General features: G+C 71.2%; 42 protein-coding genes and 1 riboswitch (1 of these 43 only partly in view). Of the genes, 11 read left to right on the top strand and 31 right to left on the bottom strand.

Going from position 1 to position 47,382, the window contains the following annotated elements; translation table 11 throughout:
* From kdpB to EES42_RS27580, 6 genes are all read right to left on the bottom strand, one after another.
* On the bottom strand, positions 1-1,365 hold a 1,365-nt coding region (gene kdpB, locus EES42_RS27605; RefSeq protein ID WP_241196673.1), incomplete at its 3' end, for a potassium-transporting ATPase subunit KdpB.
* Positions 1,366-1,391: 26 nt separating this feature from the next.
* The gene (kdpA, locus tag EES42_RS27600) at positions 1,392-3,056 is read right to left on the bottom strand and encodes a potassium-transporting ATPase subunit KdpA (RefSeq protein ID WP_124721002.1); all 1,665 of its coding nucleotides are present in this window, start codon (positions 3,054-3,056) and stop codon (positions 1,392-1,394) included.
* A gap of 7 nt (positions 3,057-3,063) precedes the next feature.
* Complete coding sequence (kdpF, locus tag EES42_RS27595; RefSeq protein ID WP_037701211.1) at positions 3,064-3,153, bottom strand: K(+)-transporting ATPase subunit F; 90 nt, start codon at positions 3,151-3,153, stop codon at positions 3,064-3,066.
* 347 nt (positions 3,154-3,500) lie between these two features.
* Positions 3,501-4,274, bottom strand: coding sequence for a DUF3710 domain-containing protein (locus EES42_RS27590; protein WP_124721001.1), 774 nt, complete (start codon positions 4,272-4,274; stop codon positions 3,501-3,503).
* A 1-nt stretch (position 4,275) separates the two neighbouring features.
* A complete protein-coding gene (gene dut, locus EES42_RS27585) occupies positions 4,276-4,809 on the bottom strand; it encodes a dUTP diphosphatase (RefSeq protein WP_124721000.1) in 534 nt (177 codons plus the stop codon).
* Complete coding sequence (locus EES42_RS27580; protein WP_124720999.1) at positions 4,809-5,393, bottom strand: PaaI family thioesterase; 585 nt, start codon at positions 5,391-5,393, stop codon at positions 4,809-4,811. Before EES42_RS27580 ends, dut begins: the two co-directional genes overlap by 1 nt.
* A gap of 58 nt (positions 5,394-5,451) precedes the next feature.
* Here EES42_RS27580 and EES42_RS27575 point away from each other — a divergent pair, with 58 nt between their 5' ends.
* Complete coding sequence (locus EES42_RS27575; protein WP_124720998.1) at positions 5,452-5,907, top strand: DUF3093 domain-containing protein; 456 nt, start codon at positions 5,452-5,454, stop codon at positions 5,905-5,907.
* A gap of 83 nt (positions 5,908-5,990) precedes the next feature.
* Here EES42_RS27575 and EES42_RS27570 read toward each other — a convergent pair whose 3' ends face one another.
* From EES42_RS27570 to EES42_RS27555, 4 genes are all read right to left on the bottom strand, one after another.
* Positions 5,991-6,947: a hypothetical protein gene (locus EES42_RS27570; protein WP_124720997.1), complete on the bottom strand. Its 957-nt coding sequence runs from the start codon at positions 6,945-6,947 to the stop codon at positions 5,991-5,993.
* 12 nt (positions 6,948-6,959) lie between these two features.
* The gene (locus tag EES42_RS27565; RefSeq protein ID WP_003965732.1) at positions 6,960-7,256 is read right to left on the bottom strand and encodes a DUF4193 domain-containing protein; all 297 of its coding nucleotides are present in this window, start codon (positions 7,254-7,256) and stop codon (positions 6,960-6,962) included.
* 404 nt (positions 7,257-7,660) lie between these two features.
* Positions 7,661-8,890, bottom strand: coding sequence for a sensor histidine kinase (locus EES42_RS27560; RefSeq protein WP_124720996.1), 1,230 nt, complete (start codon positions 8,888-8,890; stop codon positions 7,661-7,663).
* 5 nt (positions 8,891-8,895) lie between these two features.
* Positions 8,896-9,549: a response regulator transcription factor gene (locus EES42_RS27555; protein ID WP_072485872.1), complete on the bottom strand. Its 654-nt coding sequence runs from the start codon at positions 9,547-9,549 to the stop codon at positions 8,896-8,898.
* A 382-nt stretch (positions 9,550-9,931) separates the two neighbouring features.
* On the opposite strand from EES42_RS27555, the gene EES42_RS44925 reads away from it, so the two are divergent.
* Positions 9,932-10,105, top strand: a complete 174-nt coding sequence (locus EES42_RS44925; protein WP_164495334.1) for a hypothetical protein — start codon at positions 9,932-9,934, stop codon at positions 10,103-10,105.
* A gap of 78 nt (positions 10,106-10,183) precedes the next feature.
* Here the strand turns inward: EES42_RS44925 and EES42_RS27550 are convergent, their stop codons facing one another.
* Both EES42_RS27550 and EES42_RS27545 read right to left on the bottom strand, forming a co-directional pair.
* Positions 10,184-11,002: an inositol monophosphatase family protein gene (locus EES42_RS27550; protein WP_124720995.1), complete on the bottom strand. Its 819-nt coding sequence runs from the start codon at positions 11,000-11,002 to the stop codon at positions 10,184-10,186.
* 35 nt (positions 11,003-11,037) lie between these two features.
* On the bottom strand, positions 11,038-12,165 hold the full coding sequence (locus EES42_RS27545) for a ferrochelatase (RefSeq protein ID WP_124720994.1): 1,128 nt from the start codon (positions 12,163-12,165) through the stop codon (positions 11,038-11,040).
* 153 nt (positions 12,166-12,318) lie between these two features.
* Between EES42_RS27545 and EES42_RS27540 the strand changes: the two genes are divergently transcribed.
* The gene (locus tag EES42_RS27540) at positions 12,319-13,560 is read left to right on the top strand and encodes an MFS transporter (RefSeq protein WP_124720993.1); all 1,242 of its coding nucleotides are present in this window, start codon (positions 12,319-12,321) and stop codon (positions 13,558-13,560) included.
* Positions 13,523-14,839 (top strand): D-arabinono-1,4-lactone oxidase, encoded by a 1,317-nt coding sequence (locus EES42_RS27535; protein ID WP_124720992.1) that lies wholly within the window; start codon positions 13,523-13,525, stop codon positions 14,837-14,839. Before EES42_RS27540 ends, EES42_RS27535 begins: the two co-directional genes overlap by 38 nt.
* 67 nt (positions 14,840-14,906) lie before the next feature.
* Here the strand turns inward: EES42_RS27535 and EES42_RS27530 are convergent, their stop codons facing one another.
* The gene (locus EES42_RS27530; RefSeq protein ID WP_124720991.1) at positions 14,907-15,959 is read right to left on the bottom strand and encodes a hypothetical protein; all 1,053 of its coding nucleotides are present in this window, start codon (positions 15,957-15,959) and stop codon (positions 14,907-14,909) included.
* A gap of 497 nt (positions 15,960-16,456) precedes the next feature.
* Between EES42_RS27530 and sepH the strand changes: the two genes are divergently transcribed.
* Entirely contained in the window at positions 16,457-17,524 is a 1,068-nt protein-coding gene (gene sepH, locus EES42_RS27525) for a septation protein SepH (RefSeq protein WP_124720990.1), read from the top strand.
* 124 nt (positions 17,525-17,648) lie between these two features.
* On the opposite strand, the gene EES42_RS27520 is transcribed toward sepH, so the two are convergent.
* Positions 17,649-18,476: a sulfurtransferase gene (locus EES42_RS27520; RefSeq protein ID WP_124720989.1), complete on the bottom strand. Its 828-nt coding sequence runs from the start codon at positions 18,474-18,476 to the stop codon at positions 17,649-17,651.
* Positions 18,477-18,709: 233 nt separating this feature from the next.
* Between EES42_RS27520 and EES42_RS27515 the strand changes: the two genes are divergently transcribed.
* Positions 18,710-19,486 (top strand): VOC family protein, encoded by a 777-nt coding sequence (locus EES42_RS27515; RefSeq protein ID WP_124720988.1) that lies wholly within the window; start codon positions 18,710-18,712, stop codon positions 19,484-19,486.
* Positions 19,487-19,510: 24 nt separating this feature from the next.
* Here the strand turns inward: EES42_RS27515 and EES42_RS27510 are convergent, their stop codons facing one another.
* The 5 genes from EES42_RS27510 to EES42_RS27490 all read right to left on the bottom strand — a co-directional run bounded on the left by EES42_RS27510 (position 19,511) and on the right by EES42_RS27490 (position 25,908).
* Positions 19,511-20,383, bottom strand: coding sequence for a PaaX family transcriptional regulator (locus tag EES42_RS27510; RefSeq protein ID WP_124720987.1), 873 nt, complete (start codon positions 20,381-20,383; stop codon positions 19,511-19,513).
* Between the two features lie 43 nt (positions 20,384-20,426).
* Entirely contained in the window at positions 20,427-21,077 is a 651-nt protein-coding gene (locus tag EES42_RS27505; RefSeq protein WP_124720986.1) for a thymidine kinase, read from the bottom strand.
* A 51-nt stretch (positions 21,078-21,128) separates the two neighbouring features.
* A complete protein-coding gene (locus EES42_RS27500; protein WP_124720985.1) occupies positions 21,129-22,316 on the bottom strand; it encodes an alkaline phosphatase family protein in 1,188 nt (395 codons plus the stop codon).
* Positions 22,316-22,912, bottom strand: coding sequence for a DUF5998 family protein (locus tag EES42_RS27495; protein ID WP_093539487.1), 597 nt, complete (start codon positions 22,910-22,912; stop codon positions 22,316-22,318). Before EES42_RS27495 ends, EES42_RS27500 begins: the two co-directional genes overlap by 1 nt.
* 95 nt (positions 22,913-23,007) lie before the next feature.
* A complete protein-coding gene (locus EES42_RS27490; protein WP_124720984.1) occupies positions 23,008-25,908 on the bottom strand; it encodes a bifunctional acetate--CoA ligase family protein/GNAT family N-acetyltransferase in 2,901 nt (966 codons plus the stop codon).
* Positions 25,909-26,080: 172 nt separating this feature from the next.
* On the opposite strand from EES42_RS27490, the gene EES42_RS27485 reads away from it, so the two are divergent.
* Entirely contained in the window at positions 26,081-26,362 is a 282-nt protein-coding gene (locus EES42_RS27485; protein ID WP_093539488.1) for an HPr family phosphocarrier protein, read from the top strand.
* 210 nt (positions 26,363-26,572) lie between these two features.
* Here EES42_RS27485 and EES42_RS27480 read toward each other — a convergent pair whose 3' ends face one another.
* The 4 genes from EES42_RS27480 to EES42_RS27465 all read right to left on the bottom strand — a co-directional run bounded on the left by EES42_RS27480 (position 26,573) and on the right by EES42_RS27465 (position 31,516).
* On the bottom strand, positions 26,573-27,268 hold the full coding sequence (locus EES42_RS27480) for a GntR family transcriptional regulator (protein ID WP_124720983.1): 696 nt from the start codon (positions 27,266-27,268) through the stop codon (positions 26,573-26,575).
* Positions 27,269-27,494: 226 nt separating this feature from the next.
* Positions 27,495-28,316 (bottom strand): M23 family metallopeptidase, encoded by an 822-nt coding sequence (locus EES42_RS27475; RefSeq protein WP_124720982.1) that lies wholly within the window; start codon positions 28,314-28,316, stop codon positions 27,495-27,497.
* A 13-nt stretch (positions 28,317-28,329) separates the two neighbouring features.
* Positions 28,330-28,495, bottom strand: a riboswitch (cyclic di-AMP (ydaO/yuaA leader).
* Positions 28,496-28,733: 238 nt separating this feature from the next.
* The gene (locus EES42_RS27470; RefSeq protein WP_124720981.1) at positions 28,734-30,116 is read right to left on the bottom strand and encodes a M16 family metallopeptidase; all 1,383 of its coding nucleotides are present in this window, start codon (positions 30,114-30,116) and stop codon (positions 28,734-28,736) included.
* A 26-nt stretch (positions 30,117-30,142) separates the two neighbouring features.
* Positions 30,143-31,516, bottom strand: coding sequence for a M16 family metallopeptidase (locus tag EES42_RS27465; protein ID WP_206433607.1), 1,374 nt, complete (start codon positions 31,514-31,516; stop codon positions 30,143-30,145).
* 270 nt (positions 31,517-31,786) lie between these two features.
* On the opposite strand from EES42_RS27465, the gene EES42_RS27460 reads away from it, so the two are divergent.
* Entirely contained in the window at positions 31,787-34,237 is a 2,451-nt protein-coding gene (locus EES42_RS27460; protein ID WP_124720980.1) for a DNA gyrase/topoisomerase IV subunit A, read from the top strand.
* Between the two features lie 30 nt (positions 34,238-34,267).
* On the opposite strand, the gene EES42_RS27455 is transcribed toward EES42_RS27460, so the two are convergent.
* Positions 34,268-35,380, bottom strand: a complete 1,113-nt coding sequence (locus EES42_RS27455; protein WP_124720979.1) for a CobW family GTP-binding protein — start codon at positions 35,378-35,380, stop codon at positions 34,268-34,270.
* A gap of 21 nt (positions 35,381-35,401) precedes the next feature.
* The gene (locus EES42_RS27450; RefSeq protein ID WP_124720978.1) at positions 35,402-36,556 is read right to left on the bottom strand and encodes a citrate synthase/methylcitrate synthase; all 1,155 of its coding nucleotides are present in this window, start codon (positions 36,554-36,556) and stop codon (positions 35,402-35,404) included.
* A 109-nt stretch (positions 36,557-36,665) separates the two neighbouring features.
* Between EES42_RS27450 and EES42_RS27445 the strand changes: the two genes are divergently transcribed.
* The 3 genes from EES42_RS27445 to EES42_RS27435 all read left to right on the top strand — a co-directional run bounded on the left by EES42_RS27445 (position 36,666) and on the right by EES42_RS27435 (position 40,426).
* The gene (locus EES42_RS27445) at positions 36,666-37,985 is read left to right on the top strand and encodes a citrate synthase (protein WP_124720977.1); all 1,320 of its coding nucleotides are present in this window, start codon (positions 36,666-36,668) and stop codon (positions 37,983-37,985) included.
* Between the two features lie 96 nt (positions 37,986-38,081).
* Positions 38,082-39,746: a sensor histidine kinase gene (locus EES42_RS27440; RefSeq protein WP_124720976.1), complete on the top strand. Its 1,665-nt coding sequence runs from the start codon at positions 38,082-38,084 to the stop codon at positions 39,744-39,746.
* Complete coding sequence (locus EES42_RS27435; RefSeq protein WP_124720975.1) at positions 39,743-40,426, top strand: DUF7342 family protein; 684 nt, start codon at positions 39,743-39,745, stop codon at positions 40,424-40,426. The genes EES42_RS27440 and EES42_RS27435 overlap by 4 nt, the downstream gene beginning before the upstream one ends.
* Positions 40,427-40,547: 121 nt before the next feature.
* Here the strand turns inward: EES42_RS27435 and EES42_RS27430 are convergent, their stop codons facing one another.
* The 6 genes from EES42_RS27430 to EES42_RS27405 form a co-directional block, all read right to left on the bottom strand.
* Positions 40,548-42,140 (bottom strand): solute symporter family protein, encoded by a 1,593-nt coding sequence (locus tag EES42_RS27430; protein WP_124720974.1) that lies wholly within the window; start codon positions 42,138-42,140, stop codon positions 40,548-40,550.
* Positions 42,137-42,580 (bottom strand): DUF485 domain-containing protein, encoded by a 444-nt coding sequence (locus EES42_RS27425; RefSeq protein ID WP_124721530.1) that lies wholly within the window; start codon positions 42,578-42,580, stop codon positions 42,137-42,139. Before EES42_RS27425 ends, EES42_RS27430 begins: the two co-directional genes overlap by 4 nt.
* 143 nt (positions 42,581-42,723) lie before the next feature.
* On the bottom strand, positions 42,724-43,389 hold the full coding sequence (locus EES42_RS27420) for a response regulator transcription factor (RefSeq protein WP_124720973.1): 666 nt from the start codon (positions 43,387-43,389) through the stop codon (positions 42,724-42,726).
* Positions 43,386-44,552 carry a sensor histidine kinase gene (locus EES42_RS27415; protein WP_124720972.1) on the bottom strand — a complete coding sequence of 389 codons (1,167 nt, stop codon included), beginning with the start codon at positions 44,550-44,552 and terminating at the stop codon, positions 43,386-43,388. The genes EES42_RS27420 and EES42_RS27415 overlap by 4 nt, the downstream gene beginning before the upstream one ends.
* Positions 44,549-45,172 carry a DUF1453 domain-containing protein gene (locus tag EES42_RS46420; RefSeq protein ID WP_241196618.1) on the bottom strand — a complete coding sequence of 208 codons (624 nt, stop codon included), beginning with the start codon at positions 45,170-45,172 and terminating at the stop codon, positions 44,549-44,551. Before EES42_RS46420 ends, EES42_RS27415 begins: the two co-directional genes overlap by 4 nt.
* 127 nt (positions 45,173-45,299) lie before the next feature.
* Positions 45,300-47,382, bottom strand: partial view of a DNA gyrase/topoisomerase IV subunit B gene (locus tag EES42_RS27405; RefSeq protein ID WP_124720971.1) — the 3' portion only. The gene runs 38 nt beyond the window's last position; the window shows 2,083 of its 2,121 coding nt (coding positions 39-2,121); the start codon falls outside the window, past its right edge; the stop codon is at positions 45,300-45,302.

Here is a 47,382-nt window from a genome sequence, read left to right as displayed (position 1 = left end):
GAGGACCCGCGCCCCCCGCTCGTCCTCCAGGGCCACGAGCAGCGGTGTGCCGCCCGCCTCGGAGATCGTGGCGGTGAGCGCCTTCGCGTCCGGTGCGACGGTGCCGCCGCGCTCCTCGACCCAGGCGACCACCGAACCGGTGGCGCCCTTTCGGACCCTGTGCCCGTCCACATCGACGCCGGACATGCGCGTCTGGGCGGTGAAGGCGACCCACTCGGCCTGCCGCAGCTCGCCCTGGTGGCGTTCGCGCAGCCCGTACTTCTCCTTGGCGAGCACGACGATCGAGCGGCCCTCCGGCGTCTCGTCGGCCAGCGAGGAGAGCTGGGCGGCGTCGGCCAGTTCGGCCTCGGTGGTGCCCTTGACGGGTACGAACTCGGCGGCCTGCCGGTTGCCGAGCGTGATGGTGCCGGTCTTGTCGAGCAGCAGGGTCGACACGTCACCGGCGGCCTCGACGGCACGCCCGGACATGGCGAGGACATTGCGCTGGACGAGCCGGTCCATGCCGGCGATGCCGATCGCGGAGAGCAGCGCACCGATCGTCGTCGGGATCAGGCAGACCAGCAGCGCGGTCAGCACGATCATCGACTGCCGCTGCCCGGCGTAGATCGCGAAGGGCTGGAGGGTGACGACGGCGAGCAGGAAGACGATGGTGAGGGACGCGAGGAGGATGTTCAGCGCGATCTCGTTGGGCGTCTTCTGCCGGGCGGCGCCCTCGACCAGGGCGATCATCCGGTCGATGAACGTCTCGCCGGGCTTGGTGGTGATCTTGACGACGATCCGGTCGGAGAGCACCTTCGTGCCGCCGGTGACGGCCGACCGGTCGCCGCCGGACTCCCGGATGACGGGCGCGGACTCGCCGGTGATCGCGGATTCGTCGACGCTCGCGACGCCCTCGACGACGTCTCCGTCGCCGGGGATGATGTCACCGGCCTCGCAGACCACCAGGTCGCCGACGCGGAGTTCGGTGCCGGGCACCCGCTCCTCGTTCCTGCCGATCAGCCGCCGGGCGACGGTGTCGGTCTTGGCCTTGCGCAGTGTGTCGGCCTGCGCCTTGCCGCGGCCCTCGGCGACCGCCTCCGCCAGGTTGGCGAAGATCGTGGTCAGCCAGAGCCAGACCGCGATCGCCCAGCCGAACCACTCCCCCGGATTCAGGCACGCCAGCACGGTGGTGAACACCGAACCGATCAGCACCACGAACATCACCGGGGACTTGACCATCACCCGGGGGTCGAGCTTGCGTACGGCGTCGGGGAAGGACCGGATCAGCTGCGCGGGGTCGAACAGGCCCCCGCCGACCCGCCCTTCGCTCTGGTGTCCCGTGGGCGCGTCCTGGTGCGGTGCCCGGGTGGGGGTGACAGTGGACATCGAGTCCTCTTGCTTCGTACGAGTGGTCATGACGCCAGCCCTTCGGCCAGCGGCCCCAGCGCCAGGGCCGGGAAGTAGGTCAGCCCGGTGATGATCAGGATCGTGCCGACCAGGAGGGTGCTGAAGAGCGGCTTGTGCGTGCCCAGGGTTCCCACGGTCGCCGGTACGGGTTTCTGCTCGGCGAGCGAGCCGGCCAGCGCCAGGATGAACACCATCGGCAGGAACCGGCCGAGCAGCATCGCGAGACCGATCGTGGTGTTGAACCACTGGGTGTCCGCGTTGAGCCCGGCGAACGCCGAACCGTTGTTGTTCGCGCCCGAGGTGTAGGCGTAGAGGATCTCGGAGAATCCGTGTGCGCCGGAGTTCAGCATGGAATGGGGCGGGGTGGGCAGCGCCATCGCCACGGCGGTGAAGCAGAGCACCAGGGCCGGGGTGATGAGGATGTAGCAGGCCGCGAGCTTGATCTCACGGGTGCCGATCTTCTTGCCGAGGTACTCCGGCGTGCGGCCGACCATCAGCCCGGCGATGAACACCGCGATGATCGCCATGACGAGCATCCCGTAGAGCCCGGAGCCGACGCCTCCGGGCGCGATCTCGCCGAGCTGCATGCCCAGCATGGTGATCCCGCCGCCGAAGCCCGTGTACGAGGAGTGGAAGGAGTTCACCGCACCGGTGGAGGTGAGGGTCGTGGCCACCGCGAAGATCGACGAGCCGGCGATCCCGAACCGGGTCTCCTTGCCCTCCATCGCCCCGCCCGCGATGTCGAACGCGGGCCCGTGGTGGGCGAACTCGGTCCACATCATCAGGGTGGTGAAGCCGAGCCAGATGACGCCCATCGCCGCGAGGATCGCGTAACCCTGCTTGAGCGAGCCGACCATCCGGCCGAAGGTCCGCGTCAGCGCGAAGGGGATGACCAGGATCAGGAAGATCTCAAGGAGGTTGGAGAGCCCGTTGGGGTTCTCGAAGGGGTGGGACGAGTTGGCGTTGAAGTAGCCGCCGCCGTTCGTGCCCAGCTCCTTGATGGCCTCCTGGGAGGCCACTGCGCCGCCGTTCCACTGCTGCGAGCCGCCCATGAACTGCCCGACCTCGTGGATGCCGGCGAAGTTCTGGATCGCGCCGCAGGCCACCAGCAGCAGCGCGCCGACCACGGCGATCGGCAGCAGGATCCGTACGACCCCCCGGACCAGGTCGGACCAGAAGTTGCCCAGTTCACCGGTGCGGGAGCGGGCGAAGCCTCGTACGAGGGCCACCGCCACGGCCATGCCGACGGCGGCCGAGACGAAGTTCTGCACCGCGAGGCCGCCGGTCTGCACGACGTGGCCCATGGCCTGTTCGCCGTAGTACGACTGCCAGTTGGTGTTGGCGACGAACGACGCCGCCGTGTTGAACGCCTGGTCCGGATCGATCGAGGCGAAGCCGAGCGAACCGGGCAGCGAACCCTGCAGCCGTTGCAGCAGATAGAGGAAGAGGACGCTCACCGCGGAGAAGGCGAGCACCCCACGCAGATACGCGGGCCAGCGCATCTGCCGGTCGGGGTCGGCACCCACGGCCTTGTACATCCACTTCTCGACGCGAAGGTGCTTCGTCGAGGAGTAGACACCGGCCATGTGGTCGCCGAGCGGTCGGTACGCCAGCCCCAGCGCCACGACGAGCGCGAGGACCTGGAGCACACCGGCGAGGACGGGGCTCATATCGCGCTCAGAACCTCTCCGGGTACAGAAGGGCGAGGACGAGGTAGCCCAGCAGGGCGACGGCCACTATCAGACCGACGATGTTCTCGGCAGTCACAGCTTCGCCACCCCCTTGGCGACGAGAGCCACCAGCGCGAAGACCGCGATCGTGGTGACGACGAAGGCCACATCGGCCATCGTGTGCTCCTAGATGAGGTACGGATTCTCGGACCTCTTGAGCAAACCCCCCGCCTCGACCCTTCTGGCCTGCGTTGATGGCTTCCTTACGGGGAACGGCGAGCCCTTGACGGCGCACTGACGTGCCCCATACGCGCCCCATACGCGCACCCTCCGCACGCTGTCCGGAAATCGCCCCGGACGCGGAAACGGCCGGTGGGCCGCACCCCCTCGCAAGGGGATACGGCCCACCGGCCGAAGCTGTGCCGGGCGGCTGCCCGGATCCGCTCAGCGCACCTCGGTGATCTCGGGTCCGCGCTGGAGCTGGCCCATGCCACCGGAGAACTTCGAGCCCTCCTGGCTCTCCTGCTGGACCCCTTCGGGGACCATCTGGGCATCGTTGGGCAGCTTGAGAACGATCGGGTCGCGCGGCGCCATGGGGCCCTCGCCCCGGACCACCACGGTGTCCCGGAAGATCGTCTCCAGCAGCCCGGCGGCCTCCGGCTGCACGGCGCCCTGGCCGGAGATCACTCCGCGCAGGAACCAGCGGGGCCCGTCGACGCCGACGAAGCGCACCAGCTGCACGCCGTTCGTCCCGTCCGGGAGCTGTACGGGGACCTGGGCACGCAGCTCCCAGCCCAGCGGGCCCTCGACCTCGTCGATGATCCCGCCCTGCTGGGTGATGCCGGAGGCGATCTCGTCGCGGACCTCGCCCCAGATGCCCTCCTTCTTGGGGGCTGCGAAGGCCTGGAGCTGGACGGCGCTGTCGCGCAGCACCACGGTCGCGGCGACGATCGCGTCACCGGCCACCTCGACGCGCAGCTCCATGCCCTCGACGCCGGGCACGAAGATGCCGCCCAGGTCGACCCGGCCCTCACCGGGCTGGGAGACCTCGGAGACGTCCCACGGCCCGTCCGGCCGCGGTGCCGGCGGGAGGTTCACCCGACGCGAGCCGCTGTCGGCGCCGTCGGTGTCATCGAGCTCGTCGACGACCTGCTCGGCCTCGCGCGCTTCGTCCGCCACGTCCTCGGCGGAACCACTCTTCTTGCGACGTCCGAACACGTCACTGTCCTTCCCGGTCGGGTACGACCGAAGCGTAGCTGTTACCGCCCTGGGTGTTCCCGCCCCTGACGCCATCGACATCACCGGAGGCATGCCCTCCGGTGGATCCGAAGCCTCCCTCGCCGCGGGCCGAGCCCGGCAGCTGAGCCACCTCGTGGAAGCGCACCTTCTCGACCTGCTGGACGACCAGTTGGGCAATCCGGTCGAACCGCTCGAACCGCACCGGCTCTCGCGGGTCGAGGTTGATGACGATCACCTTGATCTCTCCACGGTACCCGGCATCAACCGTCCCCGGGGCATTCACCAGGGCGACCCCACAGCGTGCGGCGAGGCCGGAGCGCGGGTGCACGAACGCGGCGTACCCGTCGGGCAGCGCGATCGAAACCCCGGTGGGCAGCACCGCCCGCTCGCCGGGGGCGAGTTCGACGGCCTCGGTGGTCACCAGGTCCGCCCCGGCGTCGCCCGGGTGCCCATAGGCCGGAATCGGCACGTCCGGGTCGACCCGGCGGATGAGTACGTCCACGGGCCGGCGCATCAGGGGTTCACCTCGAAGGCACGGGCACGCCTGACCTGGTCCGGATCGGCCATCGCCGCCTCGATCTCGGCCGGACGGCCGTTCTCGATGAAGTGGTCGACCTTGACCTCGATGAAGAGGGCTTCGGCCCGGACCGCCACGGGCCCGTCCGGGCCGCCGATCCGGCCGGTCGCCCGGGAGTAGATCTTCCGGCCGTGCACCGCGGTGATCTCGGCGTCGAGGTGCAGCACGGTGTCCACCGGCACCGGGCGCACGAAGTCGGTCTCCAGCCGTCCGGTCACGGCGATCACCCGCAGGAGCCAGTTCAGCGAGCCGAGCGTCTCGTCCAGCGCCGTGGTCAGGATGCCGCCGTGCGCGAGCCCCGGGGCGCCCTGATGGGCGGCCTGCACGGTGAACTCGGCGGTGACGCTGAGACCGTCGCCGGCCCGCGCCTGGAGGTGCAGCCCGTGGCGCTGTCCTTCGCCGCAGCCGAAACAGTGTTCGTAGTGCGCGCCGAGGAGTTCTCCGGGGGCCGGGGCTTCGGGGTGCCGGACCGGTTCCACCGCGTCGGCCGGGGGCTTCAGAGCCTCAGATGTTCCACTCACAGGCGCAGACCTTACCCGCGCGGCTACCCGCGGGTCGCGCCGTGCCAAGCTTGGGTTCATGCAGCCTTCCACCCCGCCTTTCGACGAACGACTGACCGCACCCCGTTCGTGGTGGCTCATCGCCTTCCTGGTCGGCATCGCCTGCGCGCTGATGCTGCTGCCGCTCGGCACCCTGCCGCTGCTGGCCGGTCTGGTGGGCGGCACGGCCCTGTCGGCGGTCGCGGTGAGCTCCTACGGCTCGGCCAGGATCCGGGTCGTAGCGGGCGCCCTGGTCGCCGGTGACGCGCGGATCCCCGTGACGGCGCTCGGCGAGGCCGAGGTGCTGGACGGGGAGGAGGCGCGCGCGTGGCGCTCGTACAAGGCGGACACCCGGGCGTTCATGCTGCTGCGCAGCTACATTCCGACAGCGGTCCGGGTGGAGGTCACCGACCCGCAGGACCCGACCCCGTACGTCTATCTCTCGACCCGCGAGCCGCAGGCCCTGGTGGCGGCCCTCACGGCCGTACGCGCCTGATCTGAGCCGGGGACGGCCGCAGCCCCTTCGCGGGCCGTCAGGGCGGTTCACAGGCCCTGGAGTCATAGGCCCTGGAGCTCCGGCTAGGGTTCCAGCTCGCCCGGTACGGCCCTGTTCGGGCCCACCTGCCGCTCCAGCGGCGGCAGCTCGGGGAGCCGGTCCCAGGGGATCTGGCGTTTGCGCAGGTCCTTCCTGACCCGTTCGGCGACCTTTCTGGTGTCGCGCCGGTTCATCATCGCGCCGACGGCGGCGCCGATCATGAACGGGATCAGGTTCGGCACATCGCGCACCATGCGCTTCATGATCTGCTGGCGCAGCTCGCGCTTCATCTGGCCGCCCAGCGCGGCGTTGAGCGTCGTGGGGTGGGCGACGTCGATTCCCCGCTCCTCCGTCCAGGACGTGAGGTAGGCGGTGGAACGCTGGCCGAGCCCGCCCGGCGGGCGCAGTCCGTAGACCTCGTGCAGCTCGGCGACGAGCTTCATCTCGATCGCGGCCACACCGGTGATCTCCGCCGCCAGCTCGGCGAGCATGGCGGGCGGTACGGGCAGCATCGCCGCCGCGCCGATTCCGGCGCCGACGGTGGCGGTGCCCTTGCTCGCGCCTGCGATGAGCTTGTCGGCGAGCTCCTCCGGGCCGAGCCCGGGGAACTGCTTGCGCAGGGTGGCGAGATCGCGCACAGGGACGCGGGGAGCGTTCTCGATGATCAGGTCGGCGATATGACCGATCGCCGCCCTGGCGCTCTCCCCGCCCTTGCGTACGCCCCGTTTCACTGAACTCAGACGGCCTGCCCCGGTCACGGGCTCCGTCCTGTCGACCTGTCCGGCCCCATAGGCCGCGTCGACTTCCTCGATCGCCGCGATCACTTCTTCGAGCGAGGCCGGCCGGCCCCGCTCGTCGTCCCGCTCGCCCGGGGAGGGTGGCAGGGCGGACCGCTCGGCAGGCGCTGTCACGCCTTCTGCCGGGCCTGTGCCGCCCTGATACGCCTCCGACGACCTCTTGCGCCGCAAGCGCCGCTTCCGGAACGGTGTGTCGCCTGCCACGGTCGGTGCGACCTAGTCGCAGTCGCGGCAGATCGGCTGGCCGTTCTTCTCGCGTGCCAGCTGGCTCCTGTGGTGCACGAGGAAACAGCTCATGCACGTGAACTCGTCGGCCTGCTTGGGCAGGACCCTGACGGCCAGCTCTTCGTTGGACAGGTCTGCGCCGGGCAGCTCCAGTCCTTCGGCCGCGTCGAATTCGTCGACGTCGACGGCGGACGCCGTCTTGTCGCTCCGGCGAGCCTTGAGTTCTTCGAGGCTGTCCTGGTCGACGTCGTCATCGGTCTTGCGTGGGGTGTCGTAATCCGTTGCCATGTCGCTCTCCCCCTCTGGGTGTCTGCGGTGTCTCAGCGCACGTAACGCGTGAGAGGCCGGACTTGTGCCCGACCCGAGGCGGAGATTTTGCCTCACATCAAGGTCTGTTACTCAATCGACACCCAAAAGGGCCGCTCGGGAGTGGCCGGCTTGGGTGGCGATGGGGACCGTACACGGTCCCGGTGTCGCCCTTCACGGGCGCCACCCCGTGTACTTCCCGTGATATCGGGCCCCGAAAACCCCGACTTTTGCGGGTTTTCCGGTGGAGTCCCTGATCACGGAGCGTTGACAGCAGGAAATTCGCTCCTGTGATCGATCACACACGGACGATCCGGGCGCAGGTCCCGAAAATTCCGCTCAAAGCGAACAAATTAATTCGTGCCCGGCTCGCTCGGTCCGGCCTCTCAGACGGGCAATGAGACGCGCATCACAAGACCACCGCCTTCACGGGGCTCCGCGATGATACGGCCGCCGTGAGCGCGCGCCACGGAGCGCGCGATCGACAGGCCGAGCCCGACCCCCTTGTCGCTGCCCGTTCGCTCCGTACGCAGCCGCCTGAAGGGCTCGAAGAGGTTGTCGATCTCGTACGCCGGCACCACGGGGCCGGTGTTCGAGACGACCAGCAGGGCCTGGCCGCCCTGGAGCTCGGTGGTGACCTCCACCCAGCCCCCCTCGGGGACGTTGTAGCGCACGGCGTTCTGTACGAGGTTCAGCGCGATCCGCTCCAGCAGGACCCCGTTGCCCTGGACGACGGCGGGGGCCCGCTCGCCGCGGATCTCCACGCCGCGCTCCTCGGCCTCGCCACGCGTCTGGTCGATCGCACGCGAGGCCACCTCCTCCAGGTCGACCGGCTTGCGCTCGACGATCTGGTTGTCGCTGCGGGCCAGCAGCAGCAGGCCCTCGACCAGCTGCTCACTGCGCTCGTTGGTGGCCAGCAGGGTCTTGCCGAGCTGTTTCAGCTCCGGCGGGGCCTGGGGGTCGGACAGGTGGACCTCCAGGAGCGTGCGGTTGATCGCGAGCGGGGTGCGCAGCTCGTGCGACGCGTTGCCGACGAACCGCTGCTGGGCGGTGAAGGCCCGCTCCAGGCGGTCGAGCATCTCGTCGAAGGTGTCGGCGAGCTCCTTCAGCTCGTCGTCGGGGCCGTCCAGCTCGATCCGGCGGGACAGGTCGGTTCCGGCCACTCTGCGGGCGGTGCGGGTGATCCGGCCCAGCGGCGAGAGCACGCGTCCGGCCATCGCGTAACCGAAGGCGAAGGCGATGACGCTCAGCCCCACCAGGGCCAGCAGCGAGCGGTTGAGGAGCGTGTCGAGCGCCTGCTGCCGCTGGTGGTTGACGCAGGAGTTCATCGCCGCGTTGAAGGACTCCGGCGACGCCTTCTCGGGCAGGTTGCAGACATCGCTGGTGACCTGCCCGTTGACGATCTTGAACGGCAGCTCGCTGCCCACGTGCAGGGCCTGCGCCGCCAGCATGTAGATGATCGACAGCAGCAGGATGCCGGCGATCAGGAACATGCCGCCGTAGAGCAGCGTGAGCCGTATCCGGATGGTCGGGCGCAGCCAGTAGGGGGGCTCCTGCTGTTTGGGCTCCCAGGTGGGCTTCGGAGGCGCCGTCGGCGGCGCGGGGGCGGTGGGCACGGCCGTCAGATCCGGTAACCGGAACCGGGCACGGTGACGATGACCGGCGGCTCGCCGAGTTTCCGGCGCAGCGTCATGACGGTCACCCGGACGACATTGGTGAACGGGTCGGTGTTCTCGTCCCAGGCCTTCTCCAGCAGCTGCTCGGCCGAGACGACCGCGCCCTCGCTGCGCATCAGGACCTCCAGCACGGCGAACTCCTTCGGCGCGAGCTGGACCTCCGTCTCGCCCCGGAAGACCTCGCGCCGGTTGGGGTCGAGCTTGATCCCGGCCCGCTCCAGGACGGGCGGCAGGGCCACCGTGGTGCGCCGGCCGAGCGCCCGCACCCGTGCGGTCAGCTCGCTGAAGGCGAAGGGCTTGGGCAGATAGTCGTCGGCGCCCAGCTCCAGGCCCTCGACGCGGTCGCTGACGTCGCCGGACGCGGTGAGCATCAGCACCCTGGTGGGCATGCCCAGCTCGACGATCCGCCGGCAGACGTCGTCGCCGTGGACCAGGGGGAGGTCCCGGTCGAGCACCACGACGTCGTAGTCGTTGACCTCGATGCGCTCCAGGGCCGCCGCGCCGTCGTACACGACATCGACGGCCATGGCCTCCCGGCGCAATCCGGTGGCCACCGCATCGGCGAGCAGCTGCTCGTCCTCCACGACGAGTACGCGCACGGCGCTGTCCTTCCTTAGAAACCTACAGAAAACTACGTGGAAACTTCAGAACGTCCCAAAGTGCCCACGGTCCGTGATCCGGACACCCGTCGGCACAGGTCTGTGCGGCTCCATCCTGCCCGCAACGCGCATAAACCGGCGGTAAGACGACGCGCCGCGACCTGGGGCCCGGTGGAATTCACCGGATTTTCGGGCCAGTTGAGGTTTCCCCGGGTCCAGGCCCGGGGAGGACGCATTCACACCCGAGATCACGCCTTGAATGTGGCGTGCCACAGGCCACTCCGTCCCCGGAGAGCGCGTGATCACCCGCCCTACCGCCTCCGCGCGGAGGGAAACCCCGGGCACACCCCCGTGCCACCGACCCACGATGAGGGGGCGCATTATGGACGCTTTCACCGCAGGTCTGCTGCAGCGGATCAAGACCACCGAGTACGACCTCACGAGAGCTCGGGAGACCGGCGACGACTTCCTCGCGGATGTCGAGCAGAGCGAGCTGGACGACCTTCACCGCCTCGCCGCCGAGCACGGCGTCGAGATCGGCGCCACCAGCGTCTGAGCACATCGGCGCGAAGGGCCCCCGATGCCGTCACCGGCGTCGGGGGCCCTTCGCGTGTGCCGGGCCGGCCGGCAGGCTTCAGTCGTGCCAGGCGCCGAACTCCTCCAGGAGCGCCTGGAGCGGCTCGAAGACGCCCGGCGTCGCGGCGACCGTCAGATCACCGTCGGCCGGCAGTCCGGGCCGCCCGCCGGTGTGCGCGCCGGCCTCGCGGGCGATGAGGTCGCCGGCCGCCAGGTCCCAGGGGTGGAGCCCGCGCTCGTAGTAGCCGTCGAGGCGGCCCGCGGCCACATCGCAGAGGTCCACCGCGGCGGAGCCGCTGCGGCGGATGTCGCGGAGCCGCGGGATCAGCTTCTGGGCCACGTCCGCCTGGTGCGCACGGACGTCACTGACGTAGTTGAAACCGGTCGAGACGAGCGCCTGGTCGAGCGGCGGCGCGGGCCGGCAGCGCAGCGCGGTGCCGTCGCCGTACGCGCCGCCCTCCGCGTACGCGCCGCCGCCGAGCACCGCCCGGTAGGTCTCGCGGCGCATCGGGGCCGCCACGACGCCCACGACCCGCACGCCGTCCTGTTCGGCGGCGATGGACACGGCCCAGGTGGGCAGCCCGTACAGGTAGTTCACGGTGCCGTCGAGCGGGTCGACGACCCAGCGGATTCCGCTGCTGCCCTCGGCGCTGGACCCCTCCTCGCCGAGGAAACCGTCCTGCGGGCGGCGCTCGCTCAGGAAGCCGGTGATCAGCTTCTCGGCGGCGATGTCCATCTCGGTGACGACGTCGATCGGGCTGGACTTGGTCGCGGCCACCCCCAGATCGGCCGGGCGGCCGTCACGGAGCAGCGCGCCGGCGCGTGAGGCGGCCTCCAGGGCGAGGGCGAGCAGTTCGGACAGGTTCGGGTCGGTCACGGCTCTCCAGGGGTTCGTGGGCGTCGCAGGGGCTGTTACGCGTAGGGGCTGTCGGCGCCCGCCGCGGCGGGCTTGAGGGCCCGGGCCGGGCAGCAGCTGACCGGGCAGAGGTCGTGGGCAGGCCCGAGCGCGCCCAGCGCGCACCGCCGGCCGCCCTGTCCCCGCTCGGTGGCGGCGCGCTCCAGCACCAGCTCGCGCACGGCCGCGGCGAACCGCGGGTCGGCCCCCACCGTGGCCGACCGGCGTACCGGCAGGCCCAGCTCGGCGGCCTTCGCGGTGGCCTCCGTGTCGAGGTCGTACAGGACCTCCATGTGGTCCGAGACGAAGCCGATGGGGGCCATCACCACGGCGGGCACACCGTCGGCGTGCAGCGCCTCCAGATGGTCGCAGATGTCGGGCTCCAGCCAGGGGATGTGCGGGGCGCCGCTGCGCGACTGGTAGACGAGCCGCCAGGGGTACTCGACGCCGGTCTCCTCGCGCACCGCGTCGACGATCAGCCGGGCGACGTCGAGGTGCTCGGCGACATAGGCGCCGCCGTCGCCGTGAGCGTCCACGGGGCCGGAGGTGTCGGCGGCGGAGGTGGGGATGGAGTGCGTGGTGAAGGCGAGGTGCGCCCCGGCCCGTACGTCCTCGGGGAGGTCGGCCAGGGAGGCGAGGACGCCGTCCACCATGGGGGTCACGAATCCGGGGTGGTTGAAGTAGTGCCGGAGCTTGTCCACCCGGGGCACCGGCAGCCCCTCCGCCTCCAGGACGGCCAGCGACTCGGCGAGGTTCTCGCGGTACTGCCGGCAGCCGGAGTAGGAGGCGTAGGCGCTGGTGGCGAGGACGGCGATGCGGCGGTGCCCGGCCTCGGTCATCTCGCGCAGGGTGTCGGTGAGGTACGGCGCCCAGTTGCGGTTGCCCCAGTACACCGGCAGGTCCAGCCCGTGCTCGGCGAAGTCCTTGCGCAGGGCGTCCAGCAGGGCCCTGTTCTGGGCGTTGATCGGGCTGACGCCGCCGAACAGGAAGTAGTGCTTGCCGACCTCCTTCAGCCGCTCCTCGGGGATGCCCCGGCCGCGGGTCACGTTCGCCAGGAACGGGACCACGTCGTCCGGGCCTTCGGGGCCGCCGAAGGAGAGCAGCAGCAGAGCGTCGTAGGGAGCGGGATCGCGCAGATCGGACATGACAACGATCCTGCCACCCGCCTCGGACGGTCCTCCCACCGACATCGGCTCCCGGGCCCACCCGGCTGCCCGGCCGATCTCCGCGACCGTAAGCTGTATCGGTTACGTTCATGTATTACAGGCGTGTGCGATCACGCTGTTCCGGAGCCCTCCTTGCCCAGTCCCTACCGCGCGATATTCGCCGTCCCCGGCACCAAGGGGTTCTCGGCGGCCGGATTCCTCGGCCGGATGCCGCTGTCCATGATGGGCATCGGCGTGGTGACCATGATTTCCCAGCTCACCGGCCGTTACGGGCTGGCCGGCGCGCTCTCCGCGACGCTGGCGATGTCGGCGGCGGTGATCGGGCCGCTGATCTCCCGGCTCGTCGACCGGCACGGACAGCGCCGGGTCCTGCGTCCCGCGACCCTGGTCGCGCTGACGGCGGTGGCCGGGCTGCTGATCTGCGCGCAGCAGCGGCTGGCCGACTGGACGCTCTTCGTCTTCGCGGCGGGCGCCGGCTGCGTGCCCAGCGTGGGCTCGATGATCCGGGCCCGCTGGGCGGAGATCTACCGCGGTTCGCCGCGGCAGCTGCACACCGCGTACGCGTGGGAGTCGATCGTCGACGAGGTGTGCTTCATCTTCGGGCCGATCATCTCGATCGGTCTGTCCACCGCCTGGTTCCCGGAGGCCGGGCCGCTCCTGGCGGCCGGGTTCCTGCTGGTCGGTGTGGTCTGGCTGACCGCGCAGCGGTCCACCGAGCCCGTTCCGCATCCGCGCCGGGAGCACACCGGCGGCTCCGCGCTGCGCTCCCGGGGACTCCAGGTGCTCGTGGTGACGTTCGTGGCCACCGGTGCGATCTTCGGGTCGATCGACGTGGTGACGGTGGCCTTCGCCGAGGAGCGGGGCCACAAGGCCGCGGCGAGCCTCGTGCTGGCCGTGTACGCGCTGGGATCCTGCCTGGCCGGAGCGGTCTTCGGCCTGCTCCATCTGAAGCGGAAGGCGTCCACCAGGTGGCTGGTGGGCGTGTGCGCGATGGCCGTGAGTATGATCCCCCTCCAACTGGCCGGGAGCCTGCCGTTCCTGGCCGTGGCGCTCTTTGTCGCGGGCCTCGCCATCGCACCGACGATGGTCACCACCATGGCCCTCGTCGAACAGCACGTACCGCGCACCGAACTGACCGAAGGCATGACCTGGACCAGCACCGGGCTCGCCGTCGGAGTGGCGCTCGGCTCCTCGGCCGCCGGCTGGGTGGTCGACGCGTCGGGAGCGGAGGCGGGGTACGCGGTGCCCGTCGCGGCGGGAGCGCTCGCGGCCGCGGTGGCGTTCCTGGGGTATCGCCGGCTCAGCGGGCCGGTTCCTACGGAAGGGCGCGCGGAAGATGACCGACGCACGGACGACGACGAACGCGTGGCGTAACTGGGCGGGGAATGTCAGCGCCCGTCCGGTACGGGCCGTGTCCCCGGCCTCCGTACCGGAGCTCGCCGAGGTGCTGCGCCGGGCGTCCGAGGACGGTCTGCGGGTGAAGCCGGTCGGCACCGGGCACTCCTTCACCGCGACGGCGGCCACCGACGGCGTGCTGATCCGCCCGGACCTGCTCACCGGCATCCGGAACATCGACCGCGAGGCGATGACGGTGACCGTCGAGGCCGGCACCCCGCTGAAGCGGCTGAACACCGCCCTGGCCCGCGAGGGCCTCTCGCTCACCAATATGGGCGACATCATGGAGCAGACGGTCGCGGGCGCCACCTCGACCGGCACCCACGGCACCGGCCGTGACTCGGCGTCCATATCCGCGCAGATCCGCGCCCTCGAACTGGTTACCGCCGACGGCACGGTGCTGACCTGTTCGGAGAAGGAGAACGCCGACATCTTCGCCGTCGCCCGGATCGGGCTCGGCGCACTGGGTGTCATCACGGCGATCACCTTCGCCGTGGAGCCGGTCTTCCTGCTGACGGCCCGTGAGGAGCCGATGGCCTTCGACCGGGTCCTGGGCGACTTCGACGAGCTGGTCGCGGAGAACGAGCACTTCGAGTTCTACTGGTTCCCGCACACCGGGAACTGCAACACCAAGCGCAACAACCGCAGCGTGGGCCCCGCCGCCCCGCCCGGAAAGGTCAGCGGCTGGGTCGAGGACGAGCTCCTCTCCAACGGGATCTTCCAGGTGGCCTGTTCGCTCGGCCGGGCGGTGCCCGCCACCATTCCCTCGATCGCCAAGCTCTCCAGCCGCGCCCTGTCGGCCCGCACGTACACCGACATCCCGTACAAGGTCTTCACCAGCCCGCGCCGGGTCCGCTTCGTGGAGATGGAGTACGCGCTGCCGCGCGAGGCCGCCGTGGAGGCGCTGCGCGAGGTGAAGGCGATGGTCGAGCGTTCGCCGCTGCGGATCAGCTTCCCGGTGGAGGTCCGTACCGCCCCCGCGGACGACATCGCGCTCTCCACGGCCTCGGGCCGCGAGAGCGCGTACATCGCCGTCCATCTCTACCGGGGCACGCCCTACCAGGCGTACTTCACGGCGGTCGAGCGGATCATGACCGCCCATGGCGGCCGCCCGCACTGGGGCAAGGTCAACACCCGTGACGCCGAGTACCTCGCCGGGGTGTACCCGCGGTTCGGCGAGTTCACCGCCGTACGCGACCGGCTCGACCCGGACCGGCTCTTCGGCAACGACTACCTGCGCCGGGTCCTGGGCGAGTAGGTCCGCCGGGCACACGACGGCCCCGCGAGTCCCGGTCGCACATGTCCGGGACTCGCGGGGCCGTTCGTCACTGTCCGGTGTCGGTGCCGGCGGGGGCGCCGTCGCCCTGCGCCGGGGCCTCGCCCGCGGGGTCCGTGCCGGAGGTGGCGCCGCCGGCGGGTGCCGACGGGGAGGGAGTGGCCGCCGGGGACGGGCTCGTACGGTCACCGGTGCCGCCGGACCGCGTGGGGCCGGGCGTCGGGTCGGCCGAGGTGGCGCCGCCGCCCTCGCCGGCGTCCGGGCTCCGGCTCGCGCCGCCCTGCGAGTCCGTGCCGGGCGTCGTGCCGTTCTCCTGACCCGGCGTCCGCTCCTGGTCGGGGCCGGTGGTGGTGGACGGCGCCGGATCGTTCGACCCGGAGCCCCGCTCCCCGCCACGCACCACGGAGCCGACGGTCGTGCCGCTGCCCCCGCTCAGGTCGTTGCCGGAGATCAGCTCGTACGTGGTGATTCCGGCCATGGTGAGGACGAAGACCACCGCCGCGCCGAGCGCGGAGCGCTTCCAGCCGCGGATCCGGGTGCCGTGCGTGGTGGCTTCGGAGAACTCCTCGTCCGGGTCCGGGCGCGCGGTGGTGAGCAGCTGGGTCGCGTCGAGGGGCCGCAGCATGCGCGTACGGTCCGGATCGTCGTCGGCCGGGGCCTGCGGCGGGACCTTGGCGTCCGCCCCGCGCAGCACGGTCGTGGCGTCCATGGCGGGCAGCACGGTGGTGGCGTCCGCGGTGTCCGTGGTTCCGCGGGAAGTACCGGACGGGGTACTGGCCGGCGGCAGCCGCGTCCCCCTGGCCGTACGCGCGCCGCTCGTCTCACGCGTATGCACCGTCACCTCGCGGCCCGGGTGCTTCACCTGGACCGTGACCTCGCGGATCTGCTCCCCCGTGCGCCGGAAGAAGTGCTGGAAGACCGAACCGCCGCAGGTGGCGACGACGCTCATCACTCCGGCGCCGAGGATCGTTCCGTACACACCCAGCTGGGAGGCCGCCACGGCTGCCGCGACCGCTGCCACGGCGCTGCCCGCGACCTGCGGCAGGCTCAGATCTATACGCCTTTCTTTGGGTTCAGTGTCACTTTCCGGCTTCTGCACCATTTCCAGCCCTTGATTGACATCTCTCCCACCATGCAACAGGAAGGGACATTTGAGCGAAGTGAATAGTTCCGGTTCCGGGGATTCTGTGAAGCAGGACACGAGCGCGGGGCGCACCACCCCCGGCCCGGTGACCCAACTCCCGCACCTCACGAGAACTTCGGCGGCGCGGCGGTCCACCCTCGTGGCCCGAATGGAGTACTGTGGCGAGCCCTGGGGCCGGACTCCCGTACGGGTGTCCGGGATCTTCGGGAGGGGGCCGAAGGAGGCACTCGATCCGGCGGCGCCACGGCATCGCACGGAGACTGGCTACATGAGGTGACGAGAGGTCACTTTCTGTTGCAGAATAGGTCACCGTGTCATACCGGCGATCAAGGGCTCACGCCCGACACGCCGGGCAACACGGCAATGTTGTGGCAGGCTGCACCCGGGCAGGCCACACTCGACTAGCGGAAGCAGCGACGCACGTGACGTCGGCAGGCACCACCCGGGAGGTCCCCATGCCCGAACTGCGTGTCGTGGCCGTCTCCAACGACGGCACACGACTGGTGCTCAAGGCTGCGGACAGCACGGAGTACACGCTTCCCATCGACGAGCGGCTGCGCGCCGCCGTGCGCAACGACCGCGCGCGACTCGGCCAGATCGAGATCGAGGTGGAGAGCCACCTCCGCCCCCGCGACATCCAGGCCCGGATACGAGCCGGTGCCTCCGCGGAGGAGGTCGCCCAGTTCGCCGGGATCCCCGTCGACCGTGTCCGCCGCTTCGAGGGCCCCGTGCTCGCGGAGCGCGCCTTCATGGCCGAACGGGCCCGGAAGACTCCCGTGCGCCGTCCCGGCGAGAACACCGGCCCCCAGCTCGGCGAGGCGGTACAGGAGCGGCTGCTGCTGCGCGGCGCCGACAAAGAGACCGTCCAGTGGGATTCCTGGCGCCGCGACGACGGCACCTGGGAAGTCCTCCTGGTCTACCGGGTCGCGGGCGAGCCGCACTCGGCGAGCTGGACGTACGACCCGCCGCGCCGGCTGGTCCAGGCGGTGGACGACGAGGCGCGCTCGCTGATCGGCGAGACCGACGACGTCGCCGCGCCCGAGCCGAGCTTCCCGTTCGTGCCCCGGATCGCCCGGCTGCCGCGCGACCGGCCGCTGGACCGCGCCCTGGACCGTCAGATGGAGCGGCCGACGGCCCCGCCGCCCCCGCCCGAGCCGGAGGAGCACATCGCGTCCGTCTCGGCCGGTGAGCGCGATTCGCTGACCAGCCTGCTGGAGGCGGTGCCGAGCTTCCGCGGCGACATGGTGGTGCCGGAACGGCCGGCGCCGCCCGAGCCGCCCGCGATCGAGCCCGCCGCGCAGGAGCCGGAGGCCGATGAACCGCCGGCCGCGGCGGCCTCCGCGGGTGCCGGTTCCGCCTACGCGGATGTGCTGATGCCGCGAGCGGTGGCCGGTCACCGCGACCGGCTGACCGGTACGACGGACCGCCAGGCCGAGGCGGACGGCGTCCGGCCCGGCCGCCGGGCCGCCGTACCGACCTGGGACGAGATCGTCTTCGGTACCCGCCGCAAGAAGCAGGACTGAGCGGGGTAGCCGCAGCATGACGAGGGCCCGTACGCCACTGCGTACGGGCCCTCGTGCCGTCTTCGTCCGCCGCGCCTCGCGATTACGGGGCCGGGCGCGGCGGTCCCGCTCGGCGCGCCCTCCGTTACTGGGGCTCGGGCCCCGTTGCCACCGGGCGGGACTCGTCGCCGGACCACTCGGACCAGGAGCCCGCGTACAGCGCCGCGGGGATCCCGGCGACGGCCAGGGCCAGGACCTCGTGGGCGCCGGAGACGCCGGAGCCGCAGTAGACGCCGACCGCGTCCGCCCGGTCTGCGCCGAGCTCCTTGAAGCGGACCGCCAGCGCCTGTGGGGCCAGGAACCGCCCGTCGTCCCCCGTGTTCTCGGAGGTCGGGGCCGAGACGGCGCCCGGGATGTGGCCGCCCACCCGGTCGATCGGCTCCACGTCGCCCCGGTAGCGCTCGGCGGCCCGCGCGTCGAGCAGCAGCCCCGAGCGGGCCAGCGCCGCCGCTCCGTCCGCGTCCAGCAACGGCAGCGCGCCGGGTACGGGCCGGAAGTCGCCCTCGGCCGGAGCCGGGATCCCGGTGTCGAGGTCGCCCGTCCAGGCGGCGAGACCGCCGTCCAGGACCCTGACGTCCGGGTGTCCCGTCCAGCGCAGCAGCCACCAGGCGCGGGCCGCGGCCCAGCCCTGGCCGCCGTCGTACACGACCACCGGGGTGTCCCGGGAGACACCGGCCCGGCGCATCACCGCCCCGAATTCGTCCGGATCGGGCAGTGGATGGCGGCCGCCGCGGCCCGCGGGTCCGGCGAGTTCCGCGTCCAGGTCGACGAAGACCGCACCGGGAATGTGCCCGGCCTCGTACTCGGGCCGCCCGTTCGGGCCGCCCAGCTGCCAACGTACGTCCAGGAGCACCGGCGGACGTGGCCCCGCCGACTCGCTCACGTATTCCGATGCGGTGATGATGGGCTTCATGGGTGCCATCCTCGCGCAGGAGGCACCCCACCCGTAACACCATCGAAACGGGTGCACCGCAGCAAACCGGTCTCCCTCCGTCGAGATCCGGAAAGTGCGGCGCGGCCGGAGCACTTCGTGCGCCGGGTGGTGCCAACATCTGCACGGGGCGTACACATCCCGTACCGCACGACGGCGAGCCGGCCCCGTTTTCCCCCGTACGGCCACCCCGATGGTCCGAAGAGAGAGTGACGATGACCCAGGCTGCCGCCCCGCGTACGCCCGGAACACCTTGCTGGGTGAGTCTGATCGTGCACGGCATGAGCACGACCCAGGACTTCTACGCCGATCTGTTCGGCTGGGAATTCGTGCCGGGTCCGGACCAGCTGGGTCCGTACGTCCGGGCGCTGCTCGACGGAAAAGTGGTGGCGGGCATCGGACAGCTGCCACCGGACCGGCATCTGCCGGTCGCCTGGACCACCTATCTGGCCACCGACGACGCGGATCTCACGGCGGAGACCATCCGGTCCTGCGGGGGCACGGTCGCCGTGGGGCCGCTCGACGCGGGCGAGGCGGGCCGGCTCGCCATCGCCTCCGACCCCGGCGGTGCGGTCTTCGGGGTCTGGCAGGCCGCCGCGCATGTCGGTACCGCGCTCGCCGGTGCCCCCGGCACGCCGGTCTGGAACGAGCTGGTGACCCGGGAGACCGCGACGGTCTGCAAGTTCTACCAGACGGTCTTCGGCTACGAGGCGGAGGCGGTCGTCTCGGCCGACTTCGACTACCAGACCCTGCATCTGGAGGGCCGGCCGGTGGCGTCGCTGCACGGTGTCGGCCATGCCCTGCCGCGCGACCGGGGCCCGCACTGGATGACGTACTTCGAGGTCTCCGACACCGACGAGGCCGCCCGGCGGGTGGTGGAGCTGGGCGGGTACATCCTGCAGCCGCCCCGGGAGGGGTCGGGTGGCCGGGTGGCGACCGTGGCGGACCCGGAGGGTGCGGCGTTCACGATCGTCCGGTCGGCCGTCGGCTGAGCGGCGACGGCCGGCGGCGGGCTCTCAGCCGGTCCGGACCCGTTCGACGTGCCGGTGGGCCGGGCCGGCCAGCCGGGCGTGCATCTCGTCGAAGAGTTCGGACGCGTGGGTTCCGCTCCACTCGGCGGGCAGCAGTTCACGCGCGACACCGGGATCCAGGTAGACCAGCCGTCGCCAGTCGGTGAGGACCCTGATGTACGTCGTGAACGCCTCCCGGTCCGTCACCCCCGGACCCTTCGCGATCCGCTCGGCCACCGGGCGGTGCGCGGCGAGGAATTCGACGTACAGCCGTTGCAGCCGGGCGGTGTCCCACCAGGAGCGGACCTTCGCGGCGAGTTCGCCGCCGTCGCCCCCGCCGGCCGACAGGTAGTCGGCCCGGAAGAGGTCGGCGTACGAGCGCAGGCCGTGTCTGGCCAGCATGGACTCCGCCTCGTCGTGCACATGCCCCGGTGCGATCCACACACCGGCGGACACCGAACCGAAGCCGAGCCGGGTGAGCTGGGTGCGCAGGGTGTGCCGCCTGGCGCGCTCGGACTCGGGCACCGAGAAGACGACCAGTACCCAGCCCTCGTCGACGGTGGCCCGCCGGGCGGCGAAGATGCGCGGATCGCCGTCGCGCAGCATCCGCTCGGTCTCGGGCGAGATCCGGTATCCGGCCGCTCCGGACACCGTCCGGGCTTCGAGCAGTCCGGCCCGCTTCAGCCGGGAGACGCAGGAGCGTACGGTCGGTGCCTCGACGCCGAGGTCGGCGAGCAGCTGGATCAGCGAGGCCACCGACATCCAGCCGTCGGTGTCGCGCGCGTACAGCCCGTAGACGGTCACGATCAGCTGTCTGGGCTGCACCTTGCCCAGCGGGCCCGGTCCGGAGTCGTCCTCTTCCGCGCTCACCGTGTTCACGGCCTCATCCTAAGCAGCGGGACACGGGTGGCCGACGGGCGGTTCAGGCGGAGGTGACGGGCAGCACGTCCGGCGACAGGGCGCCCGCGCGGGCGGTGGCGCTGGTGGTCCTGCGCTGGTGGTGACGCCGGCACAGCACCTCGTAACCGACCTCGCCCGCCTGCTGGTTGACGTCGCCCACGACCACCTGGGCGCCTTCGACGACCATCTCGCCGCCGACCGTCCGGGCATTGTGCGTGGCCCGTGCGCCGCACCAGCAGAGCGCTTCGACCTGGAGCGTCTCCACCCGGTCGGCCAGCTCGATCAGCCGCTGGGAGCCGGGGAACAGCTTGGTCCGGAAGTCGGTGGTGATGCCGAACGCGAAGACGTCCAGGTCGAGGTCGTCGACGATGCGCGCCAACTGGTCGATCTGGACGGGGGCCAGGAACTGCGCCTCGTCCACGATCACGTAGTCCGCCCGGCCGCCCCGGCTTATCCGGTCGACGAGATGGGCGTACAGGTCCATGCCCTCGTCGGCCTCGACGGCGTCGGTGACCAGTCCCAGGCGCGAGGAGAGCTTGCCCTCCCCCGCCCGGTCGTCGCGGGTGAAGATCACGCCCTGCAGGCCGCGTGCCGAACGGTTGTGGCCGATCTGGAGCGCCAGTGTGCTCTTTCCGCAGTCCATCGTTCCGGAGAAGAACACAAGCTCGGGCATGAGGGGTCGAGCACCTTTCGGGCAAGGGAAGGGATGTGGGGAGAAACGCGGTTACGAGCGTACTTCGAGGAGCGGGACGAGCTGCTCGACGGGGGTCATCGAGCCGTGCATGCCGACCATCGCGGACTCGTGCGGCTCATTGACGGAAGCGGTGATCACCACGTCGTCGTGGGCCGCCGCGACGACGTCGCCGATCCTGCCGCGGACCCGTTCGTCGACCTTCGGGCCGAACCAGCCGGCCGCGATCGCCTCGTCCCGGCTCGCCACCCAGAACTGCTCGCCGAGCACTTCCTGCCAGACGGTCAGCACATCGTTCTCGGCGCCCGGGACGGCGTACACATGACGGGCCCGGCCCTCGCCGCCGAGCAGGGCGACGCCCGCGCGCAGCTCCCAGTCCTCGTCGAAGTCGATCCGGGACTGCTCGTCGAACGGGATGTCGATCATGCCGTGGTCGGCGGTGATGTACAGCGCCGAGCGGGGCGGGAGCTGTTCGGCCAGGCGCCGCGCCAGTCCGTCCACGTACATCAGCTGTCCGCGCCAGGCGTCGGAGTCGACGCCGAAGCGGTGGCCCTTGCCGTCGACCTCGCTGTAGTACGTGTAGACGAGCGACCGGTCGCCCATGGCGAGCCGTTCGGCGGCGATGTCCATCCGCTCCTCGCCGGTGAGCCGGCCCAGGAACGAGCCGCCGCTGAGCGCGACCTTGGTGAGCGGGGTCTGCTCGAAGGCGGGGGCGGAGACCTGGGCGGTGCGCACGCCCGCGGCGTCGGCGAGCTGGAACACGGTCGGGTACGGCTGCCAGACCTTCGGGGAGGTCCAGGGCTTCCAGCGGAGCTGGTTCATCAGCTCGCCGGTCTCCGGATTGCGTGCGCTGTAGCCGGGCAGGCCGTGCTCCCCGGGTGGCAGCCCGGTGCCCACCGAGGCGAGCGAGGTCGCCGTGGTGGCCGGGAAGCCCGCCGTTATCGGGCGGCCGGTGCCGCCGCGCGAGGTGGGGAGCAGGGAGTGCAGAAACGGTGCCTCGTCGGGGTGGGCCTTGATCTGCTCCCAGCCGAGGCCGTCGATCAGGAACACGCAGTTCCGGTCGGCGGGGGTGAGTTCGGGGATCGCCGCGGTGAAGCCGGCGACGCCCTGTCCGGCGGCGAGCGTGGGCAGCAGATCGGCGAGCGATCCGCTGCCGTACTCCGGCACCGGGGCGCTGTCGACGGAGAGCGGAACGGGATCCTGCCAGGCCGGCTGCGCCATCAGCGGCCGGTCGCCGCGGTCGCGGCCGTGGCCTCGGAGAGCGACTGGGCGAAGGCGAGGGTCTGGCGCACGGTGTCCGGGCCGTCACCGGCCTCGCTGACCCGCAGGCTCAGGTCGTCGGCGGTGGAGTTGCCGGTGTAGCCGTGGTCGGCCTCGCAGTTGGGGTCGCCGCAGGCGGCCGGCTCCAGGTCGATCCGGGAGACCGCGCCCCAGCCGATGGTGAGGACGACCTCGCGGGGCAGCGTGCCCGGTACGTACTTCTCGGGGTTGGCGACGACCCGGCTGACCACGACCGAGGAGATCCGGTCGAGCTTGACCGACTCCGTGGAGGTGGTGGCGTACGGGGTCGGGGAGCTGGTGTCGGCGTTCTGCTCGTCGGTGTGGCTGACGATGAAACGGTTGTCCGTCAGGACCAGGACCGTGACGTGGCGGCGCACCTCGTTGGAGTCGAAGGTGGTCTCCTGGTGCACCAGGTACGAAGCGACCGGCTCACCGCCCACGGCGGCCTCCACCGCCTCGGCCACGAGGGCCGGGTAGTAGCCACTGCGCTCGATCGCCGCGCGCAGCCCCTGGGTCGTCGTACCGGTCTTTGCCATGAGGACCATCCTACGGGGGGCGGATGACTGCCGGGGACGTTGTACGGCAGGGCGGACCCGGCCCGCGGGCGTGACGGGGCCCGCCTTCGCCGGCGTCAGTAGTTGGGGAGGCGGCGGGGGCCGAGGTCGGTGCGGGCCGGGGGCGGCGAGAGGCGGACGGCCGCACCGAGGACGGTGAGCCCGTGGGTGGCGACCACGACCGGTTCCAGCGCGATGGAGACCACCTCGGGGTGGTCGTCGACCAGCCGGGAGACCCGCAGCAGCAGCTCTTCGAGGGATGCGGTGTCCACCGGCGCCGCACCGCGCCAGCCGAACAGCACCGGGGCCGCCCGGATGGACCGGATCAGCTCGGCGGCGTCGCGGTCGGTGGCCGGGACGAGGCGGTGGGCGGTGTCGCCGAGGAGTTCGGAGGGCGCTCCCGCGAGCCCGAAGGAGAGCACGGCGCCGGCCGCCGGGTCGATCGTGGCCCGTACGACGGTGTCGACGCCGCGGGGCGCCATGGCCTGGACCACCGGCTGGAGTTCGGCGGGCTTGCCGAGCAGTTCGGTCAGTTCGCCGTACGCCCGACGCAGCGCGGTCTCGTTGGCGAGGTCGAGCCGGACACCGCCGAGATCGGCGCGGTGGCGCAGGTGCGGCGCGGTGGTCTTGAGCGCCACGGGGTAGCCGAGCCGGGCCGCCGCCGCGACGGCCGCGTCCGGGTCGGGCGCCGGGAGCGTCGGCCGCACGGTGATGCCGTAGCGGCCCAGGAGCTCGCGGGCCTGGTCGTGGGCGAGCTGGAGGCCCCTCGGGTCGGGGTCGGGGCCGAGAAGGGTGTCGATGAGTCCGGCGGTGCCGGGCTCGTCGATGGTGTCGTCGAGGAACTCGGGCACCTTGCCGGGCACGGCGGCCTGCCGTCGCCACTGCGCGTACCGCACCGCCTCGGCCAGCGCGCGCACCGCCCGTTCGGCCGCGGGATAGGCGGGGATCCGGCCGTTGCGGGTGCCGGGGGCGCCGGTGACGGGGGTCGTGGGCGCCGGGCCGGGGTCGGGCGGGGTGGTGGCTCCGGGGCCGGGCGGGGTGGTGGCTCCGGTGTGTGTGGGGCTCGCGGCCGGGGCGGGCTGTGCCGGGGGGCGTGGCAGGGCGACCGTGCTGGTGGCCGCGGCGAGGGCCTCGGCCAGCCCGCCGATCTCGACGTGCACGACGGCCACCGGCTTGGCCGGGCCCGCGGCGGCGGCCGTGTGCAGGGCGGCCGCGAGCACCTCTCCGTCGCCCGATTCCGCCTCGCCGTCCTCGCCGACCCACGGGATCGCCGTCACCACCACCGAGTCGCAGCCGTCGTCGGCCAGGGCCTCGGCGAGCGCGTTCCTGAAGTCCTGCGGGGTGGCGGCGGTGGTGAGGTCGAGGGGCGGGCGCGGGCGCAGCCCCTCGGCGAGGCAGGCGTCGTACGTGAGGAGACCGAGCGACTCGGAGTTGCCGAGGATCGCGACCCGGGGGCCGGCCGGGAGCGGCTGGTCGGCGAGGAGGAGCCCCGCGTCGACCATCTCGGTCACCGTGTCGACCCTGATCACGCCCGCCTGCCGCATCAGCGCCGAGACCGTCGCGTCCGGGATCCGGCTGACCGGCACCGCGTGGCCGGGCGGGGTGGAACCGCTGTGCCGGGCGCCCTTCACCACGACCACCGGCTTCACCGCCGCGGTGCGCCGCGCGAGGCGGGTGAACTTGCGGGGGTTGCCGAGCGATTCCAGGTACAGCAGGGCGACGTCGGTGTCGGGGTCCTCGTACCAGTACTGGAGGAAGTCGTTGCCCGAGATGTCGGCACGGTTGCCCGCGGAGATGAAGGTGGACAGGCCCGCGCCGCGCCGGTAGAGCCCGGAGAGCAGCGCGATGCCGATCGCTCCGGACTGGGTGAACAGGCCGATGCGTCCGGGGGCGGGCGGCTCGGGGGCGAGCGAGGCGTTCAGCCGGACCGTTTCGGCGTTGTTGATCACGCCGAAGGCGTTCGGACCGATGATCCGCATACCGTACGAACGGGCCTGCCGGACCAGTTCGCGCTGCCGTTCCCGGCCCTCGGCGCCCCATTCGGCGTATCCGGCGGAGAGCACCACCAGGCCCTGGACGCCGTGCTCGCCGCAGTCCGCGACGGCTTCCGGGACCCGGTCGGCGGGGACGGCGACGACCGCGAGGTCGACCGGCTCGTCGATCTCGCCGATCGAGCGGTGGGCGGGGACACCGTCGACGGTCACCTGGTCGGCGGCGAAGGCGCGGTTCACGGCGTACGTGCGGCCGGTGAAGCCGGCTCCGAGGAGGTTGCGCAGGACCGTGCGGCCGACTCCGCCGGGGGTCCGGCCGACGCCGATGACGGCGACCGAGCCGGGGGCCAGCAGGCGCTGCACGGACCGTGCCTCCGCCCGCTGTTCACGGCCGCGCTGGACGGCGAGGGACTCGGCGGTCGGTTCGAGGTCCAGGGTGAGGTGGACGGAACCGTCCTCGAAACTGCGCTGCTGGGTGTAACCGGCGTCCCGGAACACCTTGATCATCTTGTTGTTGGCGGGCAGCACCTCGGCGGCGAAGCGGCGGATGCCGCGCTCGCGGGCGACGGCCGCGATGTGTTCGAGGAGCGCCGAGGCCACACCCCGGCCCTGGTGCGCGTCCTGGACGAGGAAGGCGACCTCGGCCTGGTCGGCGGGGGCGGAGGCGGGCCTGCCCCGCTCGTCGATCCGGTCGTAGCGCACGGTCGCGATGAACTCGCCGCCGACCGTGACGGCGAGCCCCACCCGGTCGACGTAGTCGTGATGGGTGAAGCGGTGCACGTCCCGGTCGGACAGCCGCGGGTACGGGGCGAAGAACCGGTAGTACTTCGACTCGTCGGAGACCTGCTCGTAGAAGCTGACCAGCCGTTCGGCATCGTTCGTGGTGATGGGCCTGATGCGCGCGGTGCCTCCGTCGCGGAGCACCACGTCCGCTTCCCAGTGGTCGGGATAAGCGTGATGCGGACTCTGCTCCGGCACGGGCTGCATGGGCAAAGAGTACGGCTCCGTCAGCGGTCGCGTAGGTCTCGGGGCCGGGGCAGTCTGAGAGGGCCGATCGGCGGGTCCGCAGGCGTTACGGGCTGTTCCCGGGTCGGCCGGAGCACTGCGCACCGCGTGAGAGACTGGTCTAGACAACTGTTGATTCGTGAAGGGCAGAACCATGGCTGAGCGCCGCGTCAACGTCGGTTGGGCCGAGGGCCTGCACGCCCGCCCCGCTTCCATCTTCGTCCGTGCCGCCACGGCTTCCGGCGTCCCCGTGACGATCGCCAAGGCCGACGGCAACCCGGTGAACGCCGCTTCCATGCTCGCGGTCCTCGGCCTCGGCGCGCAGGGTGGCGAGGAGATCGTGCTCGCTTCCGAGGCCGACGACTCCGAAGCCGCCCTGGACCGTCTGGCGAAGCTGGTCGCCGAGGGGCTCGAAGAGCTCCCGGAGACCGTCTGAACCATTTTCCGCGAGAGAGCCGTGGCACCCTGAACCGGGGCCGCGGCTCTTTTGTTTTCCGGTGCCTGCTGGAAAAATCGGCGTCCGGGATTCAGGCATACGAAATCCAGGTGCGCTGAATTCGAGCAGGGCAGAATTCAGGCCGGGTAGAATTTTGACCGCCCGCGACGCGCCCCGCACAATGGCTCCTCTTTGTATACGGCGCGATTGTTAATGCCGGACACCCGCGGTGTTTACGGAATGTTGCGAGGCCCTCACCCGGCCGGCCCCGGACACGCCGGGCCGCCGTCGCGGCCGGTGCGCGGCCGCGGCCCGTTCCGCGTGATGGGCGGCCAGCGCCCTGGCCCGTTCCGCGTCGCCGCGTGCCACCGCGTCCACGATCGCCCCGTGCTCGGCCCAGGAATCCACCGGCCGGGCGGGCTGCTCGACCGCGTACATCCAGTCGATCTTGTGCCGCAGCTGGGTGAGCAGCGCGATCAGGCCGGGGCTGCCGGAGGCCTGCGCCAGCGTCTCGTGGAACCAGCCGCCCAGCGAGCCCAGGTCGTCGCCCTCGCCGCGCCGGGCCCGGTCCTGGCCGAGCCGCACGAGGCCGCGGAGCACCTTGAGGTGTGCCTCGGTGCGGCGTTGCGCGGCGCGGGCGGCGCCCAGGGGCTCCAGCAGTGTGCGGACCTCCAGGAGGTCGGCCGCCTCCAGCTCGGTGGGCTCGGCGACACAGGCGCCCGCGTGCCGCCGGGTGACCACGAAGCCCTCGGACTCCAGGGTGCGCAGCGCCTCCCGTACCGGGACGCGGGAGACCCCGTAACGGCGGGCCAGCAGCTCCTCCGTGAGCCGGCTGCCGCGTGCGAAGACACCGGAGACGATGTCGTCACGGATTGCCGTGCATACCGAATGCGCCGGAATGCGCATGTCCGAACCTCCGTCTCGATCACCGCTAATCGCGGCCAGCCGACGCCTGTTCCGAGACTCTATTGCAATACGGCCGCATTTCCGATGCCGGGCGGGAATTCATGAATATCTTTTGGCCGCGGGACGGTTCGGCGGCCAGTCGTCTCCAGGGGTCGGGGCGGCGGGCATGCCGAAGGCCCCGGCGCGTTGCCGGGGCCTTCGACGAGATGGTGCGGTGGGGCGTCGGTCAGACGCGGACGCCGTGGGCGCGCAGATACGCGACCGGGTCCATGTCGGAGCCGTACGACGGGGTCGTCCGGGCCTCGAAGTGGAGGTGCGGTCCGGTGGAGTTGCCGGTCGAGCCCGAGAGGCCGATCTGCTGGCCCGCGCCGACGCTCTGGCCGACGGAGACGCCGATCGAGGAGAGATGGCCGTACTGCGTGTACGTGCCGTCCGTCATCCGGAGCACGATGTTGTTGCCGTACGCGCCGCCCCAGCCGGCCTCGACGACCGTGCCGGCGCCGACGGCGACGACGGAGCTGCCGGAGGCGGCGTGGAAATCGATGCCGGAGTGGCTGCCGGAGGACCAGAGCGAGCCGCTGGACTTGTAGCCGGTGCTCACGTACGAGCCGGCGACCGGGAGCTGGAAGGAGCCCAGGCGGGTGCGCTCGGCGGACCGGGCGGCGCGGGCCTTCTCGGCACGGGCCTCGGCGGCGCGCTTGGCCTCGGCCTTGGCCTTCGCCGCTGCCTTGGCCTTCGCCTCGGCCTTCTTCTTGGCCTCGGCCTTCCGGTGGGCCTCGGCCTTGGCCTTCGCCGCGACGTCGGCCTGGTGCTGCTGGGCGTCGGCCTGGGCGTCGATCCGCTCGGCGAGGGTCTTGTCGATGGCGATGACCTGGTTGAGGCCGGTATCGCTCACGGAGGGTGCGTCGGAGTCCGCCGCGAAGGCGGGAGCGGCCAGGCCGCCGATGACGCCGGTGGTGGCCAGAGCCGCGACGCCGACGGCCTTCGCGCTGCCGCGCGTCAGTCGGCTCGGGGCACGGTGCTTCCCGGTGGCACGGGTGAACGCCATGGAGTGGCTGGTCCTTTCCTTCCTTCTCGCCTACCGGGTTAGCTGACGGGTTCGGAGCAGGAAGGTCTCCTACGGGCGCCCCGGCCCATCCGGGCTCAGGCGTCCGATTCACCCCAGGGACTGCGTGGGTCCCCGGCTCCCCAGGCTCGCGCCTGACGGGGACTCGGCGATGACTGTCCGGTATGTCGCGGATGCGGCATACGAGTGACGGGCAGCCGAGCCGACGCTAAGCGGGGGCGCTTTCATTCACCAAACGGACAGGCCATTTTGTAGCGCATCCCACAGGGCAGACAGGCAACCTCCCCATCAGAACGGACAAAAAGGAAGACCCCGGCGAGATCGCACTCGCGGAGGCCTTCCCTTTGTCCCGATATACGGATAAATGCCGGGGCGGGACGCGCCGCGGCGGTCCGGTCGTCAGCCGGTGACCACCGACACCTCTCCGATGCCCAGGGCCCGGACGGGCTCCTCGATCCGGGCCGCGTCGCCGACGAGGATCGTGACCAGCCGGTCACCCGGGAAGGCGTTGACGACCGCCGCGGTCGCCTCGACCGTGCCGGTCTCCGCGAGCCGGGCGTACAGCTGCGCCTGGTAGTCGTCCGGCAGGTGCTGCTCGACCTGGTCGGCGAGGGTGCCCGCGACGGAGGCCGCCGTCTCGAACTTCAGGGGTGCCACCCCCACGAGGTTCTGCACGGCCGTCTCGCGCTCCTCGTCGGTCAGGCCCTCGGCCGCCAGGGTCCGCAGGACCGTCCACAGGTCCTTGAGCGCAGGCTCGGTGGACTCGGTGTCCACCGAGCCGCTGATGGCGAGCATCGCGGCACCGGTCGCCCCCGAGGCGGAGTCCGGGGCCGAGGACCGCAGCACCTGGGCGAAGGCCCGCACGCCGTACGTGTAGCCCTTCTCCTCGCGCAGCACCCGGTCGAGCCGGGAGGTGAGGGTGCCGCCCAGGCAGTACGTGCCGAGCACCTGGGCCGGCCACACGCTGTCGTGCCGGTCGGCGCCGATCCGGCCGATCAGCAGCTGGGTCTGCACCGCGCCCGGACGGTCGACGATGACCACCCGGCCGGTGTCGTCTGCGGTGATCGGCGGGGCGGGGCGCGGCGCGGCGGTGTCCCCGGACCAGTCGCCGAGGGTGTCGGCGAGCAGGGCGTCCAGGTCGATGCCGGTGAGGTCCCCGACGACCACGGCGATCGCCGTGGACGGCCTGATGTGGGCGTCGAAGAAGGCGCGCACGGCCGCCGCGTCGATCCGCTCCACCGTCTCCTCGGTGCCCTGGCGCGGGCGCGACATCCGCGCCGTGGCCGGGAACAGCTCCTTGGAGAGCTGCTTGGCGGCACGCCGGGCCGGGTTGGCCTGCTCGTGCGGGATCTCGTCGAGCCGGTTGCGTACCAGCCGCTCGATCTCGCTCTCGGCGAAGGCGGGCGCCCGCAGTGCCTCGGCGACCAGCGCGAGGGCCTTGGCCAGCCGGGAGGCGGGGACCTCCAGGGAGACCCGGACACCCGGGTGGTCGGCGTGCGCGTCGAGGGTGGCGCCGCAGCGCTCCAGCTCGGCGGCGAACTCCTCGGCGGTGTGCTTGTCGGTTCCCTCGTTCAGCGCCCGCGACATGATCGTGGCCACGCCGTCGAGGCCCTCGGGCTCGGCGTCCAGCGGGGCGTCGAGGAAGATCTCGACCGCCACGACCTGCTGGCCGGGACGGTGGCAGCGCAGCACCGTGAGGCCATTGGGCAGGGCGCCGCGCTCGGGCGCGGGGAAGGCCCAGGGGCGGGCGGTGCCGGGGGCCGGCTGCGGGTGGTACTGCATCGAAACTCCAGTCGCGGCGGCGTCGGTCACTGGTCCGCCCCTTCGTGCGCGTCGGTGTCGGTCTCGTCGGTGTCCGCCGCGTCCGCGGGTTCGGCCGGTTCGACCGGCTCGTAGACCAGCACCGCGCGGTTGTCGGGGCGCAGCTGGGCCTTGGCGGCCGCCTGCACCTCCTCCGCCGTGACGTCGAGCACCCGCTGAACGGCGGTCAGGGCGAGCTGCGGGTCACCGAACAGCACGGCGAACCGGCACAGTTCGTCGGCGCGGCCGGCGACCGTACCGAGGCGGTCCAGCCACTCGCGCTCCAACTGGGCCTGCGCGCGTTCCATTTCCTCGGGCGTGGGGCCGTCGGCGGCGAACCGGGCGAGCTCCTCGTCGACCGCGGCCTCGACCTGCGGCACCTCGACACCGCCGGACATCTTGACGTCCAGCCAGCCCAGCGAGGGCGCGCCGGCCAGCCGCAGCAGCCCGAACCCGGCCGCCACGGCCGTACGGTCACGGCGGACCAGGCGGTTGTGCAGCCGCGACGACTCGCCGCCGCCGAGCACGGTCAGCGCGAGGTCCGCCGCGTCGCACTCGCGGGTGCCGTCGTGCGGCAGCCGGTAGGCGGCCATCAGCGCCCGCGCCGGGACCTCCTCGCGCACCTCCTCGCGCAGCTGCTCGCCGATGACCTCCGGGAGCGTGCCGTCGCGCGGCGGCTGCTTGCCGTCGTGGGACGGGATGGAGCCGAAGTACTTCTCGATCCAGGCGAGGGTCTGCTCGGGGTCGATGTCGCCGACCACCGAGAGCACCGCGTTGTTGGGCGCGTAGTACGTACGGAAGAAGGTGCGCGCGTCCTCCAGGGTCGCGGCGTCCAGGTCGGCCATCGAGCCGATCGGGGTGTGGTGGTACGGGTGGCCCTCGGGGTAGGCCAGTGCCGTCAGCTTCTCGAACGCCGTGCCGTACGGGACGTTGTCGTAGCGCTGGCGGCGCTCGTTCTTGACGACGTCGCGCTGGTTCTCCATGGACTCCTCGTCGAGCGCGGCGAGCAGCGAGCCCATCCGGTCGGCTTCGAGCCACAGAGCCAGCTCCAGCTGGTGCGTGGGCATGGTCTCGAAATAGTTGGTGCGCTCGAAGCTGGTGGTCCCGTTGAGCGAGCCGCCGGCCCCCTGCACCAGCTCGAAGTGGCCGTTCCCCTTGACCTGACCGGAGCCCTGGAACATCAGGTGCTCGAAGAGGTGAGCCAGCCCGGTGCGTCCCTTGACCTCGTGGCGCGAGCCGACGTCGTACCAGAGGCAGACCGCGGCGACCGGGGTCAGATGGTCCTCGGAGAGCACCACGCGCAGGCCGTTGGCCAGGCGGTGCTCGGTCGCTGTCAAGCCGCCGGAGCCGGCCTGAGCGGTGGCCGTGTGACCCATGGGCATGTACGTCCCTTCGATCGCGATACTGGATTTCCTGCGAGACCTGCCACCTTAGGCAAGCGCACGGGCACGTGGCGAAGTTCCCGTAACCCGGAAGTTCGCGTGAAAGGGGGACGCATCCCCCGCGCGGCGGGGCGCGAAAGCGCCTCGACCGGGGCCCGGAACGTCTCTTGGGACGGGTCGAGGTCGGCGATGTCAGCGCGGCGGTCCACAATGGTCCGCGTCAGAACCTGAGGTTGCCCGAACAGAATCCGTGAAGGAGTCGCAGCAGCGATGGCCCGCCGCAGCACGAAGACCCCGCCGCCGGACGACTTCGAGGAGAAGATCCTCGACATCGACGTCGTCGACGAAATGCAGGGCTCCTTCCTCGAGTACGCGTACTCGGTGATCTACTCACGGGCCCTGCCCGACGCCCGCGACGGCATGAAGCCGGTGCACCGCCGCATCGTGTACCAGATGAACGAGATGGGCCTGCGCCCCGATCGCGGCTTCGTGAAGTGTGCCCGCGTCGTCGGCGAGGTCATGGGTAAGTTGCACCCGCACGGCGACGCGTCGATCTACGACGCGCTGGTCCGTCTGGCGCAGCCGTTCTCCATGCGGCTCCCCCTGGTCGACGGCCACGGCAACTTCGGCTCGCTCGGAAACGACGACCCGCCGGCCGCCATGCGGTACACCGAGTGCCGGATGGCCGACGCGACGTCACTGATGACGGAGTCGATCGACGAGGACACCGTCGCTTTCCAGTCGAATTACGACGGCCAGGAGACGGAACCGACCGTTCTCCCCGCCGCGTACCCCAACCTCCTGGTCAACGGGTCGTCCGGGATCGCGGTCGGCATGGCGACCAATATGCCGCCGCACAATCTGGGCGAGGTCATCGCCGCCGCCCGGCACCTGATCAAGCATCCGGGCGCGGACCTGGAGACCCTGATGCGGTTCGTGCCCGGTCCCGACCTGCCCACCGGCGGCCGGATCGTGGGCCTGGGCGGCATCAAGGACGCGTACGCCCGCGGCCGCGGCACGTTCAAGATCCGCGCGACCGTCTCGGTGGAGAATGTGACGGCCCGCCGCAAGGGCCTGGTCGTCACCGAACTGCCCTTCGCCGTCGGCCCGGAGAAGGTGATCGCCAAGATCAAGGACCTGGTCTCGGCGAAGAAGCTCCAGGGCATCGCGGACGTGAAGGACCTGACCGACCGCGAGCACGGCCTGCGCCTGGTCATCGAGGTGAAGAACGGCTTCGTGCCGGAGGCGGTGCTGGAGCAGCTCTACAAGCTGACGCCGATGGAGGAGTCCTTCGGCATCAACAACGTGGCGCTGGTCGACGGTCAGCCGCTCACGCTGGGGCTCAAGGAGCTCCTGGAGGTCTATCTCGACCACCGCTTCGACGTGGTGCGCCGGCGCAGCGAGTTCCGCCGGGGCAAGCGCCGCGACCGGCTGCATCTGGTCGAGGGCCTGCTCGTCGCGCTGATCGACATCGACGAGGTCATCCGGATCATCCGGTCCAGTGACAACTCGGCGCAGGCGAAGGAGCGGCTCATCGAGCGCTTCTCGCTGAGCGAGATCCAGACGCAGTACATCCTGGACACCCCGCTGCGCCGGCTGACCCGGTTCGACCGGATCGAGCTGGAGAGCGAGCGGGACCGGCTCAACAGCGAGATCGACGAGCTGACCGCCATCCTCGAGTCGGACACCGAGCTGCGCAAGCTGGTCTCCTCGGAACTGGCCGCGGTCGCCAAGAAGTTCGGCACCGACCGGCGCACGGTGCTGCTGGAGTCGGCCGGTTCGCAGGTCGCCTCGGTGCCGCTGGAGGTCGCCGACGACCCGTGCCGGGTGCTGCTGTCGTCGACCGGTCTGCTGGCCCGTACCGCCAATGACGAGCCGATCGTGCTCGCCGAGGACGCCAAGCGCGCCAAGCACGACGTGATCGTTTCGGCGGTGCCGGCGACGGCCCGCGGCGATGTCGGCGTGGTGACGTCGACGGGCCGGCTGCTGCGGCTCGCGGTGATCGATCTGCCCCAGCTGCCGGACACCCATGCGGCGCCCAGTCTGTCGGGCGGGGCGATGGTCGCGGAGTTCCTCACGCTGGAGAGCGACGAGTCCGTCGTCTGTCTCACCACGCTCGACGAGGCCTCCCCAGGCCTGGCGATCGGCACCCTCCAGGGCGTCGTGAAGCGAGTGGTGCCGGACTACCCGGCCAACAAGGACGAGTTGGAGGTCATCACCCTCAAGGACGGTGACCGGATCGTCGGCGCCGCCGAGCTGCGGACCGGCGAGGAGGATCTGGTCTTCATCACGTCCGACGCGCAGCTGCTGCGCTACCCGGCGGCGCAGGTGCGGCCGCAGGGCCGTCCCGCCGGTGGCATGGCGGGGGTCAAGCTCACGGCGGACGCCGAGGTGATCTCGTTCACGGCGGTGGATCCGGCCGCGGACGCGGTGGTGTTCACCGTCGCGGGCTCGCACGGCACACTGGACGACTCGGTGCTGACGTGCAAGCTCACCCCGTTCGACCAGTACCCGCGCAAGGGCCGGGCCACCGGTGGGGTGCGCTGCCAGCGGTTCCTCAAGGGCGAGGACCTGCTGGTGTTCGGCTGGGCGGGTGAGACGCCCGCCCGCGCCACTCAGGAGAACGGCATGCCGAGCGAGCTGCCGGCGCCGGACCCCCGGCGCGACGGTTCGGGGACGCCGCTGATCAAGCCGGTCGCGGTGGTCGCGGGACCGGTGTAGCCGGTCGGCCGGGCGACGCGTGGCGGAGTGCTACGCGTCGTCGGGCCGTTGTACGTACCGCAGGACGCCCCACATGCTTCGCTCGTGTGCGGCGTCCTGCGTCGCGTCCGGGGCCGGTGCGGCGTTCTCGCGGCAGTCGGCCAGCTCCTTGTGCAGGGCGTCGGGGGCGATGCCCGAGCCGATCAGCACCAGCTGGGTCCGGCGTGGCTCGCCACGCCCCCAGGGCTGCGGGTCGAACCGCAGGAACCTGCCGACCGCGTGCAGGGCGTACTTGTTGGCCCGGTCGCCCACGCCGAAGTCGACGAACCCCTTGATCCGGTAGAGGCCCTGCGGCCGGGAGCCGAGGAACGCCATCAGCCGGCGGGGGTTCATGGGCACGTCCGCGGTGAAGGACACGCTGTCGTACGCGGCGTGCAGGTGGTGCGCGTGCCCGCCCTCGCCCGCCTCCTCCTCGCTCCGGTCCCGGAGCAGATCCTCGAAGGTGAGCTGCCTGGCCTTCTCCTCGCCGTCCGGCCGAAGTGCCGGGTCGAAGAGCAGCTCCGGGTCGATGCGTCCGTACGTGGCGCGGATGACGGCTGCCCCGGGGCGGCCGGGGGCGGCTGCCGCGGCGATGACGTCCTGGATGCGGGTCTGTTCCTCGTTCCCGGCCCGGTCGGTCTTGTTCAGGACGACGAGGTCTGCGACGGCGAGGTGGCGGTCGATCTCCGGATGGCGTTCCCGGGTGGCGTCGAACTCGGCGGCGTCGACGACCTCGACCAGTCCCCCGTACACGATGTGCGGATTCTCGCTGGCGAGGATCATGCGTACGAGTTCCTGCGGCTCGGCCAGTCCGCTGGCCTCGATCACGATCACGTCGAGACGGGCGGCGGGCCCGGTCAGCGTCTCCAGGAAGGTGTCGAGTTCGCTCGCGTCGACCGCGCAGCACAGGCAGCCGTTGCCCAGTGAGACCGTGGAGCCGACCTGTCCGGAGACCGTCATGGCGTCGATCTCGATGGCGCCGAAGTCGTTGACGATCACGCCGATCCGGTTTCCCGCGCGGTTGCGCAGGAGGTGGTTGAGCAGTGTCGTCTTGCCCGACCCCAGGAACCCCGCGAGGACGATGACCGGGATCTGCTGCTTGCGGGGCGGGGACGACGCGTTCAACGGAGACCTCTCTCGGGGACCTCAGGGCATGGGGACCGGTTGGGGCGGGGGTGTACCGACGTAGCGGGCCGCCGGGCGGATGATCTTCGAGTCCTCCGCCTGCTCCAGGATATTGGCGCTCCAGCCGACCGCCCGCGCCGCGCAGAACGTCGGTGTGAACATCTCGCGCGGCAGCCCGCACAGCTCCATGACGACTCCGGTGTAGAACTCCACGTTGGTGTGCAGCTCCCGGCCCGGCTTGAGCTCGGCGAGTATCGCCTCGACCTGGCGCTCGACCTCGACGGCGAAGTCGACGAGCGGGCCGCCGAAACCCTGGGCGATGCCCCGCAGCATCCGTGAGCGGGGGTCCTCGGTGCGGTAGACGGGGTGCCCGAAGCCCATGATCCGCTCGCCCGCGAGCACCCGTTCGCGGATCCAGCCGTCGATGCGGTCGGGGGTGCCGATGGCGTCCAGGGTGTCGAGCGCCCGGCTGGGGGCCCCGCCGTGCAGCGGCCCGGAGAGCGCGCCGACCGCCGCCACCAGGCAGGCCGCCAGGTCGGCCCCGGTGGAGGCGACGACGCGGGCGGTGAACGTCGAGGCGTTGAAGCCGTGGTCGACGGTGGAGATCAGGTACTGCTCCACGGCCCTGGCACGGGCAGGGTCCGGTACGGAGCCGGTGAGCATGTAGAGGTAGTTGGCGGCGTGGGGCAGGTCGTCGCGCGGTTCGACCGGTTCGAGGCCCCGGCCGAGGCGGTGCAGGGCGGTGAGCACGGTGGGGACGGCGGCGCAGGCGGCCAATGCGTCGGCGCGGCGGTCGCCCGTGTCGATGTCGTACACCGGCCGGAAGCCCGCCGAGGCGCCGAGAAGCGAGAGGGCGGTGCGCAGACCGGCCAGGGGTCCGGAGCCGGCGCGTGCGATGGCGGGCAGCGCGTCGCGGACCCCGGCGGGCAGCCGGCGCAGCGCGGCGGTGCGGGCGGCGAATTCGGTACGGGCCGCGGCGTCGGGCAGCGTCCCCTCGGACATCAGATACCAGACGTCCTCGAAGCTGCGGGTCCGGGCCAGTTCGATCGCCGAGTACTGCCGGTAGTGGTAGAAGCCCTCGCGCCCCCGTACGTCGCCGAGGGCCGTGTCGGTGACGACGACACCCGCGAGACCTCGGGGTACGTCGAGCGGGGCTCCGCCGGTCATGGTCGGCATCTCTTCCTCCGTGAATGTTCCGGTGGGTTCATTGATATTGATTCCGACCTTCCATGCTTGACTGTAATCCTGTCAATGTTGATTGAATCAATATGGATACGGTTGCGACATGAAGGATCAAGCAGGGTCCGGCAACGGTCCGGGGGCGACGGCTCCGCAGCGGCTCAGCACCCGGGAGACGGCCGAACGCCTCGGAGTGAAGCCCGAGACGGTGTACGCGTACGTCAGCCGGGGCCAGCTGAGCAGCAGCCGCGCCCCGGGCGGCCGCGGCAGCACGTTCGACGCCGCCGAGGTCGATGCGCTGGCCCGCCGCACGGGCCGCCGGACCCCCTCCCCCGCCGCTGCCGGTGACCTGGCCTTCCGCACCGGCATCACGCTGATCGAGGACAACGCCTACTACTTCCGCGGGGTCGACGCGGTCGAGCTGGCCCGGCGGTACGCCTACGAGGAGGTCGCCGAGTGGCTCTGGACCGGCGAGCTGCGGCCCGGCGTCCGCTTCACGGCACCGGACGAGACGCTGGCCGCGGCACGCCGGGCGGTCGGCGCGCTGCCCGCGCACAGTGGCTCGACGGACCGGTTGCGGGTGGCGGTGGTCGCCTCGTCGACCGCCGATCCGCTCCGGTTCGACCTCTCGCGCGAGGCGGTGCTCGCCGCCGCGCGGAGCCTCGTCCCGACCCTGGTCGGCGCACTCCCCCGGGCCGCGGACGCATCGTCGGCGGCCGGGACAGCCGAGGCGCCGGCGGAGGCGAGCGATGCCGGGCTGGCCCGGCAGCTGTGGCCGAAACTCACTTCCCGACCTGCCGACGAACCGTCGATCGCCGCGCTGGACACCGCCCTCGCCCTGCTGATCGACCACGACCTCGCGGCTTCGACGCTGGCCGCCAGGGTCGCCGCGTCCGCCCGCGCCCATCCGTACGCGGTGGTCTCCGCGGGCCTCGGTGTCCTGGAGGGCCAGTTGCACGGGGCGGCGAGCGGGCTGGCGCACCGGATGCTGACCGAGGTCCTGGAGCGGGGCAGCGCCGTGCCTGTGGTCGCGGACCATCTGCGTACCGGACGCAGGGTGCCCGGACTCGGCCACCGGCTCTACAGCGCCGAGGACCCGCGGGCGCGGGCGCTGTTCGCCCTGCTCGCACAGGTGCCGCAGGCGGCAGCGGCGCTCGCCGCGGCACGCGACGTGGTCGCCACGACGGCCCGGCACACCCCCCTGCACGCCAATGTCGACCTGGCGCTCGCCGTGCTCTCGGTCTCCTGCGGCATGTCCGCGGAGGCCGGTGAGACGGTGTTCGCGGTGTCCCGCACGGCCGGCTGGATCGCCCATGCCCTGGAGGAGTACGGCGAACGGCCCCTGCGGATGCGCCCCAGCGGCCAGTACGCCGGGCCCCGGCCGCCGCAGCCACTGCCCGCCGCCACGGGCGCACCGCCGCGATAGACGCTCCGCGGCGGCAGCGCGCGAGGGGCATTCACGCAAGGGGAATTCGCAAGGGGAATTTCGGAAAGCGCCGGAATGCCCTTTACCGTTCATACGATGAGCGCCCCACCGCCCACTGCCAGGAGAGCACGCCGGTCCGTCTGGCCGCAGCGGGTCTTCTCCCAGGTCCTGCTGATGCAGCTGGCCATCGCCACCGGCGTCACCGTGCTCGCCACCGGCCTCTTCCTGGCACCGCTCAGCGCCCAGCTCGACGACCAGGCGATGCGCCGTGCCCTGGCCATCGCACAGAGCACGGCGGCCGAGCCGCAGCTCACCGAGGCGTTGCTCGCCACGGACCCGTCCCCCACCGGCCCCGTGCAGTCCGCGGCCGAGCGGGTCCGACGTGCCACCGGCGCCGAGTACGTCGTCGTCATGGACCGGCGCGGGGTGCGCTGGTCGCACACCGACGCCGCCGAGATCGGCAAGGTCGTCTCCACCGACCCGAGCGACGCCCTCGCGGGCCGCGACGTCATGGAGATCGACAGCGGGACGCTCGGCCGCTCCGCCCGCGGGAAGGTGCCGCTGCGCGACGAGTCGCGGCACATCGTGGGCGCGGTCTCCGTCGGGATCGCGTACGACAGTGTGCGCGCCCGGCTCCTCGCCGCGATTCCCGGGCTGTTCGCCTACGCGGGCGGTGCGCTGGCCGTCGGGGCGCTGGCCGCCTATCTGATCTCCCGGCGTCTTCAGCGGCAGACCCATGACCTCGCGTTCTCCGACATCTCCGCGCTGCTCACGGAGCGCGAGGCGATGCTGCACGGCATCAGGGAAGGGGTCGTCGCACTCGACCGGACGGGCCGGATCCGGCTGCTCAACGACGAGGCGCAGCGGCTGCTCGGCCTCGGTCCCGATGCGGCGGGCCGCCCGCTGGACGCCGTGCTCGGCGCGGGCCGGACCGCCGATGTGCTGGCGGGCCGGGTGCTCGGCGACGATCTGCTGACGGTGCAGGGTGCCCGGGTCCTGCTCGCCAACCGGATGCCGACCGACGACGGCGGCGCCGTCGCCACCCTCCGCGACCGCACCGAACTCGAACACCTGGGCCGCGAGCTCGACTCGACACGCGGCCTGATCGACGCGCTGCGGGCCCAGGACCACGAGCACGCCAACCGGATGCACACGCTCCTGGGGCTGCTGGAACTGGACATGCACGAGGACGCCATGGAGTACGTCACCGAGATCGTGGGCGTCCACCGGGCGACCGCCGAGCAGGTCACCGAGAAGGTGCACGATCCACTGCTGGCCGCGCTCCTGGTCGGCAAGGCGACCGTGGCGGCGGAGCGCGGTGCCGCGCTGCGCCTGGCCCCGGGGACGTTGCTCCCGGACCGTCTGGTCGATCCTCGCGGGCTGGTCACGGTCGTCGGCAACCTGGTGGACAACGCGCTGGACGCGGCGGCCGGTGCGGACGGTGCGCTGGTCGAGGTGGGTCTGCGCGCCGAGGGCCGTACGGTGGTGCTGCGGGTCAGCGACAACGGCCCCGGGGTGCCGCCCGGTCAGCGTGAATCGATCTTCACGGAGGGCTGGTCGACGAAGGAGGTCCCGGCGCACGGCAAGCGCGGCCTGGGCCTTGCCCTGGTGCGGCGGCTGGCACAACGGCAGGGTGGCAGCGTCGGCGTCGACGAGGCCGTGGACGGCGGCGCCGAGTTCACCGTCGTACTGCCGGAGGCCCTCACCGACACAGTGGAAATGACCGAATCGAATACCGGCATCGCGGGAGAAGCTCAGTGATCGAGGTCCTGGTCGTGGATGACGACATCCGGGTCGCGAAGGTCAACGCGGCGTATGTCGCCAGGGTGCCGGGATTCCGGGTGACCGCCCAGGCGCACTCCGCCGCCGAGGCCCTCGCCACGATCGAGAGCCGGCCCGTGGACCTGGTGCTGCTGGACCACTACATGCCCGACCGCAACGGCCTGGCCATGGTGCGCGAGTTGCGCAGGCGCGGCCACCACACCGACGTGATCATGGTGACGGCGGCACGCGATGTCGCCACCGTGCAGGAGGCCATGCGGCACGGCGCACTGCAGTACCTGGTGAAGCCGTTCGCGTACGCGGGGCTGCGCACCAAGCTGGAGGCGTACGCGGCACTGCGCCACACCCTGGAACGCGGCGGCGAGGCCGAACAGGGCGAGGTGGACCGGCTCTTCGGCGCCCTGTGGGCGGCGGGCGAGCCCGATCTGCCCAAGGGCCACTCGCCGACCACGGCGGAACTGGTCAGGCAGGCGCTCCGCAGCGCGGAGGGGCCGCTCTCCGCGCAGGAGATCGCGGAGAGCGCCGGCATGAGCAGGCAGACCGCCCAGCGCTATCTGAAGCTGCTGGAGCGGACCGGCAGGGTCCGGCTGACGCTACGGTACGGCGAGACGGGCCGCCCGGAACACCGCTACACCTGGTCCACCGGCACACAGACCTGACCCCGCCCGGGCCCCCGCCCGGCCAGGGGGTGTCCGGCGGCTCATGGATGTCCAGACCCGTTGATCACCGTCGAGTGGTCGTGCCACCGGTCAGACGGTCGCCTGATCCGCCGGACAGGACCTACACCGCGCCCGCACCGGTCAGTGCGCGGACCTCGGTCTCCGCGTGCTTGGCCTCGTCCGGCGGATCGGTGGAGGTGACCGTTCCGACCCAGCCGGCCAGGAAGCCGAGGGGAATGGAGACCAGTCCGGGGTTCTCCAGCGGGAAGAGCTGGAAGTCGATGTCCGGGAAGAGCGAGGCGGGGCTGCCGGAAACGACCGGGGAGAGCAGCACCAGCAGCACGGCCGGAATCAGCCCGCCGTAGACGGACCAGACCGCGCCCCGGGTGGTGAAGTTCCGCCAGAACAGGGAGTACAGGAGCACCGGAAGGTTGGCCGAGGCGGCGACGGCGAAAGCGAGCCCCACCAGGAACGCCACGTTCAGGTTCTGGGCGATCAGCCCGAGCCCGATGGCGGCCACGCCGATCGCGGCCGCGGCCACCCTGGCCACGGCGACCTCGCTGTACTGCTTGGAGCCCGGGCGCCTGATCGAGGCGTAGAGGTCGTGGGCCACGGAGGCGGACGAGGCGAGGGTGATTCCCGCGACGACCGCGAGGATGGTCGCGAAGGCGACCGCGGCGACCACGGCGAACAGGATCGCTCCCCCGGTGGACCCCTCGCCGCCGCCCAGCTCCATGGCCAGCAGCGGGATCGCGGTGTTGCCCGCGGCGTTGGACGCCCGCACATCGGCGGAACCGACCAGGGCGGCCGCCCCGAACCCGAGCGCGATCGTCATCAGGTAGAAGCTGCCGATGAGCCCGATCGACCAGACGACCGAACGGCGGGCCGCACGGGCGGTGGGCACGGTGTAGAAGCGCGACAGGATGTGCGGCAGTCCGGCGGTACCGAGCACCAGGGCCAGCCCCAGGCTGACGAAGTCGATGCGCGCGGTCCATGATCCGCCGTACCGGAGACCTGGCGCCAGGAACCGGCTTCCGTGCCCGCTCCGTTCGGCGGCGGAGTTGAGCAGGGCGTTGAAATCGCCGTGGAAGCGGAGCAGGACGAGAACGGTGAGCACGACCGCTCCCGCCATCAGCAGAACGGCCTTGACGATCTGGATCCAGGTGGTGGCGCGCATCCCGCCGAGCGACACATAGATGACCATGAGTGCCCCGACGCCGATGACGGTCCAGGAGCGGGCAGCGCCGCTCGTACCGCCGAGAAGCAGCGCGACCAGGCTGCCCGCACCCACCATCTGCGCCACCAGATAGAGCACGGAGACGGTGACGGACGAAGTGCCCGCCGCGATCCGGACCGGGCGCTCCGCCATCCGCGCCGCCACCACGTCGGCCAGCGTGAACCGACCGCAGTTTCGCACCAGTTCCGCGACGAGCAGCAGCACGACGAGCCAGGCGACGAGGAAGCCGACCGAGTAGAGCATGCCGTCATAGCCGAAGAGGGCGATCAGACCGGAGATGCCGAGGAAGGAGGCCGCCGACATGTAGTCGCCCGCGATGGCGAACCCGTTCTCCATGGAGGAGAACAGACGACCTCCCGCGTAGAACTCCTCAGCCGAGCCATGGCGGTTACGGCTCACCCAGGTGGTGATGGCGAGCGTCACCGCGATGAAGGCGCTGAACAGCAGGAGCGCCAGCGTCTGATGGTTCCCGTTCAACGTCCGGCTCCCCTCGTCATCTCCTGTGTCTCCCAGCGCAGTTCGAGTGCGGCCCGGTCGCGGCGCAGCCGCGCGTGGCGCGCGTACGCGCCGGTGAGGAGAAAGGTCGTGAGGAACTGCCCGAGCCCCGCGACCATCGCCACATTGACCGCCCCCGCCACCGGACGGGCCATCAGTCCGGGCGCGGTGATCGCGGCTACGACGTAGACGAGGTACCAGGCGAGGAAGGCGAGGCTGGCGGGGACGACGAACCGCCGGTACCGGCGACGCACCTCCTGGAATGCCTCGCTGCGCTGCACCTCCAGATAGATGTCGGCCGCGCTGTGGCCGCGCCGCGGGTCCACGGGCCCGGGTGGTCCGGCGGGAGCGAAGCCCCCCGCACCGTCCAGCTCGCCCCATCCGGAGGCCAGCGCGTCGTACCACGGGTCGTCGAGTCGCATCGCTGCGGCCTCACGCCCTGCTTCCTTCTCCACGGAACAACTCCCCTTGTCCACGGACCACTTCGGCCGTGTACCCAAGAATGGGCAGATCGGGAAGATCCCGGGCACTTCATTCGCCGGTCTTCACCTCTTCAGGTGACGGATCATCCGGGCGGCTGTGCGAGGCCCCGAACATACGCGTAGCGAACGGCCTGTGCCCGGTCGCGTACTCCGGCCTTGGCGAAGAGGTTGTTGATGTGGCTCTTCACGGTGGCCTGCGAGATGTTCAGGCTGCGGGCGATCTCCAGATTGGACAGGCCCTCCGCGATCAGCACCAGCACCTCCAGCTCACGTGGCGTCAGGCCGTCGGGCAGTTGCGGCTCCGGTGCCGTCGGGAGTGGTGGCGGGCCCGCGGTCACGCGCTCCAGCAGACGACGCTGCACACTCGGCGAGAGGCCGGCCTCGCCGGACAGCACGGCCTGGATGGCCCGTACGATCTCCTCGCCCCCGGCGTCCTTGGTGAGATAGCCGCGGGCTCCGGCCTGCAGCGCGGGGAAGAGCGAGTCGTCGTCCGCGAAAGTCGTGAGCACCACCACCTGGGTCCCCGGATGGTCCCTGCGGATCCGCCGTGTCGCCTCCGCCCCGTCGCACCGGGGCATCCGCAGATCCATCAGAACGACATCGGGGGCCAGTTCGGCCACGAGCTCCACGGCCTCCTCCCCGTCCTTCGCCGACCCGACCACCTCGATTCCGGGCAGCAGCCCCAGCAGCATCACAATCCCCTCACGCACCACCGACTGGTCGTCGGCGACCACGACCCGTGCGTTCACGCCGGCACCCGCAGACTCACCACAAAACCCTCCTCGCCGGGGCCGGCCTCCAGCGTCCCGCCCATCAGCTCGGCCCGTTCCCTCATCCCGAGCAGACCGTATCCGGAGCCGCTGCCGGACAACTCTCCCTCGGGTCTTCGTCCACCCGAATCGCTGACCTCCAGGGCGACTTCGTCCGGCAGATACTCCAGCCTCACGAGGACCCTGGCCCCCGGTGCGTGCTTGCGCACATTGGTCAGGGCCTCCTGCGCCACTCTCCGGACCGTCTGTGAAGCCTCGGCGGTCAGCGTCCGCTGCTCCCCCTCCACACTGACCCGCGCCGGATCCGTGGCCACCAACTGCTGCAGGAATTCTTCCACCGGAGACACCTCCCCCCGGAGCGCGGAGAGGGCCTGTCTGGTCTCCGCGAGCCCCTCACGTGCCATGGCACGCGCCGCCACGACCCGTTCCAGCACCTGGTCCCGGAACTCTCCTGCGGGCTCCCGTTCGATCAGCAGCCGTGCCGCCTCCAGATGCACCATCTGGGCGGAGAGGCTGTGTGCGAGCACGTCGTGTATCTCCCGGGCGATCCTGGCCCGCTCGTCCAGCGCGGCCGTCTCGGCCTCGGCCTTGCGTGCCGCACGCTCCTGCACCAGGAGCCGCTGGGCGTTTCCCCGGGCCTCGGCATCCAGCCGGAGCACGTAGCCCGCCAGCCAGAGACCCGCTGTGGACATGGCGGTGGAGAGCCAGCCATCGGTGTTGACGACGGCGTACGCACCGAGGGCGACGGCCGTGGCCGGGAGGCCCGCGACGAGCGGCAACCGCTCCAGCGCGGTGACCGCACAGCCGCACCACAGGATCACCGCGGGCACGTCGGCACCGGCCTGCTGCGCCCCGAACGCGACCAGCATCAACAGCGCCAGCAGTCCCAGCGAGGGCCACAGTCGGTGTTCCAGGCTGGTCCGGAAGAACGCCCAGGCGGCGAACGCACAGCCCAGTACGCCCACCAGGCCGAGCACGATCTCCCAGGGCCCGAACTGTCCGCCGCTGAACGTGCCCCAGAGCATGGCGGTGAGCAGCCCCACCCGGATGGACCAGGTGATCAGCTTTCGCGGACGCGTACGGACCGTCCCCGACAGGGCTTCCCAGGACGGCCAACTGGTCCAGGTCGTACGCGTCGTCACACGCGGTCCTTCCACGCCGCCCGCGACATCGCCCTGTCGCCGGAGCCACCGTACGCGGATTCGCCATGAACAGAGCCGCCGTACGCCGAGCCACCGTGCATGGAGCCGCCATGCACGGAGCCGCCGCGCATGGAGTCGCCGCGCATGGAGTCGCCGGACGCCGGACGCATCTGCCCGGCCCGCCACATCAGTGCACCACCACGCGCCGCCAGCATCACCGCGAGTGCCGCCAGCAGGGCCGCAGAGCCCTGATGTATACCCATCAGCACGGCAACCCCGTAGAGGGCCGCCCGCAGCGCCAGACCCGCTGTCCAGACCAAGGCGGTGGCCTTGGTGCCCTTGCTCCACAGCGAGCCGTCCGCCTCACGCCACAGCCGGGTGGTCCAGGCCCAGCCGGCGCCCGTCACGAGCCCCACCACCATCTCGGCGCCCAGGACCGCTGCGGACAGCGCCGCGTGATGCGGATCCACCAACCCGGGCTCGCGCAGCGAGAGGACAAGGAGTATTCCCGGCAGGACCCACCAGCGCCGGGCGTCCGTGATCTGCTGTGCCGAGCACTGGCGGAAGACGACGACAGCGATCACTGCGCCGATCACCAGGACGTTGACGAGCCCTGACATGGGTGCCTCCGATGTGCGGGAAGGTGAACACCTTCGACGCTACGGAAGCGGCCGGATCGGAGCATCGGCTCAGGGGTTGATCACGGGTGGAGATGCCGTCTCCACCCGTGGGTGGAGACGGCATCGCTCAGACGTCGATGCGCGAGCGGTCCAGCGTGGCGGCGGAGCTGGTGATGAACTCCTTGCGCGGCGCCACCTCATTGCCCATCAGCAGATCGAAGACCTGCTCGGACGCTTCCAGGTCTCCGATGTTGATCCTCCGCAGGGTGCGGTGGCGCGGATCCATCGTGGTCTCCGCCAACTGGTCGGCGTCCATCTCGCCCAGGCCCTTGTAACGCTGGATCGAGTCCTTGTACCGGACGTTCTTCCGCTGGAGCTCCAGCAGGCGCTGGCGCAGCTCGTTGTCCGAGTACGTGTAGATGTACTTGTCCTGGCCCTTCTTCGGCTGGACCAGCTCGATCCGGTGCAGCGGCGGTACCGCGGCGAAGACCCGTCCGGCCTCGACCATGGGCCGCATGTACCGCTGGAAGAGCGTCAGCAGCAGAACGCGGATGTGCGCGCCGTCGACATCGGCGTCCACCAGCAGGACGATCTTCCCGTAGCGGGCCGCGTCGATGTCGAAGGTCCGTCCGGACCCGGCTCCTATGACCTGGATGATCGCGCCGCACTCGGCGTTCTTCAGCATGTCCGAGACGGAGGCCTTCTGGACGTTGAGGATCTTGCCCCGGATCGGCAGCAGCGCCTGGAACTCGCTGTTCCGGGCGAGCTTCGCCGTACCGAGCGCGGAGTCGCCCTCGACGATGAAGAGTTCGCTGCGGTCCACGTCGTCGCTGCGGCAGTCGGCGAGCTTCGCCGGCAGCGAGGAGGACTCCAGCGCCGTCTTGCGACGCTGGGCGTCCTTGTGCTGGCGGGCCGCGATGCGGGTCCGCGCGGCCGCGACGGCCTTGTCGAGGACCGCCCTCGCCTGGGCCTTGGCGTCACGCTTCGTCGAGGTCAGGAACGCCTTGAGCTCCTTGGCCACGACGTTGGCGACGATCCGGTTGGCCGCCGAGGTGCCGAGCACCTCCTTGGTCTGGCCCTCGAACTGCGGCTCGGCCAGACGCACGGTGACCACCGCGGTGAGGCCCTCCAGCGCGTCGTCCTTGACGATGTCGTCCTCGGCGACGCGAAGCAGCTTGGCGGAGCGCAGCGCCTCGTTGACCGTCTTGGTCACGGAGCGCTCGAATCCGGTCACATGGGTGCCGCCCTTGGGGGTGGCGATGATGTTGACGAACGACTTGAGGTTGGTGTCGTACCCGGTGCCCCAGCGCAGGGCAATGTCGACCGCGAGCTCACGCGTGACCTCGGTCGCCGTCATGTGACCGCGCTCGTCCAGGACCGGCACGGTCTCCTTGAAAGTGCCCTGTCCGGTCAGGCGCAGGACGTCGCAGACCGCCTTGTCCTGGGCGAGGTACTCGCAGAATTCGCTGATGCCGCCGTCGAAACGGAAGGTCTCCTCGGTCTTGCCCTCGCCGTCGAGCCCGCGTTCGTCGCGGACGACGATCGTGAGCCCCGGAACGAGGAAGGCCGTCTGCCGTGCCCGCTGATAGAGCGTCTCCAGGTTGAGCTTGGCGTCCTTGAGGAAGATCTGCCGGTCCGCCCAGTAGCGCACCCTGGTGCCGGTGCGCGTCTTCGGTACCCGCTTGCCCTTGAGCAGGCCGTTGGCCGGGTCGAACGGGCTGTCCGGCCCCTGCTCGGTGAAGATCCCCGGGACTCCGCGCCGGAAGCTGATCGAGTGCGTCGCGCTGCTGCGGTCGACCTCGACGTCCAGCCGGGCGGAGAGCGCGTTGACGACGGAGGCGCCGACGCCGTGCAGACCGCCGGACGCGGCGTAGGAACCGCCGCCGAACTTTCCGCCGGCGTGCAGCTTGGTCATCACGACCTCGACGCCGGACAGGCCCGTCTTGGGCTCGACATCGACGGGGATACCCCGCCCGTTGTCACGGACCTCCACGGAATTGTCGTCGTGGAGGATGACCTCGATGTGATCGCAGTAACCACCCAGGGCCTCGTCGACGGAATTGTCGATGATCTCCCAGAGGCAGTGCATGAGACCGCGGCTGTCGGTGGACCCGATGTACATCCCGGGGCGCTTGCGAACCGCTTCGAGCCCCTCGAGTACGAGCAGATGCCGCGCGGTGTAGTTGGAACCGTCTCGGTCTGCTCCGGTC

The organism is Streptomyces sp. ADI95-17 (assembly GCF_003846175.1).
GTDB classification, from domain to species: Bacteria; Actinomycetota; Actinomycetes; order Streptomycetales; family Streptomycetaceae; genus Streptomyces; species Streptomyces sanglieri.
The sequence above is the reverse complement of the archived record's forward strand: the minus strand, read 5'-3'. Positions and strand labels throughout refer to the sequence as shown.

Coding starts and splice junctions, on each gene's coding strand:
- EES42_RS44925 (WP_164495334.1), top strand. CDS start 9,932: ATGGACGCTTTCACCGCAGGTCTGCTGCAGCGGATCAAGACCACCGAG.
- EES42_RS27425 (WP_124721530.1), bottom strand. CDS start 42,580: ATGCGACTCGACGACCCGTGGTACGACGCGCTGGCCTCCGGATGGGGC.
- EES42_RS27565 (WP_003965732.1), bottom strand. CDS start 7,256: ATGGCAACGGATTACGACACCCCACGCAAGACCGATGACGACGTCGAC.
- EES42_RS27515 (WP_124720988.1), top strand. CDS start 18,710: ATGACCCAGGCTGCCGCCCCGCGTACGCCCGGAACACCTTGCTGGGTG.
- dut (WP_124721000.1), bottom strand. CDS start 4,809: ATGCGCCGGCCCGTGGACGTACTCATCCGCCGGGTCGACCCGGACGTG.
- EES42_RS27460 (WP_124720980.1), top strand. CDS start 31,787: ATGGCCCGCCGCAGCACGAAGACCCCGCCGCCGGACGACTTCGAGGAG.
- EES42_RS27495 (WP_093539487.1), bottom strand. CDS start 22,912: ATGGCAAAGACCGGTACGACGACCCAGGGGCTGCGCGCGGCGATCGAG.
- kdpA (WP_124721002.1), bottom strand. CDS start 3,056: ATGAGCCCCGTCCTCGCCGGTGTGCTCCAGGTCCTCGCGCTCGTCGTG.
- EES42_RS27475 (WP_124720982.1), bottom strand. CDS start 28,316: ATGGCGTTCACCCGTGCCACCGGGAAGCACCGTGCCCCGAGCCGACTG.
- EES42_RS27535 (WP_124720992.1), top strand. CDS start 13,523: ATGACCGACGCACGGACGACGACGAACGCGTGGCGTAACTGGGCGGGG.
- EES42_RS27470 (WP_124720981.1), bottom strand. CDS start 30,116: ATGCAGTACCACCCGCAGCCGGCCCCCGGCACCGCCCGCCCCTGGGCC.
- EES42_RS27465 (WP_206433607.1), bottom strand. CDS start 31,516: ATGCCCATGGGTCACACGGCCACCGCTCAGGCCGGCTCCGGCGGCTTG.
- EES42_RS27545 (WP_124720994.1), bottom strand. CDS start 12,165: ATGTCCGATCTGCGCGATCCCGCTCCCTACGACGCTCTGCTGCTGCTC.
- sepH (WP_124720990.1), top strand. CDS start 16,457: ATGCCCGAACTGCGTGTCGTGGCCGTCTCCAACGACGGCACACGACTG.
- EES42_RS27520 (WP_124720989.1), bottom strand. CDS start 18,476: ATGAAGCCCATCATCACCGCATCGGAATACGTGAGCGAGTCGGCGGGG.
- EES42_RS27575 (WP_124720998.1), top strand. CDS start 5,452: ATGCAGCCTTCCACCCCGCCTTTCGACGAACGACTGACCGCACCCCGT.
- EES42_RS27445 (WP_124720977.1), top strand. CDS start 36,666: ATGAAGGATCAAGCAGGGTCCGGCAACGGTCCGGGGGCGACGGCTCCG.
- EES42_RS27480 (WP_124720983.1), bottom strand. CDS start 27,268: ATGCGCATTCCGGCGCATTCGGTATGCACGGCAATCCGTGACGACATC.
- EES42_RS27440 (WP_124720976.1), top strand. CDS start 38,082: ATGAGCGCCCCACCGCCCACTGCCAGGAGAGCACGCCGGTCCGTCTGG.
- EES42_RS27490 (WP_124720984.1), bottom strand. CDS start 25,908: ATGCAGCCCGTGCCGGAGCAGAGTCCGCATCACGCTTATCCCGACCAC.
- EES42_RS27500 (WP_124720985.1), bottom strand. CDS start 22,316: ATGGCGCAGCCGGCCTGGCAGGATCCCGTTCCGCTCTCCGTCGACAGC.
- EES42_RS27485 (WP_093539488.1), top strand. CDS start 26,081: ATGGCTGAGCGCCGCGTCAACGTCGGTTGGGCCGAGGGCCTGCACGCC.
- EES42_RS27530 (WP_124720991.1), bottom strand. CDS start 15,959: ATGGTGCAGAAGCCGGAAAGTGACACTGAACCCAAAGAAAGGCGTATA.
- EES42_RS46420 (WP_241196618.1), bottom strand. CDS start 45,172: ATGTCAGGGCTCGTCAACGTCCTGGTGATCGGCGCAGTGATCGCTGTC.
- EES42_RS27505 (WP_124720986.1), bottom strand. CDS start 21,077: ATGCCCGAGCTTGTGTTCTTCTCCGGAACGATGGACTGCGGAAAGAGC.
- EES42_RS27450 (WP_124720978.1), bottom strand. CDS start 36,556: ATGCCGACCATGACCGGCGGAGCCCCGCTCGACGTACCCCGAGGTCTC.